The 53,409-nt window shown below is 46.0% G+C and carries 47 protein-coding genes (1 of these 47 only partly in view); 29 read left to right on the plus strand and 18 right to left on the minus strand.

Annotated elements, in window-relative coordinates; translation table 11 throughout:
• Positions 1 to 491: the 3' portion of a J domain-containing protein gene (locus ACFPIB_RS11845; RefSeq protein ID WP_378017671.1), read on the plus strand. It extends 343 nt beyond the left edge of the window; the window shows 491 of its 834 coding nt (coding positions 344–834); its start codon lies beyond the left edge, outside the window; its stop codon occupies positions 489 to 491.
• A gap of 39 nt (positions 492 to 530) precedes the next feature.
• On the opposite strand, the gene ACFPIB_RS11850 is transcribed toward ACFPIB_RS11845, so the two are convergent.
• The 4 genes from ACFPIB_RS11850 to ACFPIB_RS11865 form a co-directional block, all read right to left on the minus strand.
• Positions 531 to 1,067, minus strand: coding sequence for a hypothetical protein (locus ACFPIB_RS11850; protein WP_378017672.1), 537 nt, complete (start codon positions 1,065 to 1,067; stop codon positions 531 to 533).
• 110 nt (positions 1,068 to 1,177) lie between these two features.
• A complete protein-coding gene (locus tag ACFPIB_RS11855) occupies positions 1,178 to 1,759 on the minus strand; it encodes a hypothetical protein (protein WP_378017673.1) in 582 nt (193 codons plus the stop codon).
• Positions 1,760 to 1,865: 106 nt separating this feature from the next.
• Positions 1,866 to 3,065 (minus strand): homogentisate 1,2-dioxygenase, encoded by a 1,200-nt coding sequence (locus ACFPIB_RS11860; RefSeq protein WP_378017674.1) that lies wholly within the window; start codon positions 3,063 to 3,065, stop codon positions 1,866 to 1,868.
• A gap of 768 nt (positions 3,066 to 3,833) precedes the next feature.
• Positions 3,834 to 5,495 carry a S41 family peptidase gene (locus tag ACFPIB_RS11865; RefSeq protein ID WP_378017675.1) on the minus strand — a complete coding sequence of 554 codons (1,662 nt, stop codon included), beginning with the start codon at positions 5,493 to 5,495 and terminating at the stop codon, positions 3,834 to 3,836.
• Positions 5,496 to 5,857: 362 nt separating this feature from the next.
• Here ACFPIB_RS11865 and ruvX point away from each other — a divergent pair, with 362 nt between their 5' ends.
• The 19 genes from ruvX (at position 5,858) to ACFPIB_RS11960 (ending at position 18,803) form a co-directional block, all read left to right on the plus strand.
• The gene (gene ruvX / locus ACFPIB_RS11870) at positions 5,858 to 6,274 is read left to right on the plus strand and encodes a Holliday junction resolvase RuvX (protein WP_378017676.1); all 417 of its coding nucleotides are present in this window, start codon (positions 5,858 to 5,860) and stop codon (positions 6,272 to 6,274) included.
• Positions 6,271 to 6,858, plus strand: coding sequence for a peptide deformylase (gene def, locus ACFPIB_RS11875; protein WP_378017677.1), 588 nt, complete (start codon positions 6,271 to 6,273; stop codon positions 6,856 to 6,858). Before ruvX ends, def begins: the two co-directional genes overlap by 4 nt.
• 64 nt (positions 6,859 to 6,922) lie before the next feature.
• Positions 6,923 to 8,116 carry an acyltransferase family protein gene (locus ACFPIB_RS11880; protein ID WP_378017678.1) on the plus strand — a complete coding sequence of 398 codons (1,194 nt, stop codon included), beginning with the start codon at positions 6,923 to 6,925 and terminating at the stop codon, positions 8,114 to 8,116.
• Positions 8,117 to 8,314: 198 nt separating this feature from the next.
• Positions 8,315 to 9,055 carry a hypothetical protein gene (locus ACFPIB_RS11885; protein WP_378017679.1) on the plus strand — a complete coding sequence of 247 codons (741 nt, stop codon included), beginning with the start codon at positions 8,315 to 8,317 and terminating at the stop codon, positions 9,053 to 9,055.
• 2 nt (positions 9,056 to 9,057) lie between these two features.
• The gene (locus tag ACFPIB_RS11890) at positions 9,058 to 9,447 is read left to right on the plus strand and encodes a DUF1801 domain-containing protein (protein ID WP_378017680.1); all 390 of its coding nucleotides are present in this window, start codon (positions 9,058 to 9,060) and stop codon (positions 9,445 to 9,447) included.
• 23 nt (positions 9,448 to 9,470) lie between these two features.
• Complete coding sequence (locus ACFPIB_RS11895) at positions 9,471 to 9,836, plus strand: DUF2200 domain-containing protein (protein ID WP_378017681.1); 366 nt, start codon at positions 9,471 to 9,473, stop codon at positions 9,834 to 9,836.
• 79 nt (positions 9,837 to 9,915) lie between these two features.
• Positions 9,916 to 10,827 carry a DoxX-like family protein gene (locus ACFPIB_RS11900; protein ID WP_378017682.1) on the plus strand — a complete coding sequence of 304 codons (912 nt, stop codon included), beginning with the start codon at positions 9,916 to 9,918 and terminating at the stop codon, positions 10,825 to 10,827.
• A 383-nt stretch (positions 10,828 to 11,210) separates the two neighbouring features.
• On the plus strand, positions 11,211 to 11,888 hold the full coding sequence (locus ACFPIB_RS11905; protein ID WP_378017683.1) for a DUF4166 domain-containing protein: 678 nt from the start codon (positions 11,211 to 11,213) through the stop codon (positions 11,886 to 11,888).
• A 37-nt stretch (positions 11,889 to 11,925) separates the two neighbouring features.
• Positions 11,926 to 12,696 (plus strand): fatty acid desaturase, encoded by a 771-nt coding sequence (locus ACFPIB_RS11910; RefSeq protein ID WP_378017684.1) that lies wholly within the window; start codon positions 11,926 to 11,928, stop codon positions 12,694 to 12,696.
• 136 nt (positions 12,697 to 12,832) lie between these two features.
• Entirely contained in the window at positions 12,833 to 13,363 is a 531-nt protein-coding gene (locus ACFPIB_RS11915; protein ID WP_378017685.1) for a hypothetical protein, read from the plus strand.
• Positions 13,364 to 13,438: 75 nt separating this feature from the next.
• Positions 13,439 to 14,029 carry an HD domain-containing protein gene (locus ACFPIB_RS11920; protein ID WP_378017686.1) on the plus strand — a complete coding sequence of 197 codons (591 nt, stop codon included), beginning with the start codon at positions 13,439 to 13,441 and terminating at the stop codon, positions 14,027 to 14,029.
• Positions 14,030 to 14,068: 39 nt separating this feature from the next.
• Positions 14,069 to 14,626, plus strand: coding sequence for a hypothetical protein (locus ACFPIB_RS11925; RefSeq protein WP_378017687.1), 558 nt, complete (start codon positions 14,069 to 14,071; stop codon positions 14,624 to 14,626).
• Positions 14,627 to 14,650: 24 nt separating this feature from the next.
• Positions 14,651 to 15,298 carry a class I SAM-dependent methyltransferase gene (locus ACFPIB_RS11930; protein WP_378017688.1) on the plus strand — a complete coding sequence of 216 codons (648 nt, stop codon included), beginning with the start codon at positions 14,651 to 14,653 and terminating at the stop codon, positions 15,296 to 15,298.
• 118 nt (positions 15,299 to 15,416) lie between these two features.
• Positions 15,417 to 15,839, plus strand: coding sequence for a hypothetical protein (locus tag ACFPIB_RS11935; protein ID WP_378017689.1), 423 nt, complete (start codon positions 15,417 to 15,419; stop codon positions 15,837 to 15,839).
• A gap of 73 nt (positions 15,840 to 15,912) precedes the next feature.
• Positions 15,913 to 16,188, plus strand: a complete 276-nt coding sequence (locus ACFPIB_RS11940) for a GNAT family N-acetyltransferase (protein WP_378017690.1) — start codon at positions 15,913 to 15,915, stop codon at positions 16,186 to 16,188.
• Between the two features lie 131 nt (positions 16,189 to 16,319).
• Positions 16,320 to 16,544 (plus strand): GIY-YIG nuclease family protein, encoded by a 225-nt coding sequence (locus ACFPIB_RS11945; RefSeq protein WP_378017691.1) that lies wholly within the window; start codon positions 16,320 to 16,322, stop codon positions 16,542 to 16,544.
• 293 nt (positions 16,545 to 16,837) lie between these two features.
• Positions 16,838 to 17,434 carry a hypothetical protein gene (locus ACFPIB_RS11950; protein WP_378017692.1) on the plus strand — a complete coding sequence of 199 codons (597 nt, stop codon included), beginning with the start codon at positions 16,838 to 16,840 and terminating at the stop codon, positions 17,432 to 17,434.
• Positions 17,435 to 17,507: 73 nt separating this feature from the next.
• Positions 17,508 to 18,533, plus strand: coding sequence for a zinc dependent phospholipase C family protein (locus ACFPIB_RS11955; protein ID WP_378017693.1), 1,026 nt, complete (start codon positions 17,508 to 17,510; stop codon positions 18,531 to 18,533).
• A gap of 66 nt (positions 18,534 to 18,599) precedes the next feature.
• Positions 18,600 to 18,803 carry a hypothetical protein gene (locus ACFPIB_RS11960; RefSeq protein ID WP_378017694.1) on the plus strand — a complete coding sequence of 68 codons (204 nt, stop codon included), beginning with the start codon at positions 18,600 to 18,602 and terminating at the stop codon, positions 18,801 to 18,803.
• Between the two features lie 169 nt (positions 18,804 to 18,972).
• Here the strand turns inward: ACFPIB_RS11960 and ACFPIB_RS11965 are convergent, their stop codons facing one another.
• The 7 genes from ACFPIB_RS11965 to ACFPIB_RS11995 form a co-directional block, all read right to left on the minus strand.
• Positions 18,973 to 27,411 carry a T9SS type A sorting domain-containing protein gene (locus ACFPIB_RS11965; protein WP_378017695.1) on the minus strand — a complete coding sequence of 2,813 codons (8,439 nt, stop codon included), beginning with the start codon at positions 27,409 to 27,411 and terminating at the stop codon, positions 18,973 to 18,975.
• 520 nt (positions 27,412 to 27,931) lie between these two features.
• Positions 27,932 to 28,618 (minus strand): potassium channel family protein, encoded by a 687-nt coding sequence (locus ACFPIB_RS11970; protein WP_378017696.1) that lies wholly within the window; start codon positions 28,616 to 28,618, stop codon positions 27,932 to 27,934.
• A 12-nt stretch (positions 28,619 to 28,630) separates the two neighbouring features.
• Complete coding sequence (locus ACFPIB_RS11975; protein ID WP_378017697.1) at positions 28,631 to 30,457, minus strand: TrkH family potassium uptake protein; 1,827 nt, start codon at positions 30,455 to 30,457, stop codon at positions 28,631 to 28,633.
• A 78-nt stretch (positions 30,458 to 30,535) separates the two neighbouring features.
• Complete coding sequence (locus ACFPIB_RS11980; protein ID WP_378017698.1) at positions 30,536 to 32,803, minus strand: TonB-dependent receptor; 2,268 nt, start codon at positions 32,801 to 32,803, stop codon at positions 30,536 to 30,538.
• Positions 32,804 to 33,111: 308 nt separating this feature from the next.
• Positions 33,112 to 34,146, minus strand: a complete 1,035-nt coding sequence (gene tcmP / locus ACFPIB_RS11985; protein WP_378017717.1) for a three-Cys-motif partner protein TcmP — start codon at positions 34,144 to 34,146, stop codon at positions 33,112 to 33,114.
• Positions 34,115 to 34,426, minus strand: coding sequence for a hypothetical protein (locus ACFPIB_RS11990; protein WP_378017699.1), 312 nt, complete (start codon positions 34,424 to 34,426; stop codon positions 34,115 to 34,117). The genes tcmP and ACFPIB_RS11990 overlap by 32 nt, the downstream gene beginning before the upstream one ends.
• Positions 34,427 to 34,548: 122 nt before the next feature.
• Positions 34,549 to 36,981, minus strand: a complete 2,433-nt coding sequence (locus ACFPIB_RS11995; RefSeq protein ID WP_378017700.1) for a TonB-dependent receptor — start codon at positions 36,979 to 36,981, stop codon at positions 34,549 to 34,551.
• 403 nt (positions 36,982 to 37,384) lie between these two features.
• On the opposite strand from ACFPIB_RS11995, the gene bla reads away from it, so the two are divergent.
• The gene (bla, locus tag ACFPIB_RS12000; protein ID WP_378017701.1) at positions 37,385 to 38,314 is read left to right on the plus strand and encodes a subclass B3 metallo-beta-lactamase; all 930 of its coding nucleotides are present in this window, start codon (positions 37,385 to 37,387) and stop codon (positions 38,312 to 38,314) included.
• 3 nt (positions 38,315 to 38,317) lie between these two features.
• Positions 38,318 to 39,289: a DUF1254 domain-containing protein gene (locus ACFPIB_RS12005; RefSeq protein WP_378017702.1), complete on the plus strand. Its 972-nt coding sequence runs from the start codon at positions 38,318 to 38,320 to the stop codon at positions 39,287 to 39,289.
• 127 nt (positions 39,290 to 39,416) lie between these two features.
• Here the strand turns inward: ACFPIB_RS12005 and ettA are convergent, their stop codons facing one another.
• Positions 39,417 to 41,081: an energy-dependent translational throttle protein EttA gene (gene ettA / locus ACFPIB_RS12010; protein WP_378017703.1), complete on the minus strand. Its 1,665-nt coding sequence runs from the start codon at positions 41,079 to 41,081 to the stop codon at positions 39,417 to 39,419.
• A 481-nt stretch (positions 41,082 to 41,562) separates the two neighbouring features.
• Between ettA and ACFPIB_RS12015 the strand changes: the two genes are divergently transcribed.
• From ACFPIB_RS12015 to ACFPIB_RS12035, 5 genes are all read left to right on the plus strand, one after another.
• Positions 41,563 to 42,936 (plus strand): DUF349 domain-containing protein, encoded by a 1,374-nt coding sequence (locus tag ACFPIB_RS12015; RefSeq protein WP_378017704.1) that lies wholly within the window; start codon positions 41,563 to 41,565, stop codon positions 42,934 to 42,936.
• 42 nt (positions 42,937 to 42,978) lie between these two features.
• Positions 42,979 to 43,827 (plus strand): outer membrane beta-barrel protein, encoded by an 849-nt coding sequence (locus ACFPIB_RS12020; protein WP_378017705.1) that lies wholly within the window; start codon positions 42,979 to 42,981, stop codon positions 43,825 to 43,827.
• A 177-nt stretch (positions 43,828 to 44,004) separates the two neighbouring features.
• A complete protein-coding gene (locus ACFPIB_RS12025) occupies positions 44,005 to 44,784 on the plus strand; it encodes a porin family protein (protein WP_378017706.1) in 780 nt (259 codons plus the stop codon).
• A 169-nt stretch (positions 44,785 to 44,953) separates the two neighbouring features.
• On the plus strand, positions 44,954 to 45,175 hold the full coding sequence (locus ACFPIB_RS12030; protein ID WP_007652164.1) for a DUF2795 domain-containing protein: 222 nt from the start codon (positions 44,954 to 44,956) through the stop codon (positions 45,173 to 45,175).
• A gap of 99 nt (positions 45,176 to 45,274) precedes the next feature.
• Positions 45,275 to 45,988 (plus strand): ABC transporter ATP-binding protein, encoded by a 714-nt coding sequence (locus tag ACFPIB_RS12035; protein ID WP_378017707.1) that lies wholly within the window; start codon positions 45,275 to 45,277, stop codon positions 45,986 to 45,988.
• Positions 45,989 to 46,775: 787 nt separating this feature from the next.
• On the opposite strand, the gene ACFPIB_RS12040 is transcribed toward ACFPIB_RS12035, so the two are convergent.
• The 3 genes from ACFPIB_RS12040 to ACFPIB_RS12050 all read right to left on the minus strand — a co-directional run bounded on the left by ACFPIB_RS12040 (position 46,776) and on the right by ACFPIB_RS12050 (position 49,953).
• Positions 46,776 to 47,828 (minus strand): NAD(P)-dependent alcohol dehydrogenase, encoded by a 1,053-nt coding sequence (locus ACFPIB_RS12040; RefSeq protein ID WP_378017708.1) that lies wholly within the window; start codon positions 47,826 to 47,828, stop codon positions 46,776 to 46,778.
• Between the two features lie 440 nt (positions 47,829 to 48,268).
• Positions 48,269 to 49,615 carry a rhodanese-like domain-containing protein gene (locus ACFPIB_RS12045; protein ID WP_378017709.1) on the minus strand — a complete coding sequence of 449 codons (1,347 nt, stop codon included), beginning with the start codon at positions 49,613 to 49,615 and terminating at the stop codon, positions 48,269 to 48,271.
• Positions 49,616 to 49,716: 101 nt separating this feature from the next.
• The gene (locus tag ACFPIB_RS12050; protein ID WP_378017710.1) at positions 49,717 to 49,953 is read right to left on the minus strand and encodes a heavy-metal-associated domain-containing protein; all 237 of its coding nucleotides are present in this window, start codon (positions 49,951 to 49,953) and stop codon (positions 49,717 to 49,719) included.
• Positions 49,954 to 50,038: 85 nt separating this feature from the next.
• Between ACFPIB_RS12050 and ACFPIB_RS12055 the strand changes: the two genes are divergently transcribed.
• Together ACFPIB_RS12055 and ACFPIB_RS12060 are read left to right on the plus strand one after the other, a co-directional pair.
• Positions 50,039 to 50,764 carry a peptidylprolyl isomerase gene (locus ACFPIB_RS12055; protein ID WP_378017711.1) on the plus strand — a complete coding sequence of 242 codons (726 nt, stop codon included), beginning with the start codon at positions 50,039 to 50,041 and terminating at the stop codon, positions 50,762 to 50,764.
• A gap of 257 nt (positions 50,765 to 51,021) precedes the next feature.
• Positions 51,022 to 51,966 (plus strand): NAD(P)H-dependent flavin oxidoreductase, encoded by a 945-nt coding sequence (locus tag ACFPIB_RS12060; protein WP_378017712.1) that lies wholly within the window; start codon positions 51,022 to 51,024, stop codon positions 51,964 to 51,966.
• 87 nt (positions 51,967 to 52,053) lie between these two features.
• On the opposite strand, the gene ACFPIB_RS12065 is transcribed toward ACFPIB_RS12060, so the two are convergent.
• From ACFPIB_RS12065 to ACFPIB_RS12075, 3 genes are all read right to left on the minus strand, one after another.
• Positions 52,054 to 52,392, minus strand: a complete 339-nt coding sequence (locus tag ACFPIB_RS12065) for a thioredoxin family protein (RefSeq protein ID WP_378017713.1) — start codon at positions 52,390 to 52,392, stop codon at positions 52,054 to 52,056.
• Positions 52,393 to 52,719: 327 nt separating this feature from the next.
• Positions 52,720 to 53,034 (minus strand): thioredoxin domain-containing protein, encoded by a 315-nt coding sequence (locus ACFPIB_RS12070; protein WP_378017714.1) that lies wholly within the window; start codon positions 53,032 to 53,034, stop codon positions 52,720 to 52,722.
• Positions 53,035 to 53,180: 146 nt separating this feature from the next.
• A partial coding sequence (locus ACFPIB_RS12075) for a transposase (protein WP_378017715.1) occupies positions 53,181 to 53,409 on the minus strand: 229 nt, incomplete at its 5' end.

The raw sequence follows: 53,409 nt of genomic DNA on the forward strand, positions 1-53,409 counted from the left end.
ACGCCCGCCCAACTTACCAGGAATACGAACCAATTTTGCGCCGCGTGTGCCAGATCATATTTTTGGTTAGCATCCTGATCGTAGCCGATAAATTCCTAGCCCACCGTTTAGAGAACGAAATCATTACCCGCGTAGAGATGTCTTTAACTGATACCAGCAGCGAATCGCCGGTTTACATAAACACCAAAAACACCCGCTTCCGCATCAATTTCCGCGACCTTAAGGGCAATTACCTATCTACCGGACAGGTGGTTACTTTATGGCGCACCCCGTTATTTTACCAGATCACGCACCTAAAAGGCACCGGCGAAAAATTCCCGGTAAACAAAGGCACGGTGTATCACAACTTCTTTATTCTACTGTTGCTGCAAATGGCCGCGGCGGCTGCCGGGTTAAGTAAAAAGATGCGGTGGCAGGCCCGCATGAATGCCGGCATAATTGCTGGCTGCTTCGGCATGATAACGCTTATTTTGCTTTACATGAGTTTTTAAGCCCAAAAGCATAGCGTTTTAGGAAGAAAAAAACGGTACTTACAGCGGATCGGCGGTAACTTTAAAGCGCATATTTGCCTTAATAGTAATATCATCGGCAATGGCTTTGCGGAGGCGCGCTTTGATAATTACTTTATAACTCGGAGCCTTGATGTATTTATCCAGTTTGGCACCCGTAGAAACCAGTTCAATAGTATTCTGGCCTAGCGGAATATCGTTGTAATAAGCAATGCGCAGCTCTTCGTTGGCATCGTTGGAAATGTAAATATCAATATCTTTCAGGAAATCGAAATTCTGGTTTGGGTCGGTTAACGAAAGTTTCAGTTTATCCAGGCTTACATCTTTTACCAGGTCGGCGCGCGTATCGTTATTCGCAAATTCACTCTCAGAATTAGTATTTACGGCCACCGGCGAAAGCGGAATAAGCGTGCCTAACGGAAAACCGTTACTAAGCTGCGACGGAATTTCGATGGTTTGTTCGTCTTCTATGTAAAAGGTGAGCAACTTATCTACTTTATCGCAGGCGGTTAAACTAATTCCCAACAGAAAGGTCAGATACACAAGAATAGTTTTCATAAGAAAAATGGTAGGGTTTTAACGTAAAAAAGTCTTCCCCTGCTGCCAGACAAATCTGGTGCCGGAAAAGACTTCTCATACGCAAAACCTGCCGCGCAGGGTTTAGCAGATTATTTCAGCGGATTGGCCGTAACGGTATAAGTAATGCGGGCCGTAATACTCAGATCGCTGGTTACCTGCCGGGCCATTTTATAATCTTTCAGGATCAGGGCATACGTACCGGCTTTCACGTATTTGGCTACGCTGGCATCGGTTGGGGTAAACACCAGTTTCTTGCCCACATTCGTCGGAATTGCGCGGTTATAAGCCATCAGCAACGGGTTCGGATCATTCACATCAGTAGCAATATAAATGTCTACTTTTTCCAGGAAACTGAAATCTTCGGTAGCATTATCGGGCATGGTTAAGTACACTTCGCGCACTTTTACTTCCGTCACCAGGCTGGTGCTGGTGTTGTTCTTTTGGAAACTCGCTTCCGTATCGCCGGCCACGCCGCTTACCGGCAATGGAAAGTTAAACCCGTTGGCCGAAGCCGCATACGCCGCATTTATTTCGTCTTTGGTAGCTACAAAGCCTTTTTCATTCTTAATATCGAAGCTGAAAAGTTTATCTACCGGATCTTCCTCTTCTTTCTTACAACCTGAAAATACGGCCACCACCAGCAGCAACAATAAATAGTACGACTTTTTCATATAGCGCTTAAAATGAAACGTTTAAAATAAAAGAAAGCGGAGTTAAATATAAACATATCCAACTCCGCTTCCAAGTTTTTCAACAAAAGTTATAGCGTTTTGTTTACTAATCCATCATATCGGCAGCCCGCGGCGGGTCTGTGTGGCCATCTTTCCAGCTCATCGGGTAGTTAGGGTCCAGATACTGCATGGCCTCTTCGGTAATGTAAAGCGGCTTGAACGTATCGATCATCACGGCCAGTTCTTCGGTAGCCACTTTGCCAATGCTGGCCTCTATGGTGCCCGGGTGCGGACCGTGCGTAATACCGCTCGGGTGGATCGTGAACGAAGCGATATCAATGCCTTTGCGGCTCATAAAGTTACCTTCCACGTAATATAAAACCTCGTCGGAATCTACGTTGGAGTGGTTATACGGCGCCGGAATTGCCTGCGGGTGATAATCGTATAAACGCGGCACGAACGAGCAGATCACAAAGTTATGCGCCTCGAAGGTCTGATGTACGGGAGGTGGCTGGTGAATGCGGCCGGTTATGGGTTCAAAATCGTGAATGGAGAACGCGTACGGGAAGAAATAACCATCCCAACCCACCACGTCCAGCGGACTGAAATCGTAGTAATACTGGTGTAAAAACCCTTCGCGCTTGATCTGCACCAGGTATTCGCCTTTTTCATCTTCCTGCACCAGTTCGCTTGGCGCCCGCATATCGCGCTCGCAAAACGGCGAATGCTCCAGCAGCTGGCCAAAATGATTGCGGTAACGGCGCGGCGTTTCTACCGGGCTGAAAGATTCAATAACGAGCAAACGTACCTGCCCTTCGTTGAACCGGAATTTATGAATAACGGTACGCGGAATTACCAGGTAATCGCCCGGCCGGAATTCGATCTTTCCCATCTGGGTAAGCAAATCGCCCGAACCTTCGTGCACAAAAACCACCTCGTCAGCAATGGAATTTTTGTAGAAATATGCCATTTCCTTTTCGCTCGGGTTACAGATACTGATCGCGCAGTCGTTATTCGCCATCATGGTGCGGCGCGCTTTCAGGTAATCGGTTCCGGTAGTTTTTTCACCCAGCGTTCTTAAGTGGCTCGGCGCATATTTTGCTTCCTTGGCCAGCTTATAACTAAACGGAACCGGCTCGCCGATGCGCTCAATTTTGGTGGGCGGATTTTTATGATAAAGCAACGAAGAAACCCCGCTGAAACCCAGCGTACCCACCAGCTGTTCGGCATACAAGCTGCCGTCCGGCTTCCGGAATTGCGTATGTCGTTTCTGCGGAATGCTTCCTAATTTATGGTAAAAAGGCATAATAGAAAGGTTTAAGCCAAAAGATAAAAAACGGTATCGTTTTCAGGAAGGAAAATCAACCCTGAAAAACGGTAGCATTTCTGCCCTTAAAAGTACGGCTAAATTTCAGAAAAAGGAATGACGAAAAACCAAAAATGCAGAAATATTCGTCATCCTCCCTTTGTAACCAATTTATAATCAACAAGCCACTCCAGGGATCAGGATTTTCAGGATGAAAAGACCCCACCTAAATCCTCCCCTAATTCAGGGGAGGACTTTTCTTCGCAGGTGTAATCCGTCAGGTGAAGTAGACGGCAATGAAATTGGTCTGAACTGTGATTTATTTGATTCTTTTGATTCCCTAAACTATTATTTCACATATTCCGCCAGCGCAGCGTTTCCTGAAAATCACGTTATCAAGATAGCTAAACTAAAGAGAAGCTAATTACGAAGGAAAGAAGCTCCCAGTTTCTAAGTGCGCGGCCTCCGCACTTTCCGGTTTCGTCAGAAAAGCCGCCTGCGGCTAGGAAAGGGTGAGACGCGAACGCAGAAACGAAGCCGCCCGGCTTGAGGGAGACAATTGCCGATAAAAGCAAGAAGCTAGATGTTTAGCAGAAAAGGTGTTTCAAAAACGCTATCCTTTGTAGCCCAAAAACTGCTGCCCGACGATGAGGTCCTTCAGAGCTACGCTCGCAATCTTAGAGCTCCCGCGCTCAATTGTGCTCAGGATGACAGAAAAAAACGCTATGCTTTCAAACTAAAAAACTGCTTACCGCAGGTATTAAATCATTAATTCTTAACCCCTAAACCCTGCAACTGCCCTTTATTCAATAACTCTGCTTCGGTAAAACGCTTGAGCGCCTCCTGCAATTCCGGATCCTTTTCGTGGAAGATCGGGAAGAAACCGACCGGGCCGTACACGCTGCGCGCAATGGAAGCCTTAATGTTATTCACGATCAGGTTTTTCGAGCGCTTGAAATCTTTCTCTACATAAGGAATTTTGGCCTGCTCCGCTTCTTTAATAAAGTCTTTCAGCATTTTATCGGTTACTGTAAAGCTGCGCTGAAATTCAGCAAAAGACATTTTTTTGAAGTTCTTGCGGTGGTCGCGGTAATAGTTCAGGGCAAATTCACGGATCACGTTCTTGCTGTAAAGCTCGGTAAGGTAACGGGAATTTTCGGAAGTATCGGGTGCCACAAAAACATCGGGCATAATACCGCCGCCGCCGTAAACCACTCTTCCGCGACGGGTTTTAAACTTCAGCGAATCGTCGAAATGAATGCTGTCGGGGTTAAAAATTTCGCCGTGCTGGAAGCGGTTCATCAGATCTGATTCGTAATCTTCCATGCCGTTTTTATACGATTTCTGAATGGAACGGCCGCTTGGCGTATAATACCGCGAAATGGTTAAACGCAACTCCGAACCATCGTTCAGCGGAATGGGCATTTGTACCAGACCTTTACCAAAAGAGCGGCGACCAACGATCAAAGCGCGGTCATTATCCTGTAAAGCACCGGCCAGAATTTCGGAAGCGGACGCGCTGCCTTCGTTTATCATGACTACTAAAGCACCCTGTTCAAAATCGCCGCGGTGCTGCGAGTAGGTTTCTGAATCGTATTTATCGCCTTTGCCGTCGGTGTACACAATTTTCTTGTTACCGCTCAAAAATTCGTCGGCAATTTTAGTGGCACGGTCCATGTATCCGCCCGGATTATCGCGCAGATCGAGCACCAATTGTTTCATGCCTTTTTTGCGCAGAGCGGTTATAGCGCTGCGGAATTCATCGAAAGTGTTGGCCGAAAAACGGTTGATCTTGATGTAGCCCGTAACCGCATCGATCATGTAACTCACATCTACCGACGTGGTAGGAATTTTATTGCGGGTAATGGTATAAGTAAGCGGTTTTTTAGCTTCTTTGCGCAGAATGGTAAGCGTAACTTTGGTGCCTTTCGGGCCACGCAGCTTTTCAAAAACGCCTTGATTTGAGATATTAATGCCGGCCACGTTTACGCCGTCTACTTTTACAATTTTATCGCCGGCCTGCAAACCTGCAGATTCCGAAGGACCGCCGCTAATGGGTGCAATCACGTAAATGGTATCCTGAAAAATATTGAATTCTACGCCAATGCCATCGAAATCGCCTTCCAGGTAAGAATTAGCCAGCTGCATTTCGGCGGCCGGAATATAAGCCGTGTGCGGGTCGAGTTTCTCGAGCATTTTGCTGATCGCGTAATCCGAAAGATCGTCGGTGTTTACCGAATCTACGTAATCGCGGTCTATGTAACTCAGAATATCGCGGAATTTGAGATACGCTTTGGAAATGGAAGCAGCGTTGTTGCTGTTGGTCGGCTTAAAAGAATTGGCGCCAATGAGCATGCCAAAAGCCATCGCCGCCGCTACCAGTAAGGGCAAACGCACCTGGAACTTCGAGTTTTTTATTTCATCAGCCATACGGAAGCGGCTTGGTTGTTTAGAAGAAAAGCCGGCATTTGCAGGCATAAACAAAGCTATGCAAAAAACGGCAAAATCGGCAGCATTTCTTTTTTAACTCGTTTCCGCCTTTTTCAGTTTCATTCCTGTTGTTTGCGGTGGTTTTAGAAGAGCTGAATATGCCACGAAAATTCACTTTTTCAGCCAAAAACCATAGCGTTTTTTTATTTTCAGAAACCTCGCAAATCTCTCAAGGGCAATGTTCACTTTCACTGACTTTTTGCATTAAAAACGCTACGGTTTTGCCCGCAAAAACTCCTCCACTACATTCTCCCGGAAAAATCCGTAATTTTGCAGCTTCGAGCATTTAACCTGAAACCTACGTGGCACGCATCCTGGCAATAGATTACGGCAATAAACGCACCGGCCTGGCCGTTACCGATCCGCTGCAAATTATTGCCAACGGCCTGGAAACCGTACCCACGCACACGCTGCTTACGTACCTGAAAAATTACATTCAGAAGGAAAACGTGGAAGCCATTGTAGTGGGTATGCCGAAACGCCTGGACAATACGCCCACCGATACCACGGCAGCAGTTACAGGCCTGGTACGCAAGCTGAAAACTGAATTCCCGGCGCAGCAAATTCATTTAGTGGACGAACGGTTTACTTCTAAAATTGCTTTTCAGACCATGCTGGCCGGCGGCCTGAAAAAGAAAGCCCGGCAAAACAAAGCCACCGTAGATATGGTGAGCGCTACCATTATTTTACAGAGTTATTTAGAAAGCAAAGCATTATGATATACCCGATTGTTGGCTACGGCGACCCGATCTTAAAAGCCAAAACCGTTGAAATTCCGAAAGATGATCCGGACCTGAAAAAGCTGGTAGCCGACATGTTCGATACCATGTATTATGCGCACGGCGTAGGACTGGCAGCGCCGCAAATTGGCAAAGGCATTCGTTTGTTCGTGATCGATTCTGCCCCCATGGAAGACGATGAAGACGAAAAAGGCAACCCGATCACCCCGAAACCGGGCCTGAAACGCGCGTTCATCAATCCGCAGATCATTGCTGAAGAAGGCGAAGAATGGGGTTTTAACGAAGGCTGCCTGAGTATTCCGGGAATCAGAGAGAACGTGTACCGCAAACCCATTGTAACGCTACGCTACCAGGACGAAGATTTTAACACGCACGAAGAAAAATTCGATGGCATGACCGCCCGCGTAATTCAGCACGAATACGACCACCTGGAAGGCGTACTTTTTACCGATCATTTAAGTCCGTTGAAACGCCGTTTGATCAAAGCCCGCTTAACTAAGATTTCTAAAGGCGATGTGGATGCGGATTACAGAATGAAGTTCTTTGGAGTAAAAGGGCGGTAAACTATAGTGCTGATGCTATTATTTTAAACGCATATACACCAATAGCTTAGGCAGACAATTTCCCATGAATGTTCATACGCCGTTGTTTGCCCTGGTCATTTATCTGATCGCTTTTGCTACGGGTTTCCTGCTGCATAAGTGTTATAAGCACCCTTTTACAACCAACAGGTACGAAACCATCGATGGCCTTAGAGGCTTACTGGCGCTGGGGGTATTTATTCATCACGCACACATCTGGCACCAATTTCTGCAAACCGGAAAATGGACTGCGCCGCAATCGAACCTGTATAACCATTTGGGGCAGACAAGCGTTTGCCTCTTTTTCATGATCACCAGTTTTTTGTTCGTTAGCCGGTTATTGAATCATGGAATTACAAGCTTTAACTGGCGCAGCTTTTTCCTTTCCCGGGCATTCAGAATAGTCCCGATGTATTACTTTACGGCCCTGCTTACCGTTGTTTCTGTAATGACGATAAGCAACTGGCAGCTACAAACCGGATATGCTGAATTGTTTAAATGGATCGCCGACTGGCTGCTTTTCACAATCATTAAATTGCCGGTTAACAACTCGGAATACACATTTCTGGTAACCGGCGTAACCTGGTCGCTGCCTTATGAATGGCTTTTCTACTTTGCGCTGCCTTTTATTTCCCTGGCCCTGATAAAGAGCAAACCTCCGAAGCAATTACTTGCCTTATGCGGGGCTATACTCGTGGCTTTTTATTTTATACATGGCATAGAACCTTATTATCTTCTGGCATTTCTGGGTGGCTCGATCGCTCCGTTTATTCTGAAGTTCTCTTCCATTAAAGAAAAAATTAACGCGCTTTACGGCAACACCTTTATTTTAATTTGTCTTTACCTGCTTGGTTTGTTTCACACTGCTAATAATCTGGTAAGCTTTCTATTGATCAGCATGGTATTTACCTTGATTGCTATGGGTAACGCGGTGTTCGGGCTGCTGAAAAGTCCGGTTCTAAAACTACTCGGCGACATGAGTTACAGTATTTATCTGCTGCATGGCCTCGTTTTGTTCACCACGTTTTATTTCGGGCTGGGCTTAGATCAGGCTAAAGCACTTTCTCCTGCAGCTTACAGTCTGCTGGTTTTTGGAATTACGCCTGTGTTAGTTCTGGTAAGCTTTCTAGGGTTCACATTTATTGAAAAGCCCTTTATGGTTTGGGGCAAAAAACGCAGCCTGACATTAAACTCTAAAACTGCACCAGCTATTAATTCTGGTACGAAGCAAACAGCTTAAGCACGAGTAAAGCACTTTTTAACCTGAAAAGCCTACCGTTTTTGCGGTGGGCTTTTTTTTTGTTTTTCGATTGATGATAGTATTGATTTGATACTATTAAGGCAGGGCAGTTTTGGGGTGAAAAAGGGTAGCGTTTTGTAGCAGGCTTTTTTGCGAGTTGTATTTTTGTTGTTAATTTGAATCTATTAACAGAAGGTTATGAAATCAAAAAAGGCAGAAGAAAAATATATAATTGAAAATCATTTCTTTAAAAGGTTCTCTGATCTTTATTTTCGGAATTCCATTACTGAAACTATAAAAGCTGAAGCTCCCGACTTTTTAGTTAAAACCAAAGATAATTTGGTCGGAGTTGAAGTAAGACAAATTTGTATTGAGAAAGCCACAAATGAGAAATACTCCTTAGTAGAGAAATATAGTTTTGAGAACCAGATTATTGAAAAAACTCAACAAATATTCAATTCCCGAAATAATATTCCTCTTAATATAAGATTTGATTTTGTCAATGAATTCAAACTTTCCAAAGATCAAATCTCAATACCAGCAATTAAATTTTGTTCAATAATTGAGGAACATACTAAGAACAAATCCTTGAATGAACATTTTAATTTTTCTATTGAAGAAGATTTACCAAAAGAGCTAAATAAAATTTCTGGTTATTTTTTTCCGGAAATAAACGAAAGCGTTTGGTACTCCGGCAAATCCATGTTTTTGCCCAATTTATCGCAAGAGCAAATCAAAACTGCTATAATAGACAAAGAGAAAAAAGCTCCATCTTACAGGAAGCAAGCGGATGATTTAATTTTACTTTTGGTAGAAGGAATCCCTCCTTATTCATGGTTTGACAAAATTGAAAAAGTTAATTTCGAAAACTTTACCAGCTGCTTCGATAAAATTTTTATTATCAGGAATCTATCAAACGAACTAGTTCAGATAAAGTGAAAATGCACCCAGCAATTCAGGAATACAATAACAAACAGGTTCCAACCGACAAAGAAATCTGTGACCAACTGGCTAATACCATAAACACTGAACTTCCTGAAGCGGAAAGCAAGATCTGGCACGCGCATCCGGTGTGGTTTTTAGACGGCAATCCGGTGGCGGGTTACAGCAAACTTAAAGACAGCGTGCGGTTACTTTTCTGGAGCGGACAGACCTTTGAAGAAGCAAAACTACAGCCGGAAGGCAAATTCAAAGCCGCCGAATTCCGCTACACCTCGCCTGAGCAGATCGAAATTGCCGATCTGAAAAGATGGCTGCAAAAAGCCCGCGAAATTCAGTGGGACTACAAAAATATTGTGAAACGCAAAGGCCAGTTAGAGCGCCTGAAATAACGATTTACCTTCAACTCAAAGCCATGAAAATAACGCCCGAACACAACGAACGCATCGCCAAAATGACCTTCGGCTCGGTGTACCCGCACTACGTAACCAAAGTGGAAAAGAAAGGCCGGACAAAAGAAGAGTTGCATCAAGTAATAGAATGGCTAACTGGGTTCGACGATAAAAAACTGGAAGAACTGATCGCCGAAAAAGCCACATTCGAAACCTTCTTTCAGCAAGCCAACCTGAACCCGAACGCGCACCTGATAACTGGCGTAATTTGCGGCTATCGCGTGGAGGAGATCGACAATCCGTTAACGCAAAAGGCAAGATATTTAGATAAACTGATAGATGAATTGGCGAAAGGCAAAAAAATGGAAAAGATCCTGCGCAGCGCGTAAAAATTTCGGGTGAAATTCCGCTTCGGCCAATAGCAGAAAATGTTAATGCTGCACTTTTTTGCCTAACTTGGATACCGTTATGAAACGCGATCCGATCTACGTAGAAACCAAAATGCACACCAGCCTGGAGCGGGTTTGGGAATTTACCCAGACGCCCGAAATGCACCAGGAATGGGACCTGCGTTTTAACCGGATCGAATATTTGCCGAAGGAAACCGAAGACGCGCCGCAGCATTTTCTCTACGAAACGCAGATCGGGTTTGGCGTCAGGGTTTCGGGGAAAGGAAAAAGCACCGGCACGCACAGCAAAGAAACCGGCGAAAGCACTTCCGCGCTTAAATTCTGGAGCGACGAACCTGTCTCGCTTATAAAAACCGGCTCCGGCTACTGGAAATACATTCCCGAAAACGGTGGCGTAAAATTCCTGACCTGGTACGATTACCAGACCCGCCACGGCTTTTTCGGCCAACTCACCGATAAATTTTTGTTTCGTCCGCTTATTGGCTGGGCCACCGCCTGGAGTTTCGATGCGCTGAAAATGTGGCTGGAGCGTGGGCAACATCCGCGGCTGAGCAAAAAACTTTTGCTCGTTTTGCTCCTCAGTAATTTTCTGATTGCGCTTACCTGGCTTTACCACGGCATTGTGCCCAAACTCATGTACATGGAAACCGGCGAACTGGAAATGCTCACGGCTTCAGGAATGTTTACCGGTTTCGAAAAAGAAGGCGTTTACGCGGCAGGTATTGCTGAAATTCTCTTCGGACTGGCGTTTCTGTTTTTCGGCAGGTGGCGGCTTTTGCACTGGCTGAATATTGTGGCTTTGCTGGCTTTAGGAATCATTGCGCTGTTTGCGAAATACGAAGTGTATCTGGCACCTTTTAATCCGGCTACTACCAGTTTTGGCGTTATTGGTTTGTCGGTAATTGTGCTGAGTTTGCTGAAGTATATTCCGAGCGCGGCGCATTGTAAACGAAAACCGGGGAGGAAGTAAAAAGCTTGAAGCTGGCAGTTAATTCACCGTGGCCTGTGGCGCACCGGCCACCATGCTGCTGTTTTAGCTGCTGAATATTAAACGATACTGCATCAGTCTGTGCGCCACAGACCGATGTGTGGTAGTGAAAGTATTGAAGAAAGTCCCCCTTTGGAGGGGGTAAGGGGGAGGATTTTTTCTGTCAGAGTAATCAACCACCCCTGCCCTCCTGTCCAGGAGGGGAGCTTTTTACCCGGTCATTCCGAGCCTGTCGAGGAAACTTATGGGGCCGATTTCGGATTCTGGCTTTATAAGTTCCCTCGGCTTCGTTCGGAATGACACAATAACGTAAATCCTCCCCCTTACCCCCTCCAAAGGGGGACAAAAAAACTAACGAATTCACCATGTCGATCTATAAAAAATACCTGGGAAGCGATTTTGAGAAACTGCACCCGAAAATGCAGCAGCGCTTCAGCATGAGTTCTGAAAACGGGCTGGCCATGATCGGAACCGGCAAGATGGACCGCATCTGGAACGCCGGTTTTCATGTGTTACCTTTCCTGCATTTTGGTACGCGGCGCAATATCATGTTTCCGGAAAGCGGGAAAAATATTCCGTTTTCTATTGAGAATTACGCGTATAAAGACCGGTTTGGGCGGGAAACGGTAACCTGGATCCGGCAATTTCATTTTGCTAAAAAGAAACGGCATTTCGATGCCACCATGATCTTCAGCGAAAAGGAAAACCGCATTGTAGATTACCTGGGCAACAAACAGCACCTGGCCGTAGATATTGATATGAAAGTGAATCCGGATGGCAGCGTTACCATTCAATCGGGAGACCAGCGGTTTTACGAAGGTCCGGCGGCGTTTAAGTTTCCGGAGATGTTTTCGGGCAATGCGGAAGTGAACGAGTTTTACGACGAAGCGGCGGATCTTTTCCGGATCAGCGTGAAAGTGAGCAACCAGACCTTCGGCGATATTTTTGGCTACAACGGTTATTTCAAAGCGGAATTCAAACAGGTAAAGCCCGAAGAAATTCCGGCGTACGCCAGACCGCTGCGCGAAGAAAACCGGGAATAAAGCGTAACTTGCATAAGTCATTTAGGTTGAAGGCGATATGAAGGAAGCACGGGCAAAACAATCGGATTTCAGGTTAAGCAAAGGGCAGCGAACCATCGAGATTTTGCGGCCCTGGGTTTTGCTGGCGTTTTACATAGCGTTTGCCTTTTACGGGATCTGGTGGCTGGCGGTTCCGGCCGCTTTGGCAACCTGTCTGGCGGCGTTTGTGCAGCTTCACGATTCCATTCATAACGCGCTGGGGCTTTCTAAAAAAGGCCACGGCCGGCTGCTAACGTTAAGCGCTTTGCTTTTGCTGAAAAGCGGCCACGCCCTGAAAGTTACCCACCTGCGGCACCACGGCCAATGCCTTTCCGACGACGACCCCGAAGGCGAACCCGCCAAATGGACGCTGAAACAAGTTTTCCTGAACGGGCCGTACCATATTTTTGCCTTGCGGTTTGCTTCGTTGCGCATTGCGCCCAAAACCCGCAACAGGCAACTGGCCGAAACGGCGGCTACGGCACTTTTGCTCGTCATTTTCATAGCCTTTTATTTGGTTTGGGGCTCGGTAATTGGTTTGGTTTACTGGGCGGTGGCGTTTGTGCTGAGTGCGCTTATGCCGCTCTGGGCTTCGTATATTCCACATAAAATGGCCAGCCGCAATCCCGCTCGTTTGGCCGGTGCCCAGGCTGCCCGCTTCTGGACGCCCATTCTGGCTTCTTTCGCGTTTCACCACCTGCACCACACCTACCCCAAAGTGCCCACCGCCTTACTTCCGAAAGCCGCCCAGGAACTTCCGGAGCCGGAAGACCACGACCATTTCCATTAGTTTTCAGGCCGAAAAGGATAGCGTTTTTAGCTGCTTTTATTTTGTTACTTTTGAGAAACTTCCGTTTATCCACTAAGGGTGGTAGGATAAACCGAATAAGTTCGGCAAATACAGTAGTTACAATGAATTAAAATAGATGAAGAATCCTTCGTTATCATTAATGTTGTTAATAACAAGCATTTTTTTAATTGGCTGTACCAGTAAGGTGGAACCTAAAAAAGCAGGAAGAATTCCAGAAAGCTGGAGTTTTGACCTTAGAACGTATGGTCCTCAAGGGAATCCATTACAAATTATAAGTATGGAATCAGATTGGGACTCTGCTTATTATATTAACCCTAAAGTGAATATTGATCCATTAAATTCTTATCCTTATAGTAGACAATTCCGGATACCTTTTTTTCTTTCACCCCAAGAAAGAGACTCAGTTTATAGTATCATAAAGAGAATTAAATGCAGGAAAAGAAATTATGATAATGAGAGAATAGAAAAATATACGTTGGGTTACGCAGAGTTTAATTTTAATGCTCCTGTGATTGAAGAATATTTTGAATGCAGTTATTATGGAACTGAAAAAATGCTTAAAGCAAACCAAAATATGGAGGCTTTACTAAAGTTTTTTAATGCCAAAATAAAAGGCAAACTTAATGGTAGGGCTTTATTAGAATAACAAAAAGTAACCACAACTAAAGCACACTGGCGCGAGCCTTAGCCAAATCCGTTATAATCAAACCCAAACCCCACCATGCTTCCCGAAAGCCTCATCCAACAAATTGCCTTCATCAAAGAAATAGACAAGCTCAAATACATACAGCGGAAAACCCGGTTATTTAACTCCGACCGCAACGAAAACGACGCCGAGCACAGCTGGCACCTGGCCATGATGGCCCTCGTGTTAGCCGAACACGCCAACGAACCGATCGATATCCTGAAGGTAGTGAAAATGGTCTTGATCCACGACATTGTAGAAATAGACGCCGGCGACACCTTCATTTACGACACCCAGAAAAACCATTCCAACGCCGACGAAGAACGCCTGGCCGCCAACCGCATTTTCGGTTTATTGCCCGAAGCCCAAGCCCGCGAACTTATTGCCATCTGGGAAGAATTTGAAGCCGGCCAAACCTCCGAAGCCAAATTTGCCCGCACCATGGACCGCCTGGAACCGCTGTTGCAAAACACCTCCAACAACGGCGGCACCTGGAACGAATTCGGGGTAGATTACAGCAAGGTGTACGCCAAGAAAAGCATCATGAAAGAAGGCTCCGAAACGATATGGAATTACGCCGAAAAACTCATTAACGAAAGCGTAGAAAAAGGGATTCTGAAGAAGTAGTTAGTTGAATCCCAAGCTTTAAAACATTTGAGCAGGTAAATGCGGATTAAATTATTAATGGCAATTCTTCTGGGGTTGCCCGGAATTTCATTTGCTCAGGCATTTGGAAAAGGTATTTATAAAGGGCAAAAACTGCCCTTCGAGATTTGCTACCTAACTTACAACGACTCAACAATTCAGGTAGAGTATTTTTATCAGAAAAGCGGCCAGATCTTCGACTATATTCCTGCTAAAAAGCTTGTGCATGGCTTGGAAAGCTCTTCTACCAAACCGACTTACAAATCAACGGACGATAGCATTTTAGTTTTTGCAAAAAAAGACTATTACCTGGTTAAAAGAAAAGGCTTTGGCAAAGTAAAAGTTTATAAATCGGATGAAAGCATTAAAGATGTTAATAAGTTGCGAAATCGATGCAAACTTCACCGGTTTAATTGGGCTAACTTTAGGTATCTAAAGTCACATTTAAGCATAGAGGAACATTTGATATGGGAAAAGGTGCACTCGCTTGACTTGAAAAAGTATCTTGATTTAAGCGAAGTTGAATTTGATAAAAAACTAACTGAGGCGGAGAAAAACGTCAGAAACATGCTTAATTAATTAGAAAAAAGAAGCCCTGAATTAATGGCTAAATTACCCATGAGCCCCTACCAAACCACCTTCGAAACCTGGAACAAAGTAGCCTCCGCCTACCAGGAAAAATTCATGGATCTGGATCTATACGACGATACCTACGACGCTTTCTTTAGCTTAATCGAAAATCAAAATGCCCGCATTTTTGAAATTGGTTGCGGTCCGGGAAACATCACAAAGTACCTGTTAGCCAAAAGGCCGGATTTCCGGATCGAAGCGATTGACGTAGCGCCGAACATGCTGGAACTGGCCAAAAAGAATAACCCAGGCGCTAACTTCAGGCAAATGGACTGCCGCGAAATCGACACCATATACCAAAAATTCGACGGAATTATGTGCGGTTTCGCCATGCCCTACCTTTCCCAACCCGACTGCTCCAAACTGATTAAAGATTGCGCCGCTTTGCTACAAACCGGCGGCATTTTCTATTGCAGCGCCATAGAAGGAAACTACGAGCAATCGGGTTACGAAGCCAACAGCGCGGGCGATAAAATGTACGTTTATTACTACCCGGAAAGCTTTTTACAAATGCAACTCCAGCAAAATAACTTCAAAACGGTACATTTTTTCCGCAAAAAACTGCCCAAAGCTGAAGGCACCATTTCCACGCATCTCATCTTCATCGCCTGGAAAAATTAAGCCTGTGAACTGGTTGTAAAACTTCGTTCGGAATTCTATTAGCATTGGTTAGATTTGCACTTGCCTTGCCAGATCCAGAAATTTAATTCTTCCGCCTTCCAAAACTTAAAAGGTTCCTATGAAAAACCTCTTTTCTGAACGCGTTGCTGCCATTGGGTTATTAGCCATCCAAACCCTCATGATCGGGTTTCATTTGCTTATCCTTACGGGTGTAATTCCTTTCAACATTGTTTGGGGTGGCAGGCTGAAAACGCATGAGCAAATGGTTTCTTTCGAGCTGGTTTCCGTAAGCATGAACCTGCTCATGGTGCTGGTTGTAGCAGTTTATTCCGGGCTCCTGAATCTAAAAGTAAACCGCACGTTTCTTCGGGGTTTGCTCTGGGGCATGATGGCGCTTTTCCTCTTAAACACCATCGGCAATTTATTATCGGTAAACGCGTTGGAGAAAGCCATTTTCACGCCCGCAACGTTGCTGCTCGCCTTGTTCAGTTTACGGCTGGCCATTAGCAAAGAACCTATCCTGGCAAAAAGCAAAGCCTGAGCCGGTTCTCACCGAAAGTCCAACAAAACCGTCGCGTATAAACTGCGTACCAGCGGGTTTAAATTTCAATAACATGACCATAACCCACGACGAAAAATACCAGCAATTTACGTTAGTTTGTCCCGACGGCGACGAAGCCGAACTGGCCTACTCCAAACCTTCCGACGACGTTATTTCCTTCACCCACACCTTCGTACCGGAAAACCACCGCAACCAGGGCCTGGCCGAAAAACTAATAAAACACGGTTTTGCTTACGCCCAAGAAAACAAGTTAAAAGTACTTCCCGGTTGCGAAGCCGTCTCCAAATTCCTGCAAACCCACCCGGAATACCAGCAGTTTTTAATGTGAGCTCGGGCTTTACTGAAAAGGTTGCTTAGTATTACCTACATCTACATAGCTAACTAAAAATACACCTGTCATCCTGAGCGATAGCGAAGGAACTTGTCGGCGAACAGCAGAAACGTTACCTACAACGAAAAATGAAAGGGCTGCATTACTTTGTGTACATCGTAACCAACCCCAACAAAACAGTTTTATATACTGGCGTTACCAACGATCTTACCGTTCGCTTAGAACAACATTATCAAAACCGTGGTGACAAAGCTACTTTTACAGGAAAATATCATTGCTACAAATTGCTTTACTATGAAATATTTTCCGGCATTGAACAGGCAATTAGCAGAGAAAAAGAGATCAAAGGCTGAACACTGGCAAAGAAAGAAACTTTAATCGCAACGCTTAACCCAAATTGGGATTTCCTGAAAGCGTAAAGTGCTTTTAGTTTGCGTTGCTACATAAAGCCGACAAGGTCCTTCGCTACCGCTCAGGATGACAGAAATTTATCATTCCAGCTTTATTATTCATTATTCATTAAACATTAATCATTAAAAACGCCAGGCATTCCTGCATAAAAAGTCACATCCGCGCAAATCCCGAAGTCTGAAAATCTTTAAGCCAACTAACCCGGAAAGCGCTATTTTTGCACTTTCGTTTGCGCATGGATTTTTGGGGTTATTTGCTGGTTTTTGTGTTGGCCTTTCTGGTAGATCTTATTCCGTTTGCCGGTCCGCCCGCCTGGACGGTAATGGTATTCTGCCTGGTAGTTTTTAAGCTGAAAGTCTGGCCGGTTCTAATTTTGGGCGTAATTGCTTCCACGCTGGGCCGCTACTTTATGAGCCGGTTTATTTTCCAGGTTTCCGGGAAGTTCCTCACCGAAGAAAAAGCGCAGGACCTGGCTTTTATTGGCCGGAAACTGGAAACCCATGGCTGGCAATCGCGCCTGTTTATCTTTCTTTACACGCTTACACCGCTTTCTACCACCGCTTTATTTACCGCCATTGGCATGGCCCGCATCAGTGCCGCCAAAGCGCTTCCAGCCTTTTTCATCGGCAAACTCATCAGCGATTGGCTCGTTTTAAAAGCCAGCGAATACGTAAGCAAAGACCCGAAAGCAGCATTGCAACACCTGTTCAGTCCGCAATTCATTATTTATACTATTCTGGGAATTTTATTGGTAGCGTTCCTGCTTTTTGCCGATTGGCGTACGCTGCTGGAAAAGAAAAAACTGCGCTTCAAATTCAACATCCTGAAATAGATATTGCAAAGCTTTTTCAGTTACGAATCGCGCCATAAAACCTAAACCAAAGCAAATTCCGTAAGCAGCCAACATGAAACGTTTGCTGCTTTTCGTGTTTATAAACGCTATGCTTTTGCCCCTTAAAAGTCAGGCTTGGGGCTTTTACGCGCATCGAAGAATCGACCGCCTGGCCGTTTTCACGCTTCCGCCGGAAATGATCGGTTTCTACAAAAAGCACATCGTGTATATCACCGAAACCGCCACCAAACCCGATAGCCGCCGCACCCTCGTACCCGGCGAAGCCCCGAAGCATTACATCGACATAGATGTGTACGGCGACAGCGCGGTTTACAAATTGCCTCGTTTCTGGAAAGATGCCGTAGCAAAATATACCGAAGACACATTGATGGCTTACGGTATTGTTCCCTGGCACATCAACTTCATGAAATACCAGCTCACAGAAGCTTTTAAAGCCCGTGATACCGATAAGATTTTGCGCCTTTCCAGCGAAATGGGCCACTACATTGCCGATGCCTGCGTACCGCTGCACACCACCCAAAACTACAACGGCCAACTCACCAACCAACGCGGCATTCACGGCCTTTGGGAAAGTCGCCTGCCGGAATTATTAGCCAGCAACTACGATTTCTTCGTAGGTCGCGCCGCCTATATTGAAAACCCGCAATACCGCGCCTGGGATGCTGTTACGCGTTCGCATTTAGCTTTAGATTCGGTATTAAGTTTCGAGAAAAAAGTAACTGAAGACTTCGACGAAGACCGGAAATACAGTTTCGAAGATCGCAACGGTGTAAATACAAGAGTTTACTCCAGAGATTTCTGCGAAGATTACCACCGCAAATTAAACGGACAAGTTGAACGGCAAATGCGCTATGCCATTGCACTTACCGGCAGCTTCTGGTATACCTGCTGGGTAGATGCCGGCCAACCTGACCTCAATAAAATGGCTGGAATTTCCGAAAAAGAATTACAAAATCTGAAAGAAGAACCCAAACCGCAACAAATCGTTTTACCTGTACGGCCGGAAGCTTCTATTCCCAGAGCCACGCCTGTACCTGCCCACGCCGAAAGTTTATTTCTAAGTTGCGCGTTTCATTAAAGCCAGCTTTTTTCAGCAATTAAATCTTTTAGCTAAGTTTGGCTGAAAGAAATCAATAAAATTCCAATGCTGAAATATTTCAAAAAATACATATTGTCGTTTTTCTTCGCCTATGGTTTTCTTTGCCTGGCAGATAAAGCTTACATCTTTTTTAATAAAGCCCGGATCTATAACGAACAATTGCTTTTGACTACTGCTGCCGGTTTAGCCCTTATCAACCTTTATTTCAGCTGGAAAGACGAAGCTAAAAAAGTAGCCAGGAATAAATAAACCGGCACTTTTCAAACAAAAAACCATAGCGTTTTACCGAAGATGAATCGGTAAAACGCTATGGTTTTAAGGAGAAAAAGCACGAAGGAAGAACTAGTTTTGCAGTGCTTATTTCAAATTTCAAACCTGTTTTCAGGAGTAAAGTAAGCACTGCAAAGCCGTAGCCTGATTATTTTTCAATGATCAGTTTCTCCATTTTCAGACTTCCGTTCCGGTTCATTTCCAGCAGATACATGCCCGCCGGTAAGTTATTCAGATCAAGCTTGTAGCTTAATTTGTTCTCCGACTTTTTCACCGTTTCCCGGCGGATCTGCTTCCCGGTAATATCACGAACCAGTAAATTCACATCGCCGGTTTTAGCATCGGTAATTTCCAGGTTAAACATGCCGCTGCCCGGGTTCGGGTAAACTTTTATGCTTGCAGCTGCCCATTCAGAAGCAATTCCGGTTAAGGTTACCTGCAATTCCTGTGAAATATCGCTGCAAATGCTATCCGTAACTTCCACTTGATACAAGCCGCCAGCAATTGGCTGATACGTTTGGGTAGTAGCCCCCGGCAGCGCAGCTCCGTTCAGATACCACTGGTAAGCTGTTCCGGCGGAGGCAGTCAGCGTATTTCCGGTTTGGGTAATGGTGGCCACCGGTTTTGGCAATGCAGTGAGTACCGTTGGCGCAGAAATCTGTTGGCATGAACCGTTTACGCTTACTTCTACCCGGTAATTACCGGCTTGTTTAGCCATAAAAGTAGCAACTGTGGCGCCCGCAATATCAATTCCGTTATGCGACCACTGGTAATTCCAGCCTGCGCCGCTTCCGGCCGTTAATTCCAGCGAATCGCCTGCGCAGAATGTAGTTGGATTGGCGTGCGAAATGGTTGCAACCGGCAGCGCGTACACGTTAACGTTTATGGCTTGCGAAGTATCGGTACAGCCGGAAGCATTGGTTACGCTTAACTGATATTTACCGGTCTGGCTGGCAATGAAAGTAGGTTGGTTTGCTCCGCTGATATCTGCTCCGTTAAAGCGCCATTGGTACGTGCCCGAAGTGGTGGTAAACAACGCTACACTCTGACCCTGGCATACATTGGTCGCACCCAAAGCATTGATCACCGGCACCGGACGGCCATTCACCTGAACCTGCGCAACTGCTGAAATTTTATCGCAACCGCCGGCATTTATTTCCCGCACGGTATAATTTCCGGTTAACGTAACTATCAGGCTGGTATCAGTTTTTCCGGTCAAATCCATACCGTTTCGCTGCCATTGGTAGGTGTTGCCAAAATTGCGCGGCACTTTTAACGTTACCGAGTCTCCGGCGCAGAAAGTGTAACCACCCGTGCTGGAAATAAGCGGATTTGGCAACGGCACTTCAGCTACCTGAATAGCCGCCGAAGTGGTCAGACAGCCGTTTGCATTCGTTATTTCAACCGCATAATTCCCAATGGCATCCACCTGAAGGCTATCAGCAGTTTTTCCGTATATAACCATACCGTTTTTCAGCCAGCGATAAGTATAACCAATTCCCTGCGGCGCATTTAAAACCACCTGACTGCCGGTACAGAAAGTTGTATCATTGCCCAGGTTTGCAATTGGCAGGTTATGCACATTTACCGCTACCGTATCCGTTTTCTCACAACCCATCAAACTGGTTTTCTTCACGGTATAAACGCCCGCCGTACGCATAGTCAACGCAGAATCAGTGCTCAGTAAAGTTCCGCTTAAATCCCGCCATTCGTAGGTAAAACCGGTTTGGTCATAGGCATTCAGAACAATAGAATCGCCGGCGCAAATGTTTTTATCGGCACCAAGGTTTACAATTGGCAGCGGGTTAAATTTTACTACTACCGTATCCTGCGAGCTGCAACCGGTAATTGGGTTGAACACGCGCGCAATTACCGTATCAGAATTCGTAACGCTTATGGTTTGCGAGGTAGCGCCGGTAGACCAGAGGTAATTCAGGCCCGGTCCGGCATCCAGCACCACCGGTTCGCCGCAACTGGTCCGGTCAGGCCCCAGGTTTACAGCCGGATTCTGACCTACGCGTATCATCACCTGGTCGGAAGCATCGCAACCGGTATTCGGATCCCAGACGGTAACGCTGTAAGTGCCGGTAGTGCTCACGGTTATGGAATTGGTAGTCGCCCCGGTATTCCACAAATAGATCATGTTCGGTTTGCCGGCCACCAGTATTTTACTTCCACCCATTTCCACGCAATCATCGCCACCTAAATTTACAACCGGTCTTTGCATGATCTGCACCACGGCACTGCGGCTGTTATCATTCGGCTTCATATCACCCGTTAAAACGGCCGTAGCTTTCAAATCGAAACTTCCCCCAGCCATGGTGCTGAAACCGTTAAAATTAATGGTATCGGTAGTAAAGGCCGGAATGCTGATCAACTGCGTTAAGGTAGTATCCTGGTTCACATCCACGTTCAGCAGCATATTGGTGAAAGGCATTGGCCCGTTATTGCGAACCACAACTTTAACAGGTTGCAGCGGATCGGTACAGCTATTGAATTCCGGCTCCATAATGGCAAGTACTTGCGCATCCAGGCCCGTCATTTCCACAATTTCTACGTTATCCAGCTCTACCCAGAAGGTGCGGTTATCGCGGAAAGCTACAAAACGCACGCTAACAGCCTGGCCTGCATAAGGAAGAAGCGAAACCCAGGCTGGTGCCGGCCATGGATCACCATAAGCAGCTTTGCCGGTATTCAGACTCTGGACGGTAGTAAATGTAGTGCCGCAATCAGTAGAAACCTGTACTTCCAAACGGCTGGTAGAACTTCCCGGATTGAAGGTAAAGTAACCAACGCCCGGCATGTATTCAGTTAGCCTGTAGTCGAATTTCAGGAAGGTAGTGTTTTGCGGCAGCTGAATAACCGGCGATTGCAAGGTCGCGGTATCAGCTCCGGTGCCGTAAAAATTAACGAAGCCTCCGGAAGTGCTGCCCGAAATTTTAAATACGGAGTGTTTCCAGGTTTTCAGGGAATCGATGAGCGGTACACTAAACGTTTCTTTGTAAGGCAGCGCCAGTGGTGTATTCCGTTGTCTGCTAAACCTCGCCGTATCGGAAACCACGTTATTGCCCTGTTTCAGGAAGGTTTTAAAGTTGTACGTTCCCTGCAGGTTCATGGCAAAGTTAGTAGCAACGGTAAACTTCTTTTCCGCAAAAGCGGCAATATTTCCGGCTGTTAACGGCAAAGTATAGTTCTGCGGATTCGGGCCTGAAACTATAGCATTTAGCGTGAGTGGATTCTGACTCAGATCGTAAGCAGTTGCTCCGTTATTCTTAACTATCAAGATTATTTTTTCTGCGGTAGAGCATCCTGTCTGCGGCTCATAAAGGGCCGTTATAGCCAGCGGACTTGGCAGTTCTCTCACTTCCAGGTTATCGATATTCACATAATGATCCCGCTGCAGCATTTTCACCAGTAAGCGCACTCGAATGTTTTTCCCGGCAAAAGCGCCCAGACTGAACTGCATTTTCCGGAATGGCAGCGAAGGCAGAACCGAAGTGTTATCGAAGGCATACAAGGTTGTAAAACTGTAGCCACAATCATCTGAAACCTGCACGTAAACGCTGTCTTTAAAAGGTCCGTTCAATAGTTGAAACCCTGCGCTGCCGCCGCTTATGCCGCTGTAGTGCCGGAAATCGAAAAGCAAGGCCGTATTCGCGGTTATGTTCCCGAGCTTAGGCGTAATGAGGTAATTCTCTACATTCCAGGTATCGTACCGGTTTTTAAAGGAAGCGTACTTGTTGGTGGCCAGCGGCGAATATTGGTTTGAAACTGTAAAACCGGCAGAATTGGTATAGCCCGTAGCGTTAAAATTGTTGAAGTTCTCCAGGTAAGGAGTCGCCAGCGCATTTGCAATAGTTATACTTTGCGTTTTCTGATTGTTAGAAGCTATGGCATCGCCCGGCATCTGCAGATTTACTGCAAAATTGTACGTGCCTGGCGCCGAAAGATCCAGTGGTTCCGCAAACCGGAAAACCTGGGTGGCCTGAGCCTGTAAAATGCCACTGTTAATTACCAGAGTATCTTTTTTATTTAAGCCGCCGGATACATTCAGAATTAAAGTAAGCGGGTTCACCGAAAAATCAATGTTGGTCGTATTCATGTTTTTGATCTCGGCCGTGGCTTTACTGCTTTGGTTGCAATACGTATCCGGGGAATAACGAACCGCCAGTACGCTAAGATCCAGGGTCGTATTCACTTTTTGCCGGATGGTCAGATTGTCTAAAATAGCATTATCGCCGACGCAAGTAGCTATGCTGCTGCTATAAGCCCGGTTGGCGGTGGAAGACTGGAAGGTAAGGGTGAAAACGGTTCCGCCATAAGCCGACAAGTCTAAGGTATGTGAAGCAGAAGGATCGCTGGAAGCAGTAACCGGGTTAAAATTGCGGCTAACCTGCACACCGTTCACCAATACCCGGAACCAGCTATCCTCCGGCAGGTTGCAGTACGTTTGTTTCAAACTGAAAATCAATTCCGGCCGGCTAAGATTTGTTGCATCCACGCACATAGAAGCCGAAACGATGTACGATTTATTCAGTTCCCAGGCATCGTAAGGGGTAGCAGTTCCGTTCGGCCCGGTCTTTTTCCAGGCTATACGCGGTTCAAAACCAGCCCATTGCCGCTGGCCATCGTTTGTAAAATTCACGGAACCGCCGGAAATATAAACATCAGCAAACGGCGGCTGGCCTTTCAGTACGTGCCCATGATGAACTGAGAAAACCAATTCCGGATCTATTATTCCGTTAAAATTATTGGAATAAGGGGCCGTAAAAGACGCTTTTCTTTCTACGTAATTAGGCAGAGTTTCCTGATTGTTTACCACGTTCTGGTCCTGCGGGTGATTTACTGCGCCTGTAAAGTAGTGTTTAAAATTACCAAACAGGTTAGCCGGCGTCTGGAAGTAATAATGCAACGTATCCTGAGGTTGCAGAATGCGCTGAATGGTTTCGGAAACCGGCAATTGATTCGTTAAAGTATAGGAAACCGGAATGGCATTTACTGGCACGGTGCCTACATTTTTAACCACGATCTTTACCCGGTTGTTTCCGGCGCAGCCGCTTGACGGCACTACTAATTCCTGCATGGTAAGATCTACCGGCCCGGTATTTTTAACTTCCAGTTTACTGATCGTGAAATGCGGGTAGTAAGTTGCCAGCGTATCTATGTGCAGAACAAACCGGAACTTCACATTCTGGTGCCCTGCTACCGGAGTGAGGTCTATGTAAGCTTTGTAGACATTTCCAATGGGGCGGTAATTAGAGCTGTCCAGCGTCCATAAAGAAACAGCAGACTGTCCGCAGTTGATCAACGCCTGCACCTCCAGTTTATGCTTAGAACCGGCAAAAGGATGCGACGGCGAAGGCATTCCGCTGAATTGCTGCGCTGGGGCGCTAAACAAGTTATTGCTGAGGTAATCATGTAAGTCGAAGATCAACCGGGTATTGGGAGTTATACCCTGAACCGGGGGAGAAAGGATCGTTTGCCGGTTTTTACGTTTTTTGTAAGCCTGATTTTGATCGAAATACCGGGTGTCTGGCCTGAGGCTGGACGTATACATATCTATATGACTTTCGCCCGGCTCTATCTGCCAATCATCCTGCGCGTAAACACCGAAATCCTCGAAATAAGGCAGGGTTTTACCTTGGTCAGCTTTTATAAAAGCCCTGATTGTATCGCGGGCATGAGCAACATTGCCGGCCAGGGTGGTGTAAGCCTTAAAATCGTGCATGCCACCGAGGTTAAAATTATGGCTGGCAGTAACCGTTACGGTGATCACGGAATCTACGGGCAGGATGCCGGAGCTAACGGTAGCAGCGTAAGTTGAAAACGATATATTGGTTTCTTTAAGCGTAACGGTAGCCGGAGTAGTCGCAAAATTGATAGGCAAGGTACCGCGGTTATGCAGTTTTACCGCCAGCGCTGAAGCTCCATTGAAACCGGAGCACAGCGCTGCAGGAAGTACGATCTTTTGGATGCTGGCATCCAGACCGCCGGGCTTTATTTCAAAATTATCAAGCTGCACGGTCAGATTGCTGTTGTTCAGGCTGCCGGCTACTATTTTTACCAGAATATTTTTCCCGGCATAAGCAGAAAGGTCAAAATAGAGTTTCCGGAAACCGGAAGTGGCTACATGGTTTGCCGCATTCATACTGCCCACAGAAGTAAAAGTAACGCCGCAGTCTTCCGAAACCAGGACATTTATGTAAGCCTGGGCCTGGGTAACGTTGGCCATGGTGCTGTCTGGGTTGCGGAAAGCATAATCGAAGAACAGGTGATCGTTTGGTTTGATCTGCCCGATAGGAACGGAAGTGAGGGAAGCTGTATTTTTGTCGCGGTGAAGCTGCCCCACAAGAATGGCCTGGTAATCCTGATAAGTGCGGTTATTCGCATGAATTGCTGTTAACCGGATGTATTTATATGTAAAATCAGTTTGCCAGGGCGTATTATTAGCCGCAATAACTTCCGATTTAATATAATAAGGGGTGCCCGGAATATTTTTTACCTCGGAAGTAGTGCGAATAGTATCGGTGGCTGGTTTATTATCGATGCCGACTATGAGAAGTTTTCCGTAGGCTTCGTACTGGTACGTGCCATGCGCGTGCATGTTGAAACCGGAAGGATCAATTACAAAAACAGAATCGCCGTTTATCGGGATAACGCCTTTATTCAGTAGTTTGGTAAAGGTTTGCTTGTTGCCGGTCGGATCTGTGGTTCTAACAGTTACCTGCACTTTATTTACCGCCAGGTTCAGCACTTCCAGGCCCGCATTACTCAGCTTCACGCTAATTCCCTGGTTGCCTCCACATTTCACATTGGTGTTGTTAGGACCTGCTCCGGTTAAAGCAATATCTACCGGGCGTACTTCCCTTATCCCGAAATTGTCGATAAAGAAACTTACCGCAGTAGCACCTACGCCGCCTATGCTTCTTACCATAAACCGTACTTTTACATCATGCCCCTGGTATTGGCCCAAAGACAGGAAAACAGATTTATAAAATTCAGGGGAAGCGCCATCATTGGTAAAGAATTGCGTATTGGAGCTATCCAGTTGCATGATGGTATGATAGGCGGTGTCGCAATCGAGCTGCACCTGAACGTAAATCTTATTTGAGCCAATACTGGTGGTGGTTCGGTTGCCATTATCCAGCCGGTAATCGAACACTACGTAGGTGTTTGGAGTAATGCCGTTAATTTTTGGAGAATGGGTATACCAATAGTTTATGCCTGGCGCTAAGCCGCCCCCAACTCTTGCCGCTTTGCTGTTGCCATAGTAGGGAGTACCGGTATAAGAGCCATTATTCGGGGCCCAGCCGATAGCTCCCAGTGGATCTGAGAAAGCATTGGCATTGTTGAAATCCTGAAAATAAGGAGCTGGCAAAGGCGCTGGCGGGGTACCGGTAACGTTTATAGTTTGTGCCAATGTATTATTCGTTAAGCGCACATCGCCGGCCATGGTAGCGGAAATGTTAAAATTATATGCTCCTGTTACATCCATTTTCAAACCGGCCGAAGGAAGCGTGGCTATAATAAAAGCGTTGCCTTTCAGGATGCCAGTATTTAAAGTGGTGGTGTAATTCCCGGTTTTTGCACCGCTCAAAGCAACCTGCACATTAATCGGCGTTTTAGTCAGATCTACATCTTCTATGCTGCGATTCTGGATCTTTACCGAAATGGTATTCACCGGATTACAAGCCTGCAAAGGGTTGCTTAAACTGGCTACAGCAATATCAGGCTGGCCTTTTATGGTAAAATCATCTATGGCAAAACCGTCGTGTTGTGCAGAACCGTTCGATCTGAAGAGGATGCGGAAGCGCACATTGTTCAAGCCTGCCAAACCCGGAATACTGACTCTTACCGTATCCCAGCCGTTGCTGCCGCTGGTACCATTTCCGCTCCAGCCGGTGGTCTGGTTTGCAGGGCGACTGTTCAGGTTGCTACTGTTATACCAATCCGGACCAATATTACCTACCAGTTGCCAGGTGCCGCCAGCTACCGAACTTTGCAGAATGGCGCCATCCATATCGGTTTCGGTATCCCACCAGACTCTCATTTCCAGCTGCGGATCGTAGAGATACGTGAAATCAAAAGCCGGACTTTGCAGCCAGGAATTTTCGTTGGCGTTATATTGCCCGGTTAAACCGCCGTTCGTCCAGGCTTTCGTACCGGTGGCTGCGCCATTTATCACCATTTTAGCCGGCGTGCCCCAAGCCCAACTGGAATTCGTGCCGCCGGTGGTCCAGCCGATAATATTTTGTTCGAAGCTTTGGAAATAAGGCAACTTAGGCGGTAAAACCGTAATGGTAACGGCCTGGCTGGAAGTGGTGCTGTCGCTGCAGGTACCTATTACTACAAAAGTGGTAGTGGCTGCGGGCGAAGCCGTTACGGTAGCATTTTTACTGCTGCTCAGTTCCTGCGATGGCGCCCATACGTAGCGCGCTGCACCGCTGGCCGTTAACGAAACAGATTCGCCCAAGTGAATGGTAGTGGCGGAAGCCGTAATGTTTACCTGGCAATTCTGGGAAAAGGCTTTGCCAGAAAACAGTAACCAGACAACCGTTGCAAAAAGCAAAAGCAGCTTATTCTTCATAATATAGCGGTTTTTATTTCTTCTTCGTTCAGATGCAACTCCGGAAACGGGCCAGAATATTCAGGACAGCAGGCCGGCAAAAACTAAATAAGCAATGTTATTCCTGGCGATAGACAACATTTATTTTCTGACGGTTGCCTGACGTTCAAAAAAATAACAGATTATTTTTCCGAAATTTAAAAGAAGGATATACTGGAAATAAAAAGCCGCTCTGCAGAAGAAAAATATTCCTGAATATGCCGGCACAGGAAGTTAGAAACAGAGTGCACAACTAAAAAAATGCTATGGTTTTGGCACCAAAAAGTCAGCGGAAAATGCTATGGTTCAGGCACAAAAAAGTCAAAGAAAACGCTATGGTTTTAGTGTTAAAAAGTCAATATCGCTTTCCGGCAACAAAACTATTCAACAAAATTTATGATGGCGCAAAAAACGGTATCCTTTTAAGTCCCAAAAGTCACAGAAACATACTGCTTTCATTGCCGTCTGCTTTAGCTGACGGTTCCCGTTATTTTAGGGGATATTACTCCCCGTGCAGCAACCGCTCAATATCCTTGATCAACCCGTAAATTACAAGCACATCACCCGCTTCAATAACCGTTTCCGCGGAAACCACCCCGATAACGGTTTTGCTGGGTGAAGTGTTGCTCCAGAATTTGCGGCTTTCGTTCGGGCGTAAAATAGTCAGTACGTTCACGTTATATTCGTTCCGGATATTAGCGTCGCGAATGGTTTTTCCTACGTACCGCACCGGGGCCAGCGCTTCTACAATGTTGTAATCTTCCGAAAGCCCGAAGGAATCGATCACGCCTTTCAGCTCCAGTTTTTTGGCTAAACGCTCGGCGCTTTCCTGTTCCGGCCGCACGATCTGGTCTACGCCTAAAGCTTCTAAAACCTTCTGGTGAATGGGCGAAATGGCGCGCGCAATAATGCGTTTTACGCCCAGTTGCTTAAACAAAGCCGTAGTCATTACCGAAGCGCCGAAATGTTCGCCGATGCCAATCACCACAATATCGGTATCCTGAAGGGGCAGGGTTTTTAGTGCGGGAAGTTCGGTGGCATCGAGGCAGATGGTGTGGGTTATTTCGTTTTTAAAAGCATCTACTTTTTCCATGCTGCTGTCTACGCCAATTACTTCGTGGCCCATGGCAGTAAGCTGCATGCCCAGCGTAGAACCGAAATTGCCTAACCCAACTATAATGTACTGCATCTTGTTTTTTGTTTAGCTGATAATAATGTTTTCGGACGGATACTGATAGCGTTTGGTTTTGTGGCTGGTAATAAAACCAATAATAAAGGTAATGATCCCTACCCGCCCCAGGAACATGGTGATCATGATAACGGCCTTGCTGAAAGTACTTAAGGAAGCAGTAAGGTTCAGGCTTAAACCCACCGTACCAAAGGCCGAAATAACTTCGAAAGCTACTGCCAGCGGTTCGTGGCCCGGGTCTAAAAGCATGATCAGAAAAATGTTCAGGCCAATGATCATGATCGACAGGAAAACGACGCCAAAAGCTCTTTTCAAAGATTCGTTCGGAACCTCCCGGTTCAGAATTTCCAGGTTTTCGCGGCCTTTACCAATGCTGATGATGTTGAGGAAAGCTACCGCAAATGTGGTAACTTTTATACCGCCGCCCGTAGATGCCGGCGCCGCCCCGATCCACATCAGAAATAAGTAAACTAAAACCGTAGTGGGCGCCAGCGTGGCCATATTTACGGTATTGAAACCGGCCGTGCGCGGCGTAACCGAACCGAAAAATGCCGTTACTACTTTGCCAAAACCAGTGTGCTCCTGCAACGAATAATTATACTCGGTAATGGCAAATAAAATGGTACCAATTACGAGTAAAAAAGCGGTAGTAACCAGCACGATCTTGGAATTCAGCATTAAAAGCCGCGGCGCATGTTTGTAGCGGTGCTTCCGGAAAAACCGGAAATAAACGTTCTTCAGCCGGTCTTCTGCATATTTATACAGGTTAAAGAATACCGGAAAACCCAGCCCGCCAAAAATAATCAGGCCGGCAATTATAAGCTGAAAATAATAATTGAAGCGCAGGTTCACATCATAAAGCCCATCGGTAAACAAACTGAAACCGGCATTACAAAAAGCGGAAATAGCATGAAAAACTGCAAAACCCCATTGCTGCGCAGTATCGCCGTTAAAGGTTTCGGGGTTCAGGCTGTTGAACAGGAAAATGGCGCCCGCGGCTTCAATAGAAAGCGTAATAAGCACAATTTTAATAATGGTCCGGAAGGTTTCGCCGATCTTGTCTTCGTTTACCAGGTTTTGCATAAAAAGCTGGTTCTGAAAGGAAGACGTTTTCTGGAAGAGCAACGCAAAAAAACTGGTAAAGGTCATAATACCCAAACCGCCCAGCTGAATAAGCAGAATAATGATCTTTTTGCCGAAGGGCGTAAAATGGGTAGCCGTATCTACCACAGTAAGGCCGGTTACGCACACAGCACTGGTAGCGGTAAAAAGCGCATCTACCGGACCAATTCCCTGGTAAGAAGCTTTCGGCAGTAATAACAAACCGGCCCCGGCAAAGATCAGGATCAGGAACGAGTAAATAAATAAAAGCGCCGGGCTGTAACGCGAATGGTAAATTTTGAACGTGCGCCGCGAAACTTCCAGCACAAAAACGTACACAAAAACCATGTACGTAAACACCGCCCCGTTAAAAAAACTGATCCAGGGAATAGCGGCCAGCTGTTCGTGACGCATAAAAAACCGCATGCTGAGCGCTATTACAAAGAAAAGCAACACCAGCGTTTCAGTCAGGCGACTTTTGCTTTCTTTGGCTTTCCAGATCACAATGGCCAGAAAACGGTTGAGCAACGCCACAAAAAAAATGATCAGCAAATACGAGTTCAGGTGATGAATGGTGGCTTCGGTTTCGGCGTCGTATTTAAATCCCAGATCGTAGATCATGAGCAGAAACGAAAGCAAACTCAGAAAAAAGAACGCATAACCGGCAATGTTCAGCAGCTTTTTCCGCAGGCGTTTCAGGGCTTCGTATTTCTGGCGAAAATTCTGACTAAGCTGCATAAACGAAAAACGGTATGAATTCTGATTAAAAAACTAAGATACGGAAAGCTTTTTAAAGCGCCCGCGAACAAAACCTGCTTATGGCTGAAACAGCCATTTTGCTTGCAGCCCGCCGTAAAAATTCCTTCCCGGCGCCGCGTTAAAATACCGGTTCCCAAAACCGTTCAGATCGTGCCCCAAACTGTATTTTTTATCAGTCGCATTTTCTACACCGGCATAAATTTCGGTTTCCAGTTTCTGAAAAAACGTTCTCCGGAAACCGGTTCTGGCGCTCGCTACAAAATAGCTTTCGGAATAAACCATATTGGCATCGTTCAGCGGAACTTCATCGGTAAAAACGGTAGTAATATTGAGGTAAAAACCCGCGCGCGTCTCCAGATCGAGGCCCGAAACGAGGGTTTGTCGCGGTGTACCCGTAAGTTTGTTGCCTGAGAAGTCCTGATCGTTTTGCCGGTAATTCTGAAAGCGGAAATGATTGTACGCGTAATTGCTCCAGATCTTCAGCCCGGAAACATAGCGTTTTTCATCGTTCAGAAATTCGTAGCTTAAACTGGTTTCCAAACCTTGCTGCTTCGTTGCGCCTGCATTCTGAAAAACCACGGTGCCGTTTTCGGTACTGCGGCTCACAATGGTTTCCTGCAGCTTAAACCAGAAACCCGCCACATCAAAAAACAGCTTGTCTTTTAATGCATTTCCCCGGAAACCGAGTTCGTAATTCGTGCCGCGCTCGGGTTGCAAAGCCGTATTAAAACTGCCATCTGAAGGACGAATTTCCGCTTCCGTCGGCGCCGAAAATCCCTGGCTGATGCTGCCATGCACCGCTATTTTCTCCGAAAGCAATTTATTCAAAGCCAGCCGCGGCGAAAACTGCGGTTCAAAGCTCCGCTCATGCTTGCCTACATTCGTTTGCGTGACATCCGAAAGCCGGTTCAGTTCATATTGCAAACCCGAAAAACTGCCGCCCAACGTAGCAGTAATATTTCCCGGCAGATCGGCTTCGGCCTTCGCAAAAACAAAACCCTGCTGCGCCGTAACCTCATCGTCGAAATTCAGATTGCCAGCCGCACCTTTTATATTCTGGTAATGCCGCGAACTCACAAAACTGCGCTGCGCTTCAGCGCCTAAACTAAAACGCACATGCACTTCCCCGAAATTGGTTTGATACGTAGTACGCGTGCGGCCGCCAAAAGCCTGGTTCGTGTTGCGTTCGTAATCGGTAGTAAACGGGTGGTCCAGAAAACTGAAAACGCCGAAAATTGAAGTAGCATTGCTCCAGTTTTCGTTGAACGTATAGTTGTGGTTCAACCCGATATTCAGCCCGTTCAGATTCAGCGACGCATTTTGATCTTTGTTCACTTGCCTTGCCTGCCGCGGATTTTCATCGAACTGCTCTTTGGTTAAAGCACCGGGCAATTCGTAATACAATTTGGAATAATACGCGTGAAAATTGAAGGTCTGTTTTTCGGTTGGCTTTAAGTTTCCGGAAAGCAAAACCACATCGCGGTTCATTGCACTTTGCTCGCGGTATCCATCCAGTTTCTGCTTATCGTAGCGCACCAGAATGCTAGATCTTTTATTAGAAGCCACCGTCTGAAACGCATATTTCTGCAAGCCGAAAGAACCGATAGTAACCTGTGCCGCATCGCTGCTTTCATTCGGTTCAGGCTTAACCGTTTCGAACAAGATCGTACCGCCGGTTCCCGCCCCATAAACGCTGCCCGCCGGACCTTTCAGCACTTCAATCCGGCCAATAGTAGCCGCCTCCAGTAAATTCAAAGGCAAAGTTCCGTTCGCTTCCACCAGCGGAATTTCGTTTAAATAAACCTTCACGTTCCGCACGCCAAACGGCGCCCGCAAACTACTGCCTCTAATAGAAATGCGGTAACTCGCCGTCGCCCGTTCTTCCATGCGCACGCCCGGCAACGTATTCATGGCCGGCACCAACGAATTCTGATTAAAACGTTCCAATTCCTTCGGAGTAAGCAAACCAATGCTGCCAGCCGTTTTCAAAAGAGGCTTATCCGTTTCATACCCCCGCACCACCACTTCCTGCAAAGCCTTAACCACCGGCTGCAACCAAACTTCCAGAAATGAACCCGCAATCGGCAATCGCTGCGATTGGTAACCCACCAGACTCACCAATACGCTATCCTTTTCATCCTCAAAAGTCAAAGTAAAATCCCCCTCAGCATCACTTACCGTTCCGGCAGTATTACCAAGCAAGCTGATTGCCACCCCAACTAAAGGGCGCTGCGTTTGCGAATCCAAAATTCTGCCTTGCAACCGGCCTTGTGCCGAAGCCAGAAACGGTAGGAAAAACAGCAGAAAAAGCAAAAAGAATTTCATGCAGAAAAGTTTGCCCTGCATACGCGCATCGAAGGGAAAGGGGTTTTATCCGGATGATTTTTAAAAAGAAATTGCTTCGGTCTTTTTGTCCCCCTTTGGAGGGGGTAGGGGGAGGACTTCACATTAGCAGATTCTCTCCCCTTGAGGGGAGCGGGAGTAATCACGGTTAGAAAACACCCTCTATGAGCTCCGCTCGCAAGCTCAATCTCTCGTTTGGCTTGTCCTCAAGGGGAGAATCTTCGCAATACGAAACTTCAATAATTCGCCTGTCCTCTCCCTACCCCCTCCAAAGGGGGACTTTCCTACTTCTACTTATTGTGCAGCCGATAAAACACCACGGCTTCAGGCGTAATTTTCAGCACTTTTTTATTGCTAGCATCAACCAGATTCACTTTTTCAGCCTTCTGCAATTGTCGGAAAGCCGCCACATAATTCGCCAGAATATAGTTCGTACCAAAGCTGTGCGTTTCGTATATCTCCCGAATGGTCTGGTAGTGAAAATCAGCTTTCTTTCCGGCCAGTTCCTGCGTTAAATTTTCCAGGCTGAATTTGTTCAGGAAATTGGAAAAACCGGGAATGGCTGCGGGCTGGTAATTTAAGTTCACGCCAAACAAAGGCACGCCATCTTCCTGAAATTCTGAAAACGTTTGCAGCCATTCTTTTGCCCGGAAATAATGTGCTATGCTTTTGCCGGCTAAAAATAAATAAACGGCGTTTCCGGCTTTTCCAGGCGGATTTATTTTAAAACTCAGCGGGTAAAATTCTTGTTCCTGAAAAGCATTTTCGAGTTGCTCCAGCAGGAGTTGTTCTTTCCGTTTCGGGCTTTGCTGCAGCTGGAACTTTGCTTTTATTTCCGGAAGTGCTTCGCCGAAAAGTTGGGCTAAAAAAACGGTAGGGTTTTCGGCCAGAAAAGTCTTCTCCAGTTTTTTGTAATCGAAAAGCACGAACAGATCATCATTTTTTTCAGTCAGCGTTTGCGCTAAAATTTCCTGCGCCTGCGCGTAACTGAACGGATCAGCGACAACCAAACCCGGCACTTTTTGGAGCAATCCTAATAGCGTTTTTGCCGTTTCAGGTTCGTTTAGGAGATTTATATTTTCCGGCAGCTGCGGTGTTATTTCGCCTTCTTCCGAAACATTTTGCAGGTTTTGCTTCAGCTTTTCGAGGTTGGTTTTAGAAGCATCGCTCAGGAATAATTGCAGAGTTTTTGCCTCGTTTTCCCTAGCGTTTTCAGCTTCCTGAAAAGTTTCCAGTATTTGCAATGCCGCCACTTTTTCGCCATCCGCTTCGTAGCCGCTGCCTGCATTCAGATCAACTAAAACCAATTCTTCTGTAGCCACCATTTCCGCCCAAACCTGAAAATACGCCGGCAACAGCTCCGCTTTTATTTCGGAAATACTGCGTTTGGTCTGGAAGAAGTTGGATGAAGGGAAAAGCATAATCTAGGTACTGCAAAATTACGCTTAAAAGAATTAACTTTCCGCTCTTTGTTGTCTTCCGATGGATGACTGCAAAGTATTCATGAAACAAGCCTGTGCTAGCGGCACCACCGAAAAAAGAAAATAACTTTTTAAAGAAACTCATTCCTTTTTTGCCATTCTTTAAGGCAGCTGCTACTTTCATACTTAGACTACTTCCTTCAGCTAGTAAATAAACCAATAACTTTTATTAAAAAAAGGCAGCTCCCTCCAGAAGCTGCCTTTTACTTTTTCACCTCAAAACGCTATCGTTTTACCTGCCAAAACTCAATTCCCGGTCCGGCGTAATTCTTCCAGGTTCGTATTGCGGCGTTTCAGTTCAAATTTTTCGCCGCGGCTGAATCGGTAGCGCAGGTTTACCCGGAAACTTTGCATGCCGAAATACTGGTCGAATGCGTTGATGTTACCGTCGAAATTAGCTGCGCCGATTACTTTGCGGGTTTTGAAAATATCGGTTATGTTTACCGAAAGGTCCAGCTGGTTTTTCATAAAGCTGCGTTTCAGGCCGGCATCTACCCACCAGTTCTGCTCAATTTTATATAAGCCGTATGCCGACGGCCCCTGGTAACCGGCATTCACTTCCATCCGGATATTTTTCGGTAGCTGTATATTATGGTTCGACTGAGCAAAGAAGAAAACCTGCTCGTTCTGCCGGTTCTTATCGGCCAGGTACATGGTGTAGTTCTGGTATTCCAGGCTCAGATTGTTGCTTACCTCCCATTTCGGCGAAATTTTTACCGGCAAAACCAGGTTAGCGTTCACGTTCTCGAAATTATCGACGTTGCGGGTCTGGAATTCCGTGGTTTTATTCTCATTGTTCTGCAACGGAATTTCAGCCATAAAACCGGCCGTATTCGCATAACCCAAAATCAGGGTATAAGCATCTTTATAGGTTTGGGTAAGCTGAAACGAATTGGTGTATTGCGGTTTCAGATCAGGGTTTCCTTTGGCCCAGCTATACGGGTCTAGGTAGAAAATAAACGGGTTCAGGTTGTGGTAACTCGGGCGGTCCAGGCGACGGCTGAAATTGTAATTCAGCTGGTAATTGCTGCTTACTTTATGCTGCACAAATACACTCGGAAACAAACCAAAATACTGGCGCGGATTGGTCTGGTTCATGGTTACGGAATGACCTTCGGCTACAGTTTGTTCAGCGCGCAAACCGCCTTGCACCTGTATCTTTTCCGACAGCGCCTTATTGAAGTTCGCGTATGCCGCGTAAATGTTTTCGGTGTAAATAAAGTGGCTGCTGCGCAAAGGATCGGCTACTTTTTGGTTATCGCGCACGAAGAAAAACTGCAGATCATTATCAGAAACCACGTGGCTGGCTTTGGCGCCTAATTCCAGTTTACCGTTCTTCAAAACCGGGCGCGCATAATCGGTTTTCACCGACCAGATCTGGTAACCGGAAGGATTATCGCTGCCCAACTGGTCTAAATAAGCGGGTGCGGAAAAATCGGCTGGCTGGTAAAAGTTCCGGAAATCGCCGTTGCCTTTAAAGATCAGATCGGCATAATCGAGGTCGGCCGAAAGCGTGCTTCCCAGGGTATCTAACTTTCCAGCATAATGCAGGTTGAATGTACCGTTGCCGAATTTCTTTTCGGTATGGTTACGCGCCTGAATGAACAGATCATTTTCCGGGGTGCCGGTGAGCAGGTAAGAATCGGTATTAAAGTCCGTTTCCTGGTCCTGGTACGTCAGGTTGGCCATCATGCCAATGCTGTGTTTTGCCGAAATTTCGTAATCGGTACTCAGGCGCAGGTTTGGTATAAAAGTGGCGCCGTTTTCACGGCCTTTCTGCGTTAAAGTAGTTATGTGGCCGCCTTCGTTAAAAGCGCGGTCCATGGTATTGGTGCGTACGCGGGTTCTTCTGGAAACATCGAGCATGGCCGTAGAACTCCACTTACCTTTCTTGTAATTCAAATTCCCACCGTTGGCATACCCGTGCATGGTATTGTTCTGGTAACCCGCGTAAACGCTACCATTAAAGCCCGATAAACTGTTCTTTTTCAGATTCAGGTTAATAATACCCGCAGAACCTTCCGCATCGTATTTCGCCGAAGGATTCGTAATAATTTCCAGGTCTTTGATATTATCCGCCGACATGCCTTCCAGGAACGTTTGCAGTTCTTTGCCGCTCAAATACGTTAGTTTTCCATCTATCATTACCCGCACGCCCGCCTTGCCATTCAGCTGAATATTACCATCCTGATCAAGCCAAACCCCCGGTGCTTTCGTCAGAATATCGTACGCGCTGCTGCCCGCCGCCATGGCCGTTCCTTCCACGCTCATCACCATTTTATCCGGGTGGTTCGTAATCGTTGGCCGCATGGTTTGCACGGTTACTTCTTTCAGGGTCTGGGCATCTTCCTTCAAAACCAGCACGCCAAAATCTTTACTGAAATCCGCGCTGGTTACCAGAAAACTTTCCGAAACAGTAGGCTGGAAGCCGATAAAAGTGCAGCGCAAAAAATACGTGCCCGGCGCCGGAGCTTTCAACTGAAAATTTCCTTTTTCATCGGTTGTGGTCCCGGTTTTGGCAGTTCCGGTTTCTTTCTGAACCAACGCCACGTTGGCAAACCCGATCGGAGCATTTTTGCTGTCTTTCAAAACGCCCTTCAGCATTCCGGTTTCCTGGGCAAAGGCTGGCAAGACCAAACTGAACACCAAAGCGAAAACCAACAGGTAACTATTTTTCATAAGGTAGAATTTTAGCAGGTGAATTGTTTCGCCAGCGGTTATTCTACTTTTGTGCCAAAAACTGATAGCGTTTTTATTTAATTGATTTATAGAGCTTTGTGAATTGACCAAAAATGCAATATGTCCGCTTCCGAACAGTACGGATTTACTATATGTTCGCGTCCGAACGGTATGGGCAGTTATTTGTGCGCTTTTAAAATGGATATTAGAAAAAAGTTTAAACCGGCAAGACATCTCTGGCTTACTTGTCTTTTATCTCAGTAACAAGCTGAAAAACTTTTCATTTGATGCCCTGTTCTATAATAAAGTTCTGTTTAATAGTAACTGGTGAACCATGATTAACAACCCAACCAGCAGGCTGGCTCTCTATCTGGGCTGCTTCCTGATATTTACATTCCCCAGCATGCATGTTTTCGGACAGGAATTGCCCGCGAAGAAAATGCCCACCAAAGAAGAGCTTGCCAAAAACAACAAGCTTTTTATCGAGTTGGCAAACAAACACCTGCATTGGGATGAACCCACCGAGCCGGCTCATGTAGTAGGTCCGCTTTACTTTGTAGGTACGCGCGGGCTCAGCTCCTGGCTTTTTGTAACTTCTGAAGGAAACATTCTACTGAATACCGGCACGCCAAGATCCGGCCCAATGATCGTTGAATCAATCAGAAAACTTGGTTTTAAGCCGGAAGACATTAAAATCATCATCAACGGCCACGGACATTCAGATCACGCCGGCGCTTTTGCATATATGAAAAAGCTTACGGGCGCCCAGATCGCCATTATGGAACCGGACGTGGCCATGATCGAAGATGGCGGAAAAAGTGACTTTCATTACGGCAAAGACTATAAAATTATGGGGCAGCCGCCGGTAAAGGTAGATCGCATTCTTCACGACGGCGACATAGTAAAATTAGGCGAGGTTTCGCTGACTGCCCACCTTACGCCCGGCCATACCAAAGGATCCACAACCTGGGTTACCACCTTAATGGAAGGCGGTAAGCAATACAAAGTCGTATTTCCGGATGGCGCCGGCTTTAACCCCGGTTACCAGATTGCAAATCCGGAAGAATATCCCGGCATCAATCAGGACTATCGGAAAACACTTACTTTTCTGGAAAGCTTAAAACCGGATATATGGGGCGGGCACCACACTGAATATTTCGACTTAGAAAATAAAAAGAAACGTGCAGCAACCGAAGAAATAAAAGCCTGGATCGATCCGGAAGGCTACCGCCGTTTCATTGCCGGCAAACGCAAAGCCTTTGAAGAAGAAACGGCCCTGGAAATGGGTAGGAAGAAAGACGTGGGAGGCAAAAGCAATCTCAAAAAAAATTAGCCGATGGAAGCAGAAGCGAAAGAAGCCCGAATCATACCCGTAAACGTCAATAATTTTGTACGGGCTGAAACCGACAGGTATTTCTTAAGCAAAGTAAAGCAGGGTGGTTTCGGAAAGTTGATCCATGAACGACAAATGACGGACGTTGATAAGCAAACGGTGGTACGCATGAACCGCGATACACTCTATTCTTCAGGCGTATTCGATCTTCAGGCTGGCCCGTTAAAAATTACGCTCCCGGATGCCGGTAAACGGTTTTTGTCCATGCAAATTATTTCCCAGGATCATTTCACCATTGAAGTAGTTTACAAACCGGGTTCCTATAATTATCCCCAAGAGAAAGTAGGCACGCGCTACGTTTTCATCGTTATCCGTACTTTGGCTAACCCTGAAAACCATGTTGATCTGGAAGCTGCCCATCAGGTTCAAAACGCTATTAAAGTTGAGCAAAAAAGTGCCGGTACTTTTGAAATTCCGGACTGGGATCTGGTTTCACAGGGTAAGATACGCGACGCCTTAGCCGTACTGGGTTCATTTGGAGAAATTCCTGACAAGTTTGGCACCCGGGAAGAAATTAATCCTGTGCATCATCTCATCGGAACAGCCATTGGCTGGGGCGGAAACCCGAATTATGCAGCTATGTATTTCAGCGTTTATCCGGATCAGAATGAACCCCTTAAAGCTTATACGTTAACCGTAAAAGAAGTGCCTGTAGATGGGTTCTGGTCGGTGAGTGTTTATAATAGCAAAGGCTTTTTCGAAAAAAATGACCTGAATGCTTATACTTTAAATAACCTTACTGCCAAACCAAACCCGGACGGATCTATCACCATTCGTTTCGGAAACTGTGAAATAGGAGCAGACAATTGCCTTCCTGTTATGCCAGGCTGGAACTACACGGTTCGCTTGTATCGGCCCCGCAAAGAACTTCTGGAAGGAATGTGGCAATTCCCGGAAATTCAACCGGTAGATTAAAATTCAGGGAACAGGATCGCATTGTAGCACTTCTGCCAAAATGCAAAGAAAATAAAAAAGGCAGCTCCATTTCTGAAGCTGCCTTTTTGTTTTTCTGCTAAAAACGCTACCGTTTTCCGTTAAAAAACTAAACCAGTTTCTTATAGCGGATCCGTTTCGGTTCTACATCGCCGAGGCGTTTCTTTTTGGCTTCTTCGTAGTCGGAGAAGTTACCTTCAAACCAAACTACCTGGCTTTCGCCTTCAAACGCCAAAATGTGGGTGGCAATACGGTCCAGGAACCAGCGGTCGTGGGAAATAACTACGGCGCAACCGGCAAAATCTTCCAGGGCATCTTCCAGCGCGCGGATCGCGTTCACGTCCAGGTCGTTGGTTGGCTCATCGAGTAAGAGTAAGTTAGCGCCTTGCTTTAAGGTCATGGCCAAGTGCACGCGGTTACGTTCCCCGCCGGAAAGTACGCCTACTTTTTTCTCCTGATCCGCTCCGGTAAAGTTGAATTTGCTTACGTACGCGCGGGAGTTGATCGGGCGGCCAGCTAAAAGCATATTTTCCGTTCCGCCGGAAATGGTTTCGAAAACCGATTTATTTGGATCGAGACTTTCGTGCTGCTGATCTACGTAGGCAACTTCTACGGTTGGGCCCACGGTAATGGTGCCGGCATCCGGTTTTTCGCGGCCGGTAATTAAACGGAACAAAGTAGATTTACCTGCGCCGTTGGGCCCGATAATTCCTACAATACCCGCCGGCGGCAGGTTGAATGTCAGGTTTTCGAAGAGCAGTTTATCGCCGAAAGATTTGGTCAGGTTTTCTACTTCAATTACCTGGTTACCCAAACGCGGACCGTTCGGGATAAACAGTTCTAATTTCTGTTCTTTTTCCTTCACGTCTTCGCTCACCATTTTCTCGTAGCTGCCCAAACGCGCTTTCGATTTTGCCTGACGCGCTTTCGGGCTCATGCGGGCCCACTCTAATTCGCGCGCTAAGGTTTTCTGGCGTTTACTTTCGGTTTTTTCTTCCTGCGCTAAACGGTTGCTTTTCTGCTCCAGCCAGCTCGAGTAATTGCCTTTCCACGGAATACCTTCACCTCTATCTAATTCTAAGATCCAGCCGGCCACGTTATCCAGGAAATAACGATCGTGGGTTACGGCAATTACGGTTCCTTTGTAGTTCTGCAAATGCTGCTCCAGCCACAACACGCTTTCTGCGTCTAAGTGGTTGGTAGGTTCATCTAAAAGCAAAACGTCCGGTTCCTGTAAAAGCAAACGGCACAAAGCTACGCGGCGTTTTTCTCCCCCGGAAAGGTTGCCAATTATAGCTTCAGAAGGCGGCGTGCGTAAGGCATCCATCGCGCGTTCCAGTTTGTTATCGAGTTCCCAGGCGCCTAAGTGATCCAGTTTTTCCTGCACTTCGCCTTGGCGCGCCAGCAACTTATCAAAGTCCGCATTTTCATAGCCGAAAGCTTCGTTTATCTGGTCGAATTCTTTCAGCAAAGCAACCGTTTCGGCCACGCCTTCTTCTATAATATCTTTTACCGTTTTGGTTGGGTCCAGCTGCGGCTCCTGCTCCAAATAACCCACGCTGTATTCTTTAGAAGAAGCTACTTCGCCCTGGTACTGCTTATCTACGCCGGCAATAATTTTCAGCAAAGAAGACTTACCCGAACCGTTCAGACCTAAAACGCCAATTTTAGCGCCGTAGAAAAAAGAAAGGTAAATGTTCTTAAGCACTTGTTTTTGAGGCGGGTAGATCTTGCTTACCCCGGCCATCGAAAAAATAATGGTTTCGTTGCTCATATTTTCGTTGTTCGTTTGTCGTTGTTCGTTATTCAGATCTTTGTCCCCCTTTGAAGGGGGGATGATTTTTACGTTATCAGTTCAAAAGAAATTTAGATAAATCTCCTGTCCTCCCCTTATCCCCTCCAAATGGAGACTTTCGCAATATGCGTTCAAAAAAACGCTATGCTTTCGGGCCTAAAAAGTCAACCTGTCCTTCTACTAATCATTAATCATTATTCATTAATCACTAGTTAAAAACGCTATGGTTTTCGGGTAAAAAACCCATTTAAAAGGCTCTGTGGTACATTTCCTGATGCCATTTTTATTTCAGAGTATCTAAAAACGGCAGCATTCGTATGCAAAAACCCGGCGCTATTTATTCCTCATACCCAAATAAAAGGCAAATATCGGAAATTATAATAGGCATTTGGTTATGAAAATAACCGGAAAATAATAATCTTGTAAAAATTTTATTCTAAACTATATAGCTATCCAGTAAATGGAAAACAACGATCTGTTGGAAGAAGCGAAAAAATTCGGCTTCGTCCGGGACAACCAGGTGTGGCTCAAGGCTTTCATGGATTATCCGGAAAGAAAAGTGGGCGAGGTTAAAGAGGTGGAAGATGAATCGCTGCAGTATTTTGCGCACCGGTTCACCCAGTTCCGCGAAAAAGTGGACGGCCTGATCAGCAAGATCAACGAGTCTGAAAACAAGGGTTCGTTCCTGATGAAAGTGCTGCACCTGAAAGAACAGATCGGCAAGTACGATGCACTCGGCGATTTCGAAGTGCTGCACAAAAAACTGAGCGACGCCGAAAATGAGATCAAAGCCGCCATCAGCCGCAACCGCGACAAAAACCTGAGCACCAAAATTGCCATGATCACCGAGGCTGAAGGCCTGCGGGAAAGCATTGACTGGAAACCAACCGCCGAACGCCTGAAAGAGCTGCGCCAGAACTGGATAAAAACCGGCCCGGTAGAAAAAGCGCTGAACGACGAAATTGAAGAGCGTTTCCGCACCGCGGTAGAGCATTTCTTCAATCGCAAAAAAGAATTCTTCGAAGATAAACACGCCATGCTGAACCGGACTTTGGATAAATACAAAGCCCTGATCGAGCAATCGGAAACGCTGAAGAATTCGGAAGATTTTGAAGGCACTACCAAAAAACTGAAAGACCTGCAAACCCAGTGGAAAGAAGTGGGCGGCGACCTGCCGCGCAAAATGTCTAACGAACTCTGGGCTAAATTCCGCGCCGCACATAACTATTTCTTCGAACGTCTGAAAAACCGCATTACCGAAACCAAGGTAGAGAGCAAAGACAAGTTCATGGAAGAAAACCTGAACAAGAAAAAGCAACTGGTGGTGGAAGCCGAAGCGCTGTTGAAACTGCAGAACATGCAGGAAGCCACTACCAAAGCCAAAGAACTACAGGCCGCCTGGAAAAAAGTGGGCCCGGCCAAAGGTGCTGAAAGCGATTATACCTGGGAGCGTTTCATGATTGCCTGCGATAAGGTATTTGAAATGAGCAGCCTGGAACATTACATGCGCAAAAAACCACTTCCGGCCGAAAAAAACACCCTTGCCGACCAGACCCACGCGCGCATAAACGCCCTGAAAGATTTTATTAAATACGATAAGCAGGAAATTGAAGTGCTGGAAGGCAACCTGGGTAAACTAAGCCCGATCCCGAACAACGAAACGTTCCGGACAATGCTGCAGGGTAAGATCCGCAATTTCAACCGGAAAATTACTACCAAAACCGAGCTGATCGATTTCCTGAAGCAACGCCTGAACCCTGAAACATCGGCGGCTAAAACCGAAGTTCCTAGTCCGGAAAATGCTTCTCAGAACGCTGCTAATTCTCCCGAATAATTCTAAATCTTAAAAAATAAGCCTTTTTCCGATTACACTTCTATGAAATTGAAATCTCTCTTAGCCGGAGCACTTTTAAGCTGCGGCTTTCTGTCGGCCAACGCCCAGACTGGCCCGTACCTTGGCATTGTATCTGGTTACAATTCTACCTGGGTTTTAGATCAGAAACTTTTTGACGATCCAAACTATGATAGCCGCTCAACCTGGAATTCTGCTCCTTTTGGCGCGGTTATCGGTTATAAAGTTAACCCAAGCTCCAGCTTCCAGATAGAGGTTTTTAAAAACAACATGGGTGCGGAATTCGACATTAAGGGAAGCGATACGTTTGCCGGCGAAAAGAAAACCGTAGGCGAAAAGCGGATAGAACTGAAATATACTTCTGTGCCGATCCTCTATAAATTTACTTCCGGCGAAAAAGTACGTTTCAATTTCCACTTCGGTCCGCAGTTCAATTTCTTAAGCGAAGGTTCGGAAGTAAACCAGATAAACGAACGCACCACTTTAAACGCCAACCTGAGCAGCACCGATTTTACGGCCGCCGATGTGGCACTGTATGGCGGAGCTCCTGCTTCAGCAATAGATGTTGAAATTCCAACCAAAAGCGTAGTGCTGGCTGCCGGAACATATAACCGCCCGGATAATATTACTTACGTAAGCGGCAAAAAGGAAAACTTCAATTCAACGGATATTGGTGCCGCTGTTGGTTTAGGTATGGAAGCTGATATTGTAAGCAATTTATACCTCAGCGCCAATCTGCGGTTTTACTACGGCTTTAAAGATATTCGGAGTGATAAATGGGTAGAAATGGAAGAAAGCCGTGGATACTACGATTCACGCAACAACGTAACCGGCGGTTTCCAAATTGGCCTGCATTACCGTTTCGATCTGTAAAAAACGCTATGCTTTTATGCTCAAAAAGTCCGGCCCGCAAGCCGGACTTTTTTATGCGGTAGTTTTGAAGGCCAAAACCATAGCGTTTCCTGCAAAAAATAAGTCGTTCGTAAACCATTTTACGCCATAGTAGTACCATAGGAATAATTCATTTCCAAAACCTAATTGCGTACAACTATGAAAAAATATTTACTTTTATTCAGTACATTTTGCTACAGTGCCCTCGGCTTTGCGCAGGCAGATTACACCCCAAGCACCACCAACCGGTTTGAAGTAGGCCTGAAAGCCGGCATTAATAACACCTGGATCGTAATAGATAACGAACTGCAGAATAACGAGCACCACAACCACCAGTTCATGATAAAACCGTTGGGCGGCGCTTCTGTTGGCCTTAAATTTACCGAAAGCGCCAGCATTATGCTCGAAGGTTTCTATTCCCGCCAGGGTGCCAAATTCGACCTGACCGATGGCAATGATGGCGGCAGCAAAATTGGCGAAAAGGAAATAAAACTTGATTATCTGGTGGTTCCTTTGCTCATTAAATACACCGGCGCCGGCGAAACCCGTTTTGCGTTCCAGATAGGCGGCCAGATGGCTTTCCTGCTCAGCGGTACCGAAGAAAACACTTTCGACAAGAGCGGCACCATAGAAAACAGCTACACCGGCGGTCCGCGCGCTTACACCCAGGGCACTTACTTATTAGCCACCACCGATGCCGACAAAGAAACTCCGGAAACCGGCAAATTCAACAAAAAAGATTTTAACGTGGTAGCCGATATTGGTATGGAACACGAGCTTTCAGAAAATTCTTATTTTTCATTAGGCCTGCGTCTGGCTTATGGCTTTAAAGATATTCGCGCCGAAGAAGTACAAGCCAGCCCGAACGACCTCGATAAATTTACGCTTCGATACAACGTAACGGGTGGCTTACACGCCGGAATCCACTGGTTTTTATAAAAAGCGGCGTTTTTTTCTACAACAACCTAACATTTGTAAACCTTTCTCCGTTGTGAGTTAAAAAAAATCGGCCGGCAGGTTATTTACGCCAATAGGTTGGTTTTTTCAAGGAAAATTTTATTTTTGCAAACCATTTTTAAACCCCGATATTCATTTAAACCGAATTACTATGTATTGGACACTGGAACTTGCCTCCTACCTGGAAGATGCGCCTTGGCCGGCCACAAAAGACGAGCTGATCGACTACTCAATTCGCTCCGGCGCCCCAATGGAAGTGGTAGAAAACCTGCAGGCCCTGGAAGACGATGGTCAGCCATATGAAAACATTGAAGAGATCTGGCCGGATTATCCTACCAAAGAAGACTTCATGTTCAACGAAGACGAATACTAATATTTTCAATTAGAAATTATGAATTAGAAATTAGGAATTGCTTTTTCTGAACAGTTTTCATTTCTAATTTCTAATTTTGAATTTCTAATTAAGAAAGCATTGATTTTAGAAGTAAAAGATCTGGTTGCGGGTTATGAGCAGAAGCTTATCCGCAACCTTTTTTTTTCTGTTCCCGAACCGGCGTTTGTTGCCATAATCGGCCATAACGGCTGCGGCAAAAGCACGTTCTTCAAAACCTTTATCCAGCAAATCGATTATTCCGGTTCTATCTCCATAAAAGGCCAGGATATAAAGAAAATCCCTAATCCGGCTGCGCAAGGAATTCTGGCTCATTTACCGCAAAAAAACGTGGTTACCTTCCCGGTAAAAGTAAAAGACCTGGTAGTAATGGGCGCATACCGCAAAAAAAGCTTCTTCGAAAATTACACCCAGGAAGATTACGAAACGGTACGCTTTTTACTCGAAAAACTCCAGATCAGCCACCTCGCCGAACGCAATTTCCCCGACCTGAGCGGCGGCGAACAACAAATGGTCTGGCTAGCCCAACTCATGCTTCAGGATGCTCAATTGTGTCTCTTGGACGAACCCACCCAACAGCTGGACGTGTACCATAAAAAGAAAGTGTTCAAACTTTTAGCCAGTTGGGTGCAGGAAAACCATAAAACCGTGCTCTGCATCACCCACGATCTGCACAACCTGCATTTCATGCCCGGCTACCTACTCAACCTCTCCAAACCAAACCCGCAATTAGAAATCATTTCAACAGAAACAGTAGCCCAAAACCGCGAATTCCTGGAAAGCGCGCCGTTTTAGAAATGGTTGAATTGTTGAATTCAGAATTAAATTCAACCACCCCAACCCCTCCTTGAAAAGGCGGGGAGCATTCGCTCTTCCAGACATCTGTGTCTGGAAGCAATCTGCCAGGGGACATCTGTGTCCCCGTATCCAACCACACGGACAAGGATGTCGGCAGCAGGTTTAGTTTCGGACAAAAATGTCCAAAACAGCAATTTTTTTTTAATTCAATCTCTTAAATTGACAGCATTGCCCCAAGCCCACCTTGATAAGGAGAGGAGCTTTGAATCCGTCAGCTAAAGCAGACGGCAATGAATTTTGTCTGAATCAGAATTAATAGAATTTTAGAATTTTCAGAATTCCTTATTTATCAAATATCCACGCATATCGCCAGCGCAGCGTATCCTGAAAATCACGTTATGAAAGAAACTAAAATAAAAGAAAGCTGACTACGAAGTCAACCGACACCAGTTTCTGTTCCAAAGACTTTGGAGGAATACGGTGCCTTCGCAGAAGGCAGGCCGCCTGAGGCCAGTTTGCCTCCAAAGGCTTTGGAGCAGAAACGAAGCCTCCCGGCTTGAGGGAGAAAGCTAACGATGAAAGAAAAAAGTTATTAATTTATAGCTGAAGCCAGCTATAAAAAACGGTATCATTTCAGGCTTAAAAAGTCAATAGTAAACAAACTACCAACTTGATGAGATCTCTCCTGACGTCGAGATGACGAATAAAAAACGCTATGCTTTCGACCCCAAAAACCATGAAAAAGAAAAAGCCAGCCTTCACAGACTAGCTTTCCCATTAAACATTAATCCTTATTCAAACTCGCCATATCAATCACAAACCGATACCGCACATCACTCTTCAAAGTCCGTTCATAAGCTTCATTAATTTTCTGGATCGGAATCACCTCTACATCACTCATAATGTTGTGCTCGGCGCAGTAATCCAGCATATCCTGGGTTTCTTTAATTCCCCCAATCATAGAACCTACCAGACGTTTGCGTTTGGAAATGAGGTTGAAAGCAGCTACCGGTGTTGGTTCTGGCGGCGCACCGAGAAGCACCATGGTTCCGTCGCGTTTCAGCATGCTTAGGTACAGATTATAATCGTGCGGCGCCGAAACGGTATCGATAATAAAATGAAACGTATTCTTCAGTTTTTTAACCTGCTCCGGATCTTTGGTTACCGCAAAATTATGGGCACCTAAATCAAACGCATCTTTTTCTTTGCTTGGCGAAGTGCTCAGTACCGTTACATCAGCACCCAAAGAAGCAGCCAGTTTTACGGCCATGTGGCCCAGACCACCCAAACCGACAACAGCAACTTTATGGCCTTTACCCATTTTCCAGTGCATGATCGGCGAATAAGTAGTAATGCCGGCGCAGAGCAACGGAGCTACGCGTTTCGGATCGAGCTTTTCGGAAACTTTTAAAGTGTAATTTTCATCTACCACAATTTGCGAAGAATAACCACCGTACGTAACCGTTTTGTTGTCCATTTCCAGGCTGTTGTAGGTGCCTACGTTGTGGACTTCACAATACTGCTCCAGACCTTCCTTACAGCTTTCGCAGGTGCGGCACGAATCTACGAAGCAGCCCACACCTGCCAGATCGCCTACTTTGAATTTGGTAACTGCGCTACCTACTTTGCTGATCTTGCCTACAATTTCGTGGCCGGGAACCATGGGGTAAATAGAGCCACCCCACTCATTTCGCGCCTGGTGAATATCGGAATGGCAAACACCGCAATATAAAATATCGATGAGCACATCGTGTTCACCTACTTCTCGGCGCTCGAAGCTGAAGGGTTTCAGGTCTTCGGTAGCACTGGGCGCAGCATATCCTTTGGTTGGTATCATAGTTTTTTCAGGGTTTTAAGTATCGTTTAGAATATTGAAGTTCCGGAAATTTCCGGAGTTTCGGAAAAGAAAGATACCGGTTTGCATTGAATTAGGTTGCTTCGAAATGTAAAACTGTGGTTTTAACGTTCCCAGCTTTAAATGCATGTTTCAGAAACCTCTCATCCCGCAAGTTTAGCGCAGCGCAATTTGTGGGCTTCCATTTGGTCAGTTTGCAACTGGCCTTGCCTGTAAGGCAAACACAAAGCCAGCTATAAAACGATATGCTTTCGAAGCAAAAAAGTCGCAATGCTTCCGCAATTTATAAACTTGCTAACATTAAAAGTCACAAGTTACGGCTGTGCCTAAACTTGCGACATGAAAATAAAAAAGCCGCTCCGAAAACTTCAGAACGGCTTTTACTTTTTACCTTCAAAACGATATCATTTTGAAGGTAAAAACTAGAATTTCGTGATCGCGTCGCTCAGGTCGTAAACCGGCTGATCTTTCACTTCCTGCTGAATAATGCTGGCGCCGGCCGCCGAACGATAACCGCCTGCGCAATGCACCATAATTGGTTTATCGGTCGGAATTTCGTTGGCGCGCTCGCGAAGTTCAGGCAGTGGAATAGCAATGGCGTTCGGGAAGATCTGGCGCGTTTTTACTTCGCCGGTGTTCCGGATATCTACAATGGTAAAACTGTCCGGGTTTTGTTCGAAAGCGCTCAGATCAGTTTCCGGGGAAGTTTCTTCGCCAATTTCTTTTGCTACGATTCCGCCTTTCAGGTTCAGTTCGTACCCAATTTTGGCTGCCTTGGCAATGAGTTTTTCCAGCGTTTCGGCGGTTTCGGCAATAATGTAAAACTGCTCTTCCGGACCAACGATCGAACCAAGCCAGGTTTCAAATTTCAGGCCGTCCATTAAATTAATAGCGCCCGGCAAATGACCTTTCCGGAAGCAGGTCTGAGGCCGCGCATCAATAATAAGGCAATTCTTTTCGAAATCGCAATCCGCTTCGTAACGCGGCACTTCTCTTACGCTCGGTTTATAATCCGGGGCGCCTTTTTTGTTCAGTTCCACATCGTAACCAAAGTATTTCGGCACAAATGGCTGGTCTGAGGTCAGGAATTTTACGAATTGTTCTTCGGTCATTTCCTGCAAGGCGGAGTTACTCAGTTTTTCGGCGCCGATGGTGCTTACGTTGGCGCTGCTTAAACCTTTTCCGCAAAGTGAACCGGCGCCGTGGCTTGGATAAACCAATACATCATCGGGCAGTTTCATCAGTTTTTCGCGGGTGCTGTGGTACATCTGGCGAGCCAGATCATCGCGTTTGGCGGTTAAATTACCCACGTTTTCGCGCAGATCCGGGCGGCCTACATCGCCAATAAACAGCGTATCGCCGGTAAAAGCAGCAACTTCTTTCTGGTTTTCGTCTTTTAATAAAACGGTGATGCTGTCGGGCGAGTGGCCGGGCGTATTGATGGCGTGCAGCGTAACTTTTCCGATCTGGAAGAAATCGCCGTCGTCGAAAGTTTCGTGCTCGTATGTTGCGCCTAAAAGTTTGCTCACGTAAATTTTCGCTTCTTTTCCGGTGGCAATTTCCAGGTGCGAGCTCACAAAATCGGCGTGCGGGTGCGTTTCTATTACGGCTACAATGCGGGCATCGTGTACCAGCGCAAACTCGTAATACGGCTGCGGATCGCGGGCCGGGTCTACCAGCGCAATTTCGCCTTCACTCAGAATGGCGTAAGAATAATGGGCCAGCCCTTTGTCTTCGAACTGGTGTATTTTAAAGCATGGATTCTCCATAAATTTCGGGATTGATGTAAGCAATCTTATTTAAGAATGCGGTAAAGTTCGGCATAAACCCCGGAAATCCGATACTTTTTTCCGGAAAAACGCTACCGTTTTCAGCCGAAAAGCTTATCCATTAAACCCTTCTTTTGTTCTGCTTTGTAACCGGCCATCTGCACCATTTCCACCACGTTTTCGGCTTCTACGTTATCGCCTTCCACGGTTAAAATTTTCTCCGGATCGTTGGTATTTACGTTCCAGCCCTGCACATTTTTAATTTTATCGAGGAAAGGTTTGGCCGTGGCCAGGCAGTTGCCGCAGTTAATATTGGTTTTGAATTTCAGGGTTTTCATACGAAAAATGATAGCGTTTTAAGGAAAGTAAGTTATACGTTTGAATTTAAAACTACGCTATGGCCGCAATTTTTTATCTTTGAACATGAACCGAATATTTTACGGCTTGTTTTTGCTGCTGCTGATTTGCGGTTGCCGCGAAAAACTTACTCCCGAAGATCAGAAAAAGCTGCGCCACGAACTGGAAGCCGAAGTTCCGAAAGCCAACGTGCGCGCATTTTTAACTGAATACGGCAAGAAAAATCCCGAAACCGAAGTGCTCATTTCTACCAGCCTCGGCAAAATGAAGGTGAAACTCTATGAAGATACGCCGCTGCACCGCGCCAATTTCATACGGCTGGTGAAAGGCGGCTACTACGATAATACCGTTTTCTACCGGATTCTGCGCGGTTTCATGATCCAGGGCGGCCACGCCAACGAACTCGACAATACGCCCGACCAATACACCGTTCCCGCCGAAATTCACCGCCATCATTTCCACAAAAAAGGCGCTTTAGCCATGGCCCGTTACGACGACAATATAAACCCCAACCGCGAATCTTCCGGCCATAATTTTTACATCGTGCAGGGCGTACCCGTCAGCATTCCCGAGTTGGAAGACATTGCTGAACAAAAGAAATTAACCTTAACCGAAGAGCAGAAAAAACTTTACCCCAAAGTTGGAGGCGCGCCCACGCTAGACGAACAATACACCGTTTTCGGCGAAGTAACCGAAGGCCTGAAAGTGCTCGATAAAATTGCCAATTACCCCGTAAACCCCGAAGACCGCCCCATAAAACCGATCTACGTTACCATGAAAGTTTTGAGATAGAGGAAGATAAAAGAAGAATGACTTTTTTCGGCCGAAGGCATAGCGTTTTCAATGTACATTTGCGAAGCAAGTCCCCCTTTGGAGGGGGTTGGGGGAGGATTTTTACATTATTCGATTTTTACATTAGTTGATCAGGAATGCGTAGGTCCTCCCCCAACCCCCTCCAAAGGGGGACGAAAAACCGACTTTTTCAGGCAAAAACCCTATCGTTTTCCTAGCCGAAAATAGCACATTAAAAACATTAGCACATTAACCAAATGAACCGTATTACCGAACTTTTCAAGATAGAATTCCCCATTATTCAGGCTGGTATGATCTGGTGCAGCGGCTGGGAACTGGCCAGTGCCGTGAGCAACGCCGGTGGACTAGGTTTGATCGGGGCAGGCTCCATGTACCCGGATATTCTGCGCACGCACATCCAGAAATGCAAAGCCGCTACCTCCAAACCATTTGGCGTAAACGTACCGCTTTTGTACCCGGATATTGACCAGCTCATGCAGATCATTCTGGAAGAAAAAGTGCCGGTAGTGTTCACTTCCGCCGGAAACCCGAAAACCTGGACGAAGACCTTGAAAGATGCCGGCATAACGGTGGGACACGTGGTAAGCAACGTAAAATTTGCCCTGAAATGCGAAGAAGCCGGCGTAGATGCCATTGTAGCCGAAGGGTTTGAAGCCGGTGGCCACAACGGCCGCGAAGAAACCACTACCTTCACCTTAATTCCGCTGGTGCGTGAAGCCGTAAAACTGCCTTTAATTGCTGCCGGCGGCATTGGAACCGGTCGCGGGATTTTTGGAGCTATGGCTCTGGGAGCTGATGGCGTGCAGGTTGGTAGCCGGTTTGTGGCTTCGGAAGAATCTTCGGCGCACCCGAACTTTAAAGCCAAAGTGGTAGAAGCGAAAGAAGGCGATACCGAACTGAGTTTAAAGCAACTTACGCCAGTACGTTTGCTCAAAAATAAATTCTACCACGAAGTAAAAGCTGCTGAAATGCGCGGCGCTTCATCCGAAGAATTAGCCCAGCTTTTAGGTTCACGGCGCTCTAAAAAAGGCATGTTTGAAGGCGATCTGGAAGAAGGCGAACTGGAAATTGGACAAGTGGCAGCAGCCGTAAAAAAGATCCAGCCTGCCGGCGAAATTGTGCGCGAAATGTGGCAGGAGTTTTTAGCTGCGCGGGAAGATTTTTGTAAGGTTATGTTTTAAATCACACTTCAACCCAAAGAAAAAGCCCGCTTTTGCCTTATGCGAATCGGGCTTTTTTTATATCAGACCATTATTTCGGGCAGGTATTTATAATTTGGCGCGTTCATTCAGCAACATATCCAGCATTTGGATCATTTCTTCTTCATTATCGGCAGTACGGCTTTCCAGCAGGCGGCCATTATGGTATATGGTTACAATGGGCGCCCTTTTGTTTATAATAAAATTTTTGGCTACCGGGTTATTATCGGCGTTTATGCGCAGAAAAACAATATCATGGTACTTCGGATTGTCTGAAAGATTTTCATATACCGGCACCAACTTCAAACAGGGCTCTCCGCATTCATCGGTGTGATACTTTAGAATTACGCAGGCGTTTTTGGCGGTTTCTACCAGCAATTCAACATCGTTGGTTTGTTTAACAGGCATATAGGCAAGTTTGAAGTAAGATTGAGATTTTAATACATTCAACGCCATTTATTCTAAATACAAAGCCCGCAGTTTTGTATTTAGGCATAAAGGCAGGAAAAAGTATTTGTACCAAGCCTTTACGTATAAATGAGAATTATGCTGAAAAAGAAACCAATAACTTTTAGAAATGTTTAACGTTTGGCTCTGAATTTTAAAATATTATTGTTGCAATATTTACGTTCTCACTTATAAAACGGTAGGGTTTGTGCCTTAAAAACTAAGAAAGAAACCGCTACCAAAAGCCATTGCAACCGCCTTAAACTAATAAAACTGAATGGTAAATTTCTAAAACTTCCGCAGCATTTTCCGGAATTCCTTCTCCGAATTAACCGAGCCGCATTTTATCATTTCGCCGTTTTTATAAATGGCTACAAAAGGTACTTCGCGTTGTTTTACCAGATTTTCGGCAATAGAACCGGGCTGCGCCTGCATCAAACCGAAGCTTATTTTCTCCAATTCCGTTTCTTCAGAAATTTCTTCAAAAAGCGGCAACAGTTCTTCGCAGCCTTCGCAATCGGTTTCCAGAAAATAAGTAATTACGGCTTGCTCATTTTGCTCGAAGAAAGCGTTCAGTTCGGCTTCGGTATTTATCAGGTTCATAAGTTCAGGTTCTGAAGAAGTAAAACTAACAAAAAAGCCCCGCAATGTTGCAGGGCTTTCTTTTTAAAAACGGTATGGTTTCAGCAAGAAAAAGTCTTCAATCTTTGGTCTTGCGTCTCAGATCTTAGAAACTGTTTTAAAAGCCATTAGCAACGTTTAAGCATTACTGAGATCATTGCTATATATACCATCGATTGGCTGTTCATTCTGTTCTTCTCATAATCTTTATTCAGACGCCTTGCATGCAGCATCCAGGCAAATGTTCTTTCTACCACCCATCTCCAGGGTAATACCTTAAACCCTTTCTGATCATCGTTTCTTAAAACCACCTGCCAGCACCAGCCCCACAGCTTTTTTACAAACCCTTTCAGGTCA

Source organism: Adhaeribacter terreus, assembly GCF_042657365.1.
GTDB lineage: Bacteria > Bacteroidota > Bacteroidia > Cytophagales > Hymenobacteraceae > Adhaeribacter_A > Adhaeribacter_A terreus.

What these genes read in the sequence shown, in the direction of transcription:
- ACFPIB_RS12040 (WP_378017708.1), bottom strand. Translation starts at nt 47,828, where the DNA reads ATGATACCAACCAAAGGATATGCTGCGCCCAGTGCTACCGAAGACCTG.
- ACFPIB_RS11915 (WP_378017685.1), top strand. Translation starts at nt 12,833, where the DNA reads ATGAAGAATCCTTCGTTATCATTAATGTTGTTAATAACAAGCATTTTT.
- ACFPIB_RS12030 (WP_007652164.1), top strand. Translation starts at nt 44,954, where the DNA reads ATGTATTGGACACTGGAACTTGCCTCCTACCTGGAAGATGCGCCTTGG.
- ACFPIB_RS11900 (WP_378017682.1), top strand. Translation starts at nt 9,916, where the DNA reads ATGAAACGCGATCCGATCTACGTAGAAACCAAAATGCACACCAGCCTG.
- ACFPIB_RS11950 (WP_378017692.1), top strand. Translation starts at nt 16,838, where the DNA reads ATGGATTTTTGGGGTTATTTGCTGGTTTTTGTGTTGGCCTTTCTGGTA.
- ACFPIB_RS12050 (WP_378017710.1), bottom strand. Translation starts at nt 49,953, where the DNA reads ATGAAAACCCTGAAATTCAAAACCAATATTAACTGCGGCAACTGCCTG.
- ACFPIB_RS11980 (WP_378017698.1), bottom strand. Translation starts at nt 32,803, where the DNA reads ATGAAATTCTTTTTGCTTTTTCTGCTGTTTTTCCTACCGTTTCTGGCT.
- ACFPIB_RS11960 (WP_378017694.1), top strand. Translation starts at nt 18,600, where the DNA reads ATGCTGAAATATTTCAAAAAATACATATTGTCGTTTTTCTTCGCCTAT.
- tcmP (WP_378017717.1), bottom strand. Translation starts at nt 34,146, where the DNA reads ATGGTGGCTACAGAAGAATTGGTTTTAGTTGATCTGAATGCAGGCAGC.
- ACFPIB_RS11895 (WP_378017681.1), top strand. Translation starts at nt 9,471, where the DNA reads ATGAAAATAACGCCCGAACACAACGAACGCATCGCCAAAATGACCTTC.
- ACFPIB_RS11945 (WP_378017691.1), top strand. Translation starts at nt 16,320, where the DNA reads ATGAAAGGGCTGCATTACTTTGTGTACATCGTAACCAACCCCAACAAA.
- bla (WP_378017701.1), top strand. Translation starts at nt 37,385, where the DNA reads ATGCATGTTTTCGGACAGGAATTGCCCGCGAAGAAAATGCCCACCAAA.
- ACFPIB_RS11855 (WP_378017673.1), bottom strand. Translation starts at nt 1,759, where the DNA reads ATGAAAAAGTCGTACTATTTATTGTTGCTGCTGGTGGTGGCCGTATTT.
- ACFPIB_RS11965 (WP_378017695.1), bottom strand. Translation starts at nt 27,411, where the DNA reads ATGAAGAATAAGCTGCTTTTGCTTTTTGCAACGGTTGTCTGGTTACTG.
- ACFPIB_RS12055 (WP_378017711.1), top strand. Translation starts at nt 50,039, where the DNA reads ATGAACCGAATATTTTACGGCTTGTTTTTGCTGCTGCTGATTTGCGGT.
- ACFPIB_RS11930 (WP_378017688.1), top strand. Translation starts at nt 14,651, where the DNA reads ATGGCTAAATTACCCATGAGCCCCTACCAAACCACCTTCGAAACCTGG.
- def (WP_378017677.1), top strand. Translation starts at nt 6,271, where the DNA reads ATGATATACCCGATTGTTGGCTACGGCGACCCGATCTTAAAAGCCAAA.
- ACFPIB_RS11880 (WP_378017678.1), top strand. Translation starts at nt 6,923, where the DNA reads ATGAATGTTCATACGCCGTTGTTTGCCCTGGTCATTTATCTGATCGCT.
- ACFPIB_RS11850 (WP_378017672.1), bottom strand. Translation starts at nt 1,067, where the DNA reads ATGAAAACTATTCTTGTGTATCTGACCTTTCTGTTGGGAATTAGTTTA.
- ACFPIB_RS11955 (WP_378017693.1), top strand. Translation starts at nt 17,508, where the DNA reads ATGAAACGTTTGCTGCTTTTCGTGTTTATAAACGCTATGCTTTTGCCC.
- ACFPIB_RS11940 (WP_378017690.1), top strand. Translation starts at nt 15,913, where the DNA reads ATGACCATAACCCACGACGAAAAATACCAGCAATTTACGTTAGTTTGT.
- ACFPIB_RS11865 (WP_378017675.1), bottom strand. Translation starts at nt 5,495, where the DNA reads ATGGCTGATGAAATAAAAAACTCGAAGTTCCAGGTGCGTTTGCCCTTA.
- ACFPIB_RS11860 (WP_378017674.1), bottom strand. Translation starts at nt 3,065, where the DNA reads ATGCCTTTTTACCATAAATTAGGAAGCATTCCGCAGAAACGACATACG.
- ACFPIB_RS12070 (WP_378017714.1), bottom strand. Translation starts at nt 53,034, where the DNA reads ATGAACCTGATAAATACCGAAGCCGAACTGAACGCTTTCTTCGAGCAA.
- ACFPIB_RS12060 (WP_378017712.1), top strand. Translation starts at nt 51,022, where the DNA reads ATGAACCGTATTACCGAACTTTTCAAGATAGAATTCCCCATTATTCAG.
- ACFPIB_RS11920 (WP_378017686.1), top strand. Translation starts at nt 13,439, where the DNA reads ATGCTTCCCGAAAGCCTCATCCAACAAATTGCCTTCATCAAAGAAATA.
- ACFPIB_RS12020 (WP_378017705.1), top strand. Translation starts at nt 42,979, where the DNA reads ATGAAATTGAAATCTCTCTTAGCCGGAGCACTTTTAAGCTGCGGCTTT.
- ACFPIB_RS11990 (WP_378017699.1), bottom strand. Translation starts at nt 34,426, where the DNA reads ATGAAAGTAGCAGCTGCCTTAAAGAATGGCAAAAAAGGAATGAGTTTC.
- ACFPIB_RS11885 (WP_378017679.1), top strand. Translation starts at nt 8,315, where the DNA reads ATGAAATCAAAAAAGGCAGAAGAAAAATATATAATTGAAAATCATTTC.
- ACFPIB_RS11970 (WP_378017696.1), bottom strand. Translation starts at nt 28,618, where the DNA reads ATGCAGTACATTATAGTTGGGTTAGGCAATTTCGGTTCTACGCTGGGC.
- ACFPIB_RS11910 (WP_378017684.1), top strand. Translation starts at nt 11,926, where the DNA reads ATGAAGGAAGCACGGGCAAAACAATCGGATTTCAGGTTAAGCAAAGGG.
- ettA (WP_378017703.1), bottom strand. Translation starts at nt 41,081, where the DNA reads ATGAGCAACGAAACCATTATTTTTTCGATGGCCGGGGTAAGCAAGATC.
- ACFPIB_RS12005 (WP_378017702.1), top strand. Translation starts at nt 38,318, where the DNA reads ATGGAAGCAGAAGCGAAAGAAGCCCGAATCATACCCGTAAACGTCAAT.
- ACFPIB_RS12065 (WP_378017713.1), bottom strand. Translation starts at nt 52,392, where the DNA reads ATGCCTGTTAAACAAACCAACGATGTTGAATTGCTGGTAGAAACCGCC.
- ACFPIB_RS11905 (WP_378017683.1), top strand. Translation starts at nt 11,211, where the DNA reads ATGTCGATCTATAAAAAATACCTGGGAAGCGATTTTGAGAAACTGCAC.
- ACFPIB_RS11935 (WP_378017689.1), top strand. Translation starts at nt 15,417, where the DNA reads ATGAAAAACCTCTTTTCTGAACGCGTTGCTGCCATTGGGTTATTAGCC.
- ACFPIB_RS12025 (WP_378017706.1), top strand. Translation starts at nt 44,005, where the DNA reads ATGAAAAAATATTTACTTTTATTCAGTACATTTTGCTACAGTGCCCTC.
- ACFPIB_RS11995 (WP_378017700.1), bottom strand. Translation starts at nt 36,981, where the DNA reads ATGAAAAATAGTTACCTGTTGGTTTTCGCTTTGGTGTTCAGTTTGGTC.
- ACFPIB_RS12045 (WP_378017709.1), bottom strand. Translation starts at nt 49,615, where the DNA reads ATGGAGAATCCATGCTTTAAAATACACCAGTTCGAAGACAAAGGGCTG.
- ACFPIB_RS11975 (WP_378017697.1), bottom strand. Translation starts at nt 30,457, where the DNA reads ATGCAGCTTAGTCAGAATTTTCGCCAGAAATACGAAGCCCTGAAACGC.
- ACFPIB_RS11890 (WP_378017680.1), top strand. Translation starts at nt 9,058, where the DNA reads ATGCACCCAGCAATTCAGGAATACAATAACAAACAGGTTCCAACCGAC.
- ACFPIB_RS11925 (WP_378017687.1), top strand. Translation starts at nt 14,069, where the DNA reads ATGCGGATTAAATTATTAATGGCAATTCTTCTGGGGTTGCCCGGAATT.
- ACFPIB_RS12015 (WP_378017704.1), top strand. Translation starts at nt 41,563, where the DNA reads ATGGAAAACAACGATCTGTTGGAAGAAGCGAAAAAATTCGGCTTCGTC.